This is a genomic window from Streptomyces sp. NPDC059994 (assembly GCF_042737755.1).
Taxonomy (GTDB): Bacteria; Actinomycetota; Actinomycetes; order Streptomycetales; family Streptomycetaceae; genus Streptomyces.
The window spans coordinates 1-55,654 of sequence record NZ_JBHWUR010000038.1 but is presented as its reverse complement, the minus strand read 5'-3'; the positions used below and the strand labels follow the sequence as shown (position 1 = coordinate 55,654).

At 71.0% G+C, this 55,654-nt stretch carries 55 protein-coding genes and 1 pseudogene; 32 read left to right on the top strand and 24 right to left on the bottom strand.

The window, feature by feature from the left end:
• Positions 1-12 precede the first annotated feature (12 nt).
• Entirely contained in the window at positions 13-405 is a 393-nt protein-coding gene (locus tag ACFWA7_RS20515) for a nuclear transport factor 2 family protein (protein ID WP_385539623.1), read from the bottom strand.
• A 99-nt stretch (positions 406-504) separates the two neighbouring features.
• Between ACFWA7_RS20515 and ACFWA7_RS20510 the strand changes: the two genes are divergently transcribed.
• Entirely contained in the window at positions 505-951 is a 447-nt protein-coding gene (locus tag ACFWA7_RS20510) for a MarR family winged helix-turn-helix transcriptional regulator (protein ID WP_385539625.1), read from the top strand.
• An 88-nt stretch (positions 952-1,039) separates the two neighbouring features.
• On the opposite strand, the gene ACFWA7_RS20505 is transcribed toward ACFWA7_RS20510, so the two are convergent.
• From ACFWA7_RS20505 to ACFWA7_RS20485, 5 genes are all read right to left on the bottom strand, one after another.
• Entirely contained in the window at positions 1,040-2,758 is a 1,719-nt protein-coding gene (locus ACFWA7_RS20505; RefSeq protein WP_385539627.1) for an acyl-CoA dehydrogenase family protein, read from the bottom strand.
• Between the two features lie 37 nt (positions 2,759-2,795).
• Entirely contained in the window at positions 2,796-3,371 is a 576-nt protein-coding gene (locus tag ACFWA7_RS20500) for a PadR family transcriptional regulator (RefSeq protein ID WP_385824423.1), read from the bottom strand.
• Positions 3,372-3,500: 129 nt separating this feature from the next.
• Entirely contained in the window at positions 3,501-3,779 is a 279-nt protein-coding gene (locus ACFWA7_RS20495; RefSeq protein ID WP_385824421.1) for an alpha/beta fold hydrolase, read from the bottom strand.
• A gap of 39 nt (positions 3,780-3,818) precedes the next feature.
• Positions 3,819-4,220 (bottom strand): hypothetical protein, encoded by a 402-nt coding sequence (locus tag ACFWA7_RS20490; RefSeq protein WP_385824419.1) that lies wholly within the window; start codon positions 4,218-4,220, stop codon positions 3,819-3,821.
• 347 nt (positions 4,221-4,567) lie between these two features.
• Complete coding sequence (locus ACFWA7_RS20485; RefSeq protein WP_385824417.1) at positions 4,568-4,747, bottom strand: hypothetical protein; 180 nt, start codon at positions 4,745-4,747, stop codon at positions 4,568-4,570.
• 633 nt (positions 4,748-5,380) lie between these two features.
• On the opposite strand from ACFWA7_RS20485, the gene ACFWA7_RS20480 reads away from it, so the two are divergent.
• Complete coding sequence (locus ACFWA7_RS20480; protein ID WP_385824415.1) at positions 5,381-5,572, top strand: hypothetical protein; 192 nt, start codon at positions 5,381-5,383, stop codon at positions 5,570-5,572.
• Between the two features lie 18 nt (positions 5,573-5,590).
• On the opposite strand, the gene ACFWA7_RS20475 is transcribed toward ACFWA7_RS20480, so the two are convergent.
• The 6 genes from ACFWA7_RS20475 to ACFWA7_RS20450 form a co-directional block, all read right to left on the bottom strand.
• Positions 5,591-8,578, bottom strand: coding sequence for a BTAD domain-containing putative transcriptional regulator (locus ACFWA7_RS20475; RefSeq protein ID WP_385824413.1), 2,988 nt, complete (start codon positions 8,576-8,578; stop codon positions 5,591-5,593).
• 87 nt (positions 8,579-8,665) lie between these two features.
• Positions 8,666-9,067 (bottom strand): NUDIX domain-containing protein, encoded by a 402-nt coding sequence (locus tag ACFWA7_RS20470; RefSeq protein WP_385539640.1) that lies wholly within the window; start codon positions 9,065-9,067, stop codon positions 8,666-8,668.
• Positions 9,064-10,287, bottom strand: coding sequence for a hypothetical protein (locus ACFWA7_RS20465; protein WP_385824411.1), 1,224 nt, complete (start codon positions 10,285-10,287; stop codon positions 9,064-9,066). The genes ACFWA7_RS20470 and ACFWA7_RS20465 overlap by 4 nt, the downstream gene beginning before the upstream one ends.
• Positions 10,284-11,048, bottom strand: a complete 765-nt coding sequence (locus ACFWA7_RS20460; RefSeq protein ID WP_385539644.1) for a dTMP kinase — start codon at positions 11,046-11,048, stop codon at positions 10,284-10,286. The genes ACFWA7_RS20465 and ACFWA7_RS20460 overlap by 4 nt, the downstream gene beginning before the upstream one ends.
• Before the next feature lie 40 nt (positions 11,049-11,088).
• Positions 11,089-13,005 carry a hypothetical protein gene (locus tag ACFWA7_RS20455; protein ID WP_385539646.1) on the bottom strand — a complete coding sequence of 639 codons (1,917 nt, stop codon included), beginning with the start codon at positions 13,003-13,005 and terminating at the stop codon, positions 11,089-11,091.
• Positions 13,002-13,811 carry a glucose 1-dehydrogenase gene (locus ACFWA7_RS20450; protein WP_385824409.1) on the bottom strand — a complete coding sequence of 270 codons (810 nt, stop codon included), beginning with the start codon at positions 13,809-13,811 and terminating at the stop codon, positions 13,002-13,004. Before ACFWA7_RS20450 ends, ACFWA7_RS20455 begins: the two co-directional genes overlap by 4 nt.
• Positions 13,812-14,190: 379 nt before the next feature.
• Here ACFWA7_RS20450 and ACFWA7_RS20445 point away from each other — a divergent pair, with 379 nt between their 5' ends.
• Genes ACFWA7_RS20445 through ACFWA7_RS20415 form a run of 7 tightly spaced genes read left to right on the top strand, consistent with a single transcriptional unit; the run spans position 14,191 to position 20,495 of the window.
• A complete protein-coding gene (locus ACFWA7_RS20445; RefSeq protein WP_385824407.1) occupies positions 14,191-15,402 on the top strand; it encodes a M16 family metallopeptidase in 1,212 nt (403 codons plus the stop codon).
• A complete protein-coding gene (locus ACFWA7_RS20440) occupies positions 15,399-16,226 on the top strand; it encodes a hypothetical protein (protein WP_385824405.1) in 828 nt (275 codons plus the stop codon). Before ACFWA7_RS20445 ends, ACFWA7_RS20440 begins: the two co-directional genes overlap by 4 nt.
• On the top strand, positions 16,223-17,284 hold the full coding sequence (locus tag ACFWA7_RS20435; protein WP_385824403.1) for a hypothetical protein: 1,062 nt from the start codon (positions 16,223-16,225) through the stop codon (positions 17,282-17,284). Before ACFWA7_RS20440 ends, ACFWA7_RS20435 begins: the two co-directional genes overlap by 4 nt.
• A complete protein-coding gene (locus ACFWA7_RS20430) occupies positions 17,281-18,234 on the top strand; it encodes an ABC transporter ATP-binding protein (protein WP_385824401.1) in 954 nt (317 codons plus the stop codon). The genes ACFWA7_RS20435 and ACFWA7_RS20430 overlap by 4 nt, the downstream gene beginning before the upstream one ends.
• Positions 18,234-19,001: an ABC transporter permease gene (locus ACFWA7_RS20425; RefSeq protein WP_385539657.1), complete on the top strand. Its 768-nt coding sequence runs from the start codon at positions 18,234-18,236 to the stop codon at positions 18,999-19,001. Before ACFWA7_RS20430 ends, ACFWA7_RS20425 begins: the two co-directional genes overlap by 1 nt.
• On the top strand, positions 18,998-19,804 hold the full coding sequence (locus ACFWA7_RS20420; protein ID WP_385824399.1) for an ABC transporter permease: 807 nt from the start codon (positions 18,998-19,000) through the stop codon (positions 19,802-19,804). The genes ACFWA7_RS20425 and ACFWA7_RS20420 overlap by 4 nt, the downstream gene beginning before the upstream one ends.
• 1 nt (position 19,805) lies before the next feature.
• A complete protein-coding gene (locus tag ACFWA7_RS20415) occupies positions 19,806-20,495 on the top strand; it encodes an HAD family hydrolase (protein WP_385539660.1) in 690 nt (229 codons plus the stop codon).
• Here the strand turns inward: ACFWA7_RS20415 and ACFWA7_RS20410 are convergent.
• The gene (locus tag ACFWA7_RS20410; RefSeq protein ID WP_385539662.1) at positions 20,488-20,973 is read right to left on the bottom strand and encodes a carboxymuconolactone decarboxylase family protein; all 486 of its coding nucleotides are present in this window, start codon (positions 20,971-20,973) and stop codon (positions 20,488-20,490) included. The genes ACFWA7_RS20415 and ACFWA7_RS20410 overlap by 8 nt on opposite strands.
• A 173-nt stretch (positions 20,974-21,146) precedes the next feature.
• Between ACFWA7_RS20410 and ACFWA7_RS20405 the strand changes: the two genes are divergently transcribed.
• Positions 21,147-22,085 (top strand): RNA polymerase sigma-70 factor, encoded by a 939-nt coding sequence (locus ACFWA7_RS20405; protein WP_385824397.1) that lies wholly within the window; start codon positions 21,147-21,149, stop codon positions 22,083-22,085.
• Between the two features lie 235 nt (positions 22,086-22,320).
• The gene (gltX, locus tag ACFWA7_RS20400) at positions 22,321-23,685 is read left to right on the top strand and encodes a glutamate--tRNA ligase (protein ID WP_385824435.1); all 1,365 of its coding nucleotides are present in this window, start codon (positions 22,321-22,323) and stop codon (positions 23,683-23,685) included.
• Between the two features lie 42 nt (positions 23,686-23,727).
• On the opposite strand, the gene ACFWA7_RS20395 is transcribed toward gltX, so the two are convergent.
• The gene (locus ACFWA7_RS20395; RefSeq protein ID WP_385824395.1) at positions 23,728-26,052 is read right to left on the bottom strand and encodes a beta-galactosidase; all 2,325 of its coding nucleotides are present in this window, start codon (positions 26,050-26,052) and stop codon (positions 23,728-23,730) included.
• 314 nt (positions 26,053-26,366) lie between these two features.
• Between ACFWA7_RS20395 and ACFWA7_RS20390 the strand changes: the two genes are divergently transcribed.
• The 5 genes from ACFWA7_RS20390 (at position 26,367) to ACFWA7_RS20370 (ending at position 32,088) form a co-directional block, all read left to right on the top strand.
• Entirely contained in the window at positions 26,367-28,094 is a 1,728-nt protein-coding gene (locus ACFWA7_RS20390; RefSeq protein WP_385824393.1) for a ricin-type beta-trefoil lectin domain protein, read from the top strand.
• Positions 28,095-28,555: 461 nt separating this feature from the next.
• On the top strand, positions 28,556-29,545 hold the full coding sequence (locus tag ACFWA7_RS20385) for an aldo/keto reductase (protein ID WP_385539669.1): 990 nt from the start codon (positions 28,556-28,558) through the stop codon (positions 29,543-29,545).
• Positions 29,546-29,648: 103 nt separating this feature from the next.
• Positions 29,649-30,458 carry an alpha/beta fold hydrolase gene (locus tag ACFWA7_RS20380; protein ID WP_385539671.1) on the top strand — a complete coding sequence of 270 codons (810 nt, stop codon included), beginning with the start codon at positions 29,649-29,651 and terminating at the stop codon, positions 30,456-30,458.
• A complete protein-coding gene (locus tag ACFWA7_RS20375) occupies positions 30,458-31,729 on the top strand; it encodes a SpoIIE family protein phosphatase (protein ID WP_385824390.1) in 1,272 nt (423 codons plus the stop codon). Before ACFWA7_RS20380 ends, ACFWA7_RS20375 begins: the two co-directional genes overlap by 1 nt.
• Positions 31,726-32,088, top strand: coding sequence for an STAS domain-containing protein (locus tag ACFWA7_RS20370; RefSeq protein ID WP_385824387.1), 363 nt, complete (start codon positions 31,726-31,728; stop codon positions 32,086-32,088). Before ACFWA7_RS20375 ends, ACFWA7_RS20370 begins: the two co-directional genes overlap by 4 nt.
• Before the next feature lie 73 nt (positions 32,089-32,161).
• Here the strand turns inward: ACFWA7_RS20370 and ACFWA7_RS20365 are convergent, their stop codons facing one another.
• Positions 32,162-32,776, bottom strand: a complete 615-nt coding sequence (locus tag ACFWA7_RS20365) for a dihydrofolate reductase family protein (protein WP_385824385.1) — start codon at positions 32,774-32,776, stop codon at positions 32,162-32,164.
• Between the two features lie 162 nt (positions 32,777-32,938).
• On the opposite strand from ACFWA7_RS20365, the gene ACFWA7_RS20360 reads away from it, so the two are divergent.
• Entirely contained in the window at positions 32,939-33,121 is a 183-nt protein-coding gene (locus ACFWA7_RS20360) for a hypothetical protein (RefSeq protein ID WP_385824437.1), read from the top strand.
• Positions 33,096-33,836 carry an SAM-dependent methyltransferase gene (locus tag ACFWA7_RS20355; protein ID WP_385824433.1) on the top strand — a complete coding sequence of 247 codons (741 nt, stop codon included), beginning with the start codon at positions 33,096-33,098 and terminating at the stop codon, positions 33,834-33,836. The genes ACFWA7_RS20360 and ACFWA7_RS20355 overlap by 26 nt, the downstream gene beginning before the upstream one ends.
• 111 nt (positions 33,837-33,947) lie before the next feature.
• Here ACFWA7_RS20355 and ACFWA7_RS20350 read toward each other — a convergent pair whose 3' ends face one another.
• Genes ACFWA7_RS20350 through ACFWA7_RS20335 form a run of 4 tightly spaced genes read right to left on the bottom strand, consistent with a single transcriptional unit; the run spans position 33,948 to position 37,565 of the window.
• A complete protein-coding gene (locus ACFWA7_RS20350) occupies positions 33,948-35,141 on the bottom strand; it encodes an ABC transporter permease (RefSeq protein ID WP_385539679.1) in 1,194 nt (397 codons plus the stop codon).
• Positions 35,141-35,845: an ABC transporter ATP-binding protein gene (locus tag ACFWA7_RS20345; RefSeq protein WP_385539681.1), complete on the bottom strand. Its 705-nt coding sequence runs from the start codon at positions 35,843-35,845 to the stop codon at positions 35,141-35,143. Before ACFWA7_RS20345 ends, ACFWA7_RS20350 begins: the two co-directional genes overlap by 1 nt.
• On the bottom strand, positions 35,842-36,921 hold the full coding sequence (locus ACFWA7_RS20340) for a peptidoglycan-binding protein (protein WP_385824383.1): 1,080 nt from the start codon (positions 36,919-36,921) through the stop codon (positions 35,842-35,844). Before ACFWA7_RS20340 ends, ACFWA7_RS20345 begins: the two co-directional genes overlap by 4 nt.
• Positions 36,918-37,565, bottom strand: a complete 648-nt coding sequence (locus ACFWA7_RS20335; RefSeq protein WP_385824381.1) for a hypothetical protein — start codon at positions 37,563-37,565, stop codon at positions 36,918-36,920. The genes ACFWA7_RS20340 and ACFWA7_RS20335 overlap by 4 nt, the downstream gene beginning before the upstream one ends.
• A gap of 159 nt (positions 37,566-37,724) precedes the next feature.
• Between ACFWA7_RS20335 and ACFWA7_RS20330 the strand changes: the two genes are divergently transcribed.
• The 6 genes from ACFWA7_RS20330 (at position 37,725) to ACFWA7_RS20305 (ending at position 43,029) form a co-directional block, all read left to right on the top strand.
• Positions 37,725-38,420 (top strand): response regulator transcription factor, encoded by a 696-nt coding sequence (locus ACFWA7_RS20330; protein ID WP_385539687.1) that lies wholly within the window; start codon positions 37,725-37,727, stop codon positions 38,418-38,420.
• A 26-nt stretch (positions 38,421-38,446) separates the two neighbouring features.
• Positions 38,447-39,955: an ATP-binding protein gene (locus ACFWA7_RS20325; RefSeq protein ID WP_385539716.1), complete on the top strand. Its 1,509-nt coding sequence runs from the start codon at positions 38,447-38,449 to the stop codon at positions 39,953-39,955.
• 17 nt (positions 39,956-39,972) lie between these two features.
• On the top strand, positions 39,973-40,455 hold the full coding sequence (locus ACFWA7_RS20320) for a hypothetical protein (protein ID WP_385539689.1): 483 nt from the start codon (positions 39,973-39,975) through the stop codon (positions 40,453-40,455).
• A gap of 153 nt (positions 40,456-40,608) precedes the next feature.
• Complete coding sequence (locus ACFWA7_RS20315; RefSeq protein ID WP_385539691.1) at positions 40,609-41,856, top strand: serine hydrolase domain-containing protein; 1,248 nt, start codon at positions 40,609-40,611, stop codon at positions 41,854-41,856.
• Positions 41,857-41,963: 107 nt separating this feature from the next.
• Positions 41,964-42,434, top strand: coding sequence for a DUF3592 domain-containing protein (locus tag ACFWA7_RS20310; RefSeq protein ID WP_385824379.1), 471 nt, complete (start codon positions 41,964-41,966; stop codon positions 42,432-42,434).
• A gap of 82 nt (positions 42,435-42,516) precedes the next feature.
• Entirely contained in the window at positions 42,517-43,029 is a 513-nt protein-coding gene (locus tag ACFWA7_RS20305; protein ID WP_385824431.1) for an MOSC N-terminal beta barrel domain-containing protein, read from the top strand.
• Positions 43,030-43,276: 247 nt separating this feature from the next.
• On the opposite strand, the gene ACFWA7_RS20300 is transcribed toward ACFWA7_RS20305, so the two are convergent.
• Positions 43,277-43,663, bottom strand: coding sequence for a VOC family protein (locus tag ACFWA7_RS20300; RefSeq protein WP_385824377.1), 387 nt, complete (start codon positions 43,661-43,663; stop codon positions 43,277-43,279).
• Between the two features lie 153 nt (positions 43,664-43,816).
• A complete protein-coding gene (locus tag ACFWA7_RS20295; protein ID WP_385824375.1) occupies positions 43,817-44,056 on the bottom strand; it encodes a chaplin in 240 nt (79 codons plus the stop codon).
• Positions 44,057-44,304: 248 nt separating this feature from the next.
• Here ACFWA7_RS20295 and ACFWA7_RS20290 point away from each other — a divergent pair.
• Positions 44,305-44,904 (top strand): annotated as a pseudogene (locus ACFWA7_RS20290) (GNAT family N-acetyltransferase); the annotation flags it as partial.
• Between the two features lie 642 nt (positions 44,905-45,546).
• Here the strand turns inward: ACFWA7_RS20290 and ACFWA7_RS20285 are convergent.
• Entirely contained in the window at positions 45,547-46,164 is a 618-nt protein-coding gene (locus ACFWA7_RS20285) for a TetR/AcrR family transcriptional regulator (RefSeq protein WP_385824373.1), read from the bottom strand.
• Positions 46,165-46,212: 48 nt separating this feature from the next.
• Between ACFWA7_RS20285 and ACFWA7_RS20280 the strand changes: the two genes are divergently transcribed.
• Positions 46,213-46,764, top strand: a complete 552-nt coding sequence (locus tag ACFWA7_RS20280) for a GNAT family N-acetyltransferase (RefSeq protein ID WP_385824371.1) — start codon at positions 46,213-46,215, stop codon at positions 46,762-46,764.
• Between the two features lie 8 nt (positions 46,765-46,772).
• On the opposite strand, the gene ACFWA7_RS20275 is transcribed toward ACFWA7_RS20280, so the two are convergent.
• Positions 46,773-47,945, bottom strand: a complete 1,173-nt coding sequence (locus ACFWA7_RS20275; RefSeq protein WP_385824429.1) for a low temperature requirement protein A — start codon at positions 47,943-47,945, stop codon at positions 46,773-46,775.
• A 213-nt stretch (positions 47,946-48,158) separates the two neighbouring features.
• On the opposite strand from ACFWA7_RS20275, the gene ACFWA7_RS20270 reads away from it, so the two are divergent.
• The 5 genes from ACFWA7_RS20270 (at position 48,159) to ACFWA7_RS20250 (ending at position 53,455) form a co-directional block, all read left to right on the top strand.
• Complete coding sequence (locus tag ACFWA7_RS20270) at positions 48,159-48,704, top strand: hypothetical protein (RefSeq protein ID WP_385539702.1); 546 nt, start codon at positions 48,159-48,161, stop codon at positions 48,702-48,704.
• Positions 48,705-49,016: 312 nt separating this feature from the next.
• Positions 49,017-51,107, top strand: a complete 2,091-nt coding sequence (locus ACFWA7_RS20265) for a PEP/pyruvate-binding domain-containing protein (RefSeq protein WP_385824369.1) — start codon at positions 49,017-49,019, stop codon at positions 51,105-51,107.
• Positions 51,104-51,994 (top strand): hypothetical protein, encoded by an 891-nt coding sequence (locus ACFWA7_RS20260; RefSeq protein WP_385824367.1) that lies wholly within the window; start codon positions 51,104-51,106, stop codon positions 51,992-51,994. Before ACFWA7_RS20265 ends, ACFWA7_RS20260 begins: the two co-directional genes overlap by 4 nt.
• A gap of 118 nt (positions 51,995-52,112) precedes the next feature.
• The gene (locus ACFWA7_RS20255) at positions 52,113-52,634 is read left to right on the top strand and encodes a DUF2243 domain-containing protein (RefSeq protein ID WP_385824364.1); all 522 of its coding nucleotides are present in this window, start codon (positions 52,113-52,115) and stop codon (positions 52,632-52,634) included.
• Between the two features lie 8 nt (positions 52,635-52,642).
• On the top strand, positions 52,643-53,455 hold the full coding sequence (locus tag ACFWA7_RS20250) for a cytochrome c oxidase assembly protein (RefSeq protein ID WP_385824362.1): 813 nt from the start codon (positions 52,643-52,645) through the stop codon (positions 53,453-53,455).
• 22 nt (positions 53,456-53,477) lie between these two features.
• Here the strand turns inward: ACFWA7_RS20250 and ACFWA7_RS20245 are convergent, their stop codons facing one another.
• Positions 53,478-54,485 carry an ETX/MTX2 family pore-forming toxin gene (locus ACFWA7_RS20245; protein ID WP_385539710.1) on the bottom strand — a complete coding sequence of 336 codons (1,008 nt, stop codon included), beginning with the start codon at positions 54,483-54,485 and terminating at the stop codon, positions 53,478-53,480.
• Positions 54,486-54,866: 381 nt separating this feature from the next.
• On the opposite strand from ACFWA7_RS20245, the gene ACFWA7_RS20240 reads away from it, so the two are divergent.
• A complete protein-coding gene (locus tag ACFWA7_RS20240) occupies positions 54,867-55,631 on the top strand; it encodes an alpha/beta hydrolase family protein (RefSeq protein ID WP_385539712.1) in 765 nt (254 codons plus the stop codon).
• The last annotated feature ends 23 nt before the right edge of the window (positions 55,632-55,654 follow it).

Here is a 55,654-nt window from a genome sequence, read left to right as displayed (position 1 = left end):
GTCGACGGTGCCTCAGCGGGCGCTGCCCAGATTCCGGTCGGCATCGGAGCCCCGGAGCATCAAGGTGGTCTCCTCGATGCGGTGGAAGCGTCCGTCGGGCGCGAGGTCGGCGAACACGTACACCTCCATGCTCACCGTCGAGCCGTCCTTCTTCGTGACGTCGACGGTGTGCCGGTCGGCGTACTTGCCGCCGTCGTACAGCTCCTCGTGCACCGTGACACGGCCGTCGGCGACGACGGTCCGCAGATGGGAGATGTGCTCGATGAACTCGGCGCGGTCGGCCCACTCCCCGTCGGTGCGCTGGCGGTACTGCGCGGTGAAATGGCGCTCGGCCGCCGCCTCCACGGTGATGTCGCGGTTGAACAGCAGGTCGTTGAGGGCGGCGCTGATGCCGGTGCGGTTCATGACGGTTCCCTTCACACAAGCCCCGTAGTGCGTGCGTGGCGCACGCATCGATGACACCGTAACAGGAAACGCGTGCGCTGCGCACGTTATTCTTGGGAGGTGGACAACGAAGTAGGGCATGAGATCGCGGAGGCGCTGGGGATTCTGCTGCGCCGCACCACGCGCGCGCAGCTGCACCGACAGCTCACCACCGGCATCGGCGAGGGGGTGGACGAGGTGACGTACCCGGTGCTCAGCGCACTGGCACGGACGGGCCCGCGCAGCGCGGCCGATCTGGCCCCCGATGTCGGAATCGACCGCTCCGGTGTCACCCGCCGGGCCTCCCGGCTGGAGTCCGCCGGGCTCGTCCGCCGCGAGGCGGACCCCGACGACCGGCGGGCACAGCTGCTCGTCCTCACCGAGGAGGGCCGGCTCGCGGTGACAGAGCTGCGTACGCGGCTGGCCGCCCACATCACGGCCAGCCTGTCCTCCTGGCCGCCGGGTGAGGCCGAGGCCTTCGCCCACCAGCTGCGCCGCTTCACGGCCGAGGGCCCGTTCGCCCAGTGAGTGGCGCGGCGCCTGTCACCGTCGGGAAACACGAATGGCCCACCGGCGGCTGACGCGCCGGTGGGCCAAGGCAGGTGGGGTCAGCGCATCACGGCCGCATCTCGTACGCCCCGGACAGCGCCTCGACACGCTCCCAGACGCGCGCCGAGCGGGCCTCGTCCACGACGGGACGCCGGACCGCGCCGAGCGCCCAGGTCTGCTGCTGCCCGGTGGCGGAGTCCTTGCCGTACAACTCCACGGCGTGCGCGGAGAAGTCACGTACGAGAACGGCGAACAGCTCCTCCAGCACGTCTTCGTCCAGGCCCGTCAGACGGGCCTGCTCCAGGATCAGCTGGCCGTGGACGACGAGCGCGAACAGCTGGCCGACGGCGAGCAGGAGGTCGAGGTCGCGGCTCTGCTCCTCGTCGGGGGCCGCGGTGGTGACGAACTCGCACAGCGCGTCGGCCTGCTCGCGGAGGCGGGCGACGTTGGGGAGTGCGGCGTAGCCGTCGTAGGCCGCGCGCCAGTCGTGGAAGCGTACGGAGCCCAGGCCCCGGGCCGGACCCTGCTGGAAGAGGAACGCGTCGTCGGCTGCGTCGAGGCGGGTGGGGACGGGCGCGTACTCGGCGGGGGCCAGCAGATGGTTGCGCATGAACTTGAGGATCAGCGCGAGGTTGACGTGGACCGTGCCCTCCAGCTTGGGCAGTCCGCGGATCTCGATAGCCGCCTGGGCGAAGTAGTTGTCCTTCTCGAAGCCCTTGGCGGCGATGACGTCCCACATCAGGTCGATGACCTTCTCGCCCTCCGTGGTCACCTTCATCTTCGTCATCGGGTTGAAGAGGAGGTAGCGGCGGTCGTCGGGTCCGGCGGAGCGGAAGTAGTCGACGGCCCGGTCGCTGAACAGCTTCATCCCGACGAGACGGACGTACGCGTCGGTCAGCTCACGCCGTACGTGCGGGAAGGCGGTGACGGGACGGCCGTACAGGATGCGGTTGTGCGCGTGGGTGACGGCCTCGTACATCGCGTGCTCGCAGATGCCGATCGAGGCGGTGCACAGGTTGAACTTGCCGACGTTGACCGTGTTGAGGGCGGCGTCGAAGGCGGCGCGGCCGGTGTGCAGGACGTCGTCCGGGCCGACCGGGTAGTCCTCCAGGCGGAACTCGCTGACGTACTTGGAGGAGTCCACGACGTTCTTGACGAGGTGGTACGCCGGGTGGCGGCTGTCGGCGGCGAAGAAGACGTAGCCGTCCGGGCCCTCGACGTCGGTGCGGCGGCCGAAGACGGACACGAGCCCGGCGGCGTTGCCGTTGCCGATGTAGTACTTGGAGCCGGTGGCCCGGAAGCCGCCGTCGCCGTCGGGCTCAAGGAGCATGTCGGTGGAGTAGATGTCGGCGCCGTGCGTCTTCTCGGACAGGCCGAAGGCGAACACCTCGCCCTGGGAGAGGAGTTCGGCCGCGCGGGCACGGGCGGCGGCGTTGTCGCTCTGCCAGACGGGGCCGAGGCCGAGGATCGTGACCTGCCAGGCGTACCAGTAGTCGAGGCCGTAGAACCCGAAGATCTCGTTGAGGGCCGCGATCCGGGCCGTGTCCCAGCGCTGGTCCTCGTTCCCGGCGTCCGAGGCCGGGGTGAGGAAGGTGGCGAACAGGCCTTCCTTGGCGGAGAAGGCGAGGAAGTCCGCGAGCCAGGCGCGGGAGCGGTAGTCCTCGATCAGCTTGCGCTTGCCGCGCTCCTCGAACCAGTCGACGGTGGCGCGCAGCAGCCTGCGGGTCTCGGGGTCGAAGTGCGCCGGGTCGTAGGTACGCGGGTTGAACAGCAGGGCGTCGGCCATGGAGGTCCGCCTTTCGAAAGGGGTTCGGAGTCGAGGGTCAGTGGTCATCGGTGGTCGGTGCGCCGGTGGACAGCCGGTGGATGGTGGCGAGGACGTCGTCGAGCCAGGCGATCGTCATCCGCTCGTACGCGATGCCGCCCCGCAGCACGACGTGCTGCAGTTCCTGACCGGTGTCGAGCGGAGCGGGGGCGGCGGGGCCGGTGAAGTCGCGCAGTTCCCCGGCGAGGTAGTGGGCGAGCCGGTCGCTGTGCACCTGGCGGTGCCGCTCGACCTCGTGGATCACCGCGGCCGGGTCGTCGAAGGCCGCACCGCGGATCTTCACGGCGAGGTCGTGCCGCAGGCTCTCGGGTTCGATCGGCTCGTGCAGCCACTGGGAGAGGGCGCTGCGGCCGGGGCCGGCGACGGAGTACTCCTTCTTGTCCGGCCGGCCCTCCTGGGCCACCTCGCGGACGGCGAGCATGCCGTCGCTCTCCATGCGCTTGAGGACGCGGTAGATCTGCTGGTGCGTCGCTGTCCAGAAGTAGCCGATGGACCGCTCGAACCGCCGGGCCAGCTCATAGCCTGAGCCCGGCTTCTCCAGCAGGGAGACGAGGATCGCGTGTTCGAGCGCCATACCGCGATCCTTCTATGCAACTCGTTGCATAGCCAAGCCGTACCGCCCGAGTGAGACCCGGATCACCCGGGACCGCGGGGGCGGTGCGGCTCGTCGGGGTCGGGTCAGGCGTCGATCGGCAGCGTCACGTCAGAGCGTGGCGCCATCGGTGCCCGGGGCGGGGCGATGCGGCGCCGGGTCGGTGGGCAGGTGCCGGAACAGGAATGCGAGCTCGGTGTCGGCGGCGCGTTCGTGGCCGTCGAGGAAGGGTTCGTAGTGGCCGCCCGGCATACGGGCGAGTTCCCCGCGCGGTGCTTGCCGGGCGGCGTCGGCCGGAGGTCCGGGGAGTGCCGACTGGTCCTGGTCGCACACGAGGACCAGCAGGGGGCACGCGATACGGGAGGGCTGGCATCCGGGCCGGTAGAACATCAGGCGCAGAGCCGTGCGGGCGGCGACCGTCTGCTGCCACTACGGGTAGGCGTTGCCCGGGTTGAGCGCCCTGTCGCCGTCGACACCGTCGGGTGTGGTGAGGAGCGCGACGGTCCCGGGTTCGCCCGCGAGCGGCACCAACACGGGCCGCGGGCCGACCAGTTGTCCGAGGGAGTCGAGCAGGGCCCGGCCGGTCGTGCGCAGCGCCGCGAGCGGCTTCTGGTGGCCGGCCGCGCTGCGCGTGGCCGCCGGCCCGTCGGCGAACGGCGTCTGCGCGATCGCCGCCGCCAGCCGCGGGTTGCGCGCCGCGACGGGGAACACATGGCCGCCCGACAGGGAGAAACCCCAGATCGCGAGTCTGGCCGGGTCGACTCCCGGCAGCGTCGCGGCACAGGCGATCGCGGCCTGCCAGTCGGCCAGTTGCTCGCCGATGGGCACCACCTGGCGCGGATGGCCGCCGCTCTCCCCAAGTGCCGGTAGTCGAAGGCGAGGACCGAGAACCCGGCGTCGTGAAACCGCCTGGGGAACGGGTCGGTGCCGGGCTCCTTGGTCACCGCACCACCGGCGGCCATGATCACGCACGCCTGGTTGGTACCGGATAGTGCCAGGCGGCGCACTCGGCGCCACCACTGGCGAAACGGACCTTCTCGCGCTCTACGGACACGCTCATGTCGACCTCCGAGTGGTGGAGTCTCCACCCCACGGAGCATGTGAACCACGTGGTTCACATGCTGTCCATGCGGATCAACGGGCCGCACCCCAAGGCGAGTTGAGCGGGCAGGCAGGGGTCACGTGGCCTCCTCCCGCTCCAGTGCGCGGGCCAGCGCCTCGAAGCCGGCCGCGATCCCCGCCGTGCCGCCGCTGGTCCGCGCGTCCACCAGGAAGCCCCGCAACGTCGCGAGGACCATCTCGGCGACCTCGTGCTTGCGCTGTCCGGACCAGTGCTCCGGGCACACGGACAGCAGCACGGGGCAGATACTGCTCCGACGCCCCCCGGCCGAGTTCCGCATAGCGGTCCGGGTCGTACATCGCCAGGCCGATGGCCTGCTCCAGTACGCGCGCCTCCGCTCCGACGAGGTCGGGCCACACCGTGCGCACCCACTCAGCCGGCGTGCGACGCGCCGACCCTTCGTCGGTGGCGGCGGCCCACGCCTGTCCTGTGCGCTTCTCGCGCAGTTGGAAGAACGACTGCTTGAGCAGGTCGTCGGCCCCGTCGAAGTAGTACAGGAGCACCTTGTGCGTGGTGCCCGCCGCGCGCGCCGCACGCCGGAGCGAGAAGTCGACCAGGCCGTTGACGGCGAGGCCGTCGGTGACGCGGTCGAGCAGGTCACGGCGTCGGGCCTCGCCGCGCGGCGACCCCGCCGACCGGCGGTAGCCCGCTTGCTCTGGTGTGCCGTCGTCGGCGGGAGTGTCCATGCGGGCATGCTTCGACGGTCAACGCCCGCGCTCCGCGATGCCCGGGCATCGCTGGATGCGGCCGGCCGCGGCCACGTCCGCGATCGCCCGTATATGAAACATAGATGCCCCGCTGCGACACTCGGCGCAGAACAACCCGAAGGCCAGGTCGCAGCCGTAGGCCTCCTCGAAAGACAGGGAATCCCGTGCAGCACAACCTGAAGTCCGGCGCCCGCCGTATGACCGTTCTCGTCCCGGCGCTCGTCGCTGCCCTCCTCGCCGTCTCGGGACCGGTCCTGTCCGCGGTCCACTCCGGTGACGCGGCACGGACCTCCCTGGCCGACGGCCCCCTCCACCCCGGAAAGGGCGGCCCCGAGGAGTTCAACACCAAGGCGTGACGGAGGCTGTCACCGGGGTCATGCCGGTGTAGGGCGGACCCCCCTGCCCTGCACCGCCATGACCCCGGTGGCGTCCACGAGCAGCCGCGCCTGTGCGGCCTCGGGCAGACCGGCCCGGGTGAAGACCTCCAGCGCCTCCCGGGAGTGGGCCAGCGCCTGTTCGTCGTGACCGGCGCCGGCGGAGATACGGGCGTGGATCAGCAGCGCGTACCCACGGTCGCGGTCACGGTCGGGCACGGTCCGGAAGTAGGCCACCGCGCGGCCGGCCGCGTCCAGCGCCGGCTCGACGCGGCCCAGGACGCGCAGGGTCTCGGCGTAGCGGTACAGGGCCTGCGCCCGCCGGCCCGGAATCCTCTCGGCTTCGCAGACCTCCAGGCACTGCGCGTAGTCGGCCAGCGCCTCCGGCAAACGGTCCAGTTCGTGCAGCGCCTGGCCGCGTACGCACAGTGCGTGGGCGATGCCGTGGTGGTCCGCCATCTCGCGCAGTGCGCTCAGCGCCTCGTCGCAGGCGGGCAGCGCCTCGTCGGCCCTGCCCCCGCGGATCCTGGCCAGCGCGGCGTTGAGGGTGGTGGTCAGTCCGCCCGAGCGGTGCCCCAGCTCCCGGGCCAGGGCGAGCGCCTGGTCGAAGTGCTCGGCCGCGTCGTCGTAGCGCTGCTCGAACTGGGCGATGACGCCCAGGTCGTTGTACGCCTGTTGCAGGATGGCGCGGTCCCCGGCCCGGCGGCATGCCTCGGCGGCCAGTTGGGAGTCGGCCCGGGCCTGCGCCAGCTGGGTCGCCTGGAGCGCCGCGTTGCCGCAGATGAAGTGGGCGCGCCCGGCAGCGTGGTGGTTGCCGTGCTGTGCCGAGACCCGGGCCAGCGCCCTTGCCGTGAGGGCCATCCGCCCGTACGGGATGTCCTGGCCGAACGAGCTGAGGGCCACCAGCATGTCCGCCGCCACTGTCAGCAGGTCCGGTTCGGCGCTGTCCCCTCGCGCGACCAGGAGCTGCACGGCGTGGACGGCGCAGTCGAACTCCGCCACGACCCATGCGCGCGCCTGCGCCAAGGTCGCGAGCCGGTGCTCCCCCGGCTCCGCGGTCACGACGGAGATCGTGCTGTGCACCGAGTCCCCCGGCACCATCCGCTGGAACGCCTCGGCCGCCATCCGCAGCAGATGGTGGAGCAGTCGGCGCTCCACCGCGAAGTCCGCCTCGCCCGGCGCGTCGGTGTCCGGCCGCGGCAGATGCAGCGCGAAGTCCCGGCCGAGCTCGTGGTAGCGGTAGCGTCCCGCTTCCGGCGATTCGAGCAGCGCGGCATCCACCAGCGCTTCCAGCAGGGTCTCCGTCTCCGGCTCGCCAAGACCCAGCGCCGCGGCCGCGGCGGGCAGGCCGATGCTCGGCCAGGCCACCGGGGCCAGCGAGCGGAACACCATCGCCTGTCTCGCGGTCAACTGGCGGTAACCGAGCTCGAAGACGGCGGAGACGGCCAGGTCGTCGGCCCGCAGTTCGCTCAGCCGCCGTCGTTCGTCCGCCAGCCGGGCCAGCAGGTACGCCACCGTCCAGCCCGGCCGGGCCGCCAGCCGGGCGGCCACGATGCGCACCGCCAGGGGCAGATGGGCGCAGGCGCCGACCAGGGCGACCGCGGCGGCCTCCTCCCGGTCGACCCGGTGTGCGCCGACGATGTGCCGCAGCAGGGACAGGGCTTCGGCCGGACTGAACTCCGCGAGCTGGACATGCGTGCCGGACGGCACACCGGAGAGGTGGGCCCGGCTGGTCACCACGACCGCGCAGTGGACGGCGCCCGGCAGCAGCGGCTTGACCTGCGCGGTGTCGCGGGCGTCGTCGAGCAGCAGGAGGACCCTGCGGCCGTCGAGGACCGTACGGAACAGCCGGGCGCGGTCCTCCACGGAGCCGGGCACCTCCTGCCGCGGCACGCCCAGCGCGGACAGGAAACTGGCCAGGACCGCGCCGGGGTCGGCCGCGTCCGCGCCGGTGCCGCGCAGGTCCGCGTAGAGCTGGCCGTCGGGGAACTCCTCCTTGACGCGATGGGCCACCCGCAGGGCCAGCGCGCTCTTGCCGATGCCGCCCATTCCGCTCACGGTGGCCACGGCCAAAGCGGTGCGGCCCCGATCGGCGAGGGCCTCGCACAGCGCGGAGAGCGTTCCGGCCCGGCCGCTGAAGTCGGCGATGTCCGCGGGGAGTTGCGCCGGGCGCAGGGGGGAGGACGGGCCCGCGGCCCCGGCAGCCTCTTCCCGGATGGACGGCGACGTGGCGGGGGCCGGAGCGGGTGTGACCAGTTCGTCGTCCCCGGCCAGGATCCGCTGGTGCAGCGTGCGCAGCTCCGGCCCCGGATCCAGCCCCAGCTCCGCCGCGAGCACCTCGCGCGCCGTCCCGAACACGGCGAGCGCGTCGCCCTGGCGCCCGGCGGCGTACAGTGCGCGCATCAGGAATCCGTAGGGCCGCTCGCGCAGCGGCTGTTCGCCGATGAACGCGGTCAGTTCCGGGATGACCTGGGTGTGCCGCCCCAGCAGGAGGTCCAGGGCGAACCGTTCCTCCAGCAGTTGCACGCGCAGCTCGGACAGCCGGGAGCGCTGCTGCTCGGCGAACGGCCCCGGCACCCCCGCCAGCGGCTCGCCGCGCCACAGCGCCACGGCCTCGGCGAGCAGTGCGGCTCCCTCGTCGTGGCGTCCGGCCTCACGGGCACGTGCCGCGTCCGCGGCCAGTTGCTCGACGCGGAACGCGTCGACCGAAGCGGGCGGCACCGCGAGCCGGTAGCCGTCGTTGACGGAAGCCAGTACCTGCGGATCGCAGCCGCCGCTCTCCAGGATCTTGCGCAGCCGCCACACATAGGTCCGCAGGATCATCACCGCGGAGCCCGGTGCCGCCTCCCCCCATACGGCGCTCATCAGCTCGTGCAGGGGGACGACGTGGCCGGAGCGGAGTGCCAGCGCGGCCAGGGTCGCCTGCTGCTGGGGCGGGCCGCCGGGCACGACGGTCCCGCCGATCTGGATGCCCATGGATCCGAGCATGAAGAATTCCACAGTTCCCCCGGCGCGCGCACAACTCTCACCGGCTGCTGGTCTCCAGCGATCTGGCGCAAACCGGTAAACGGAGGATCATCTTACGGTGTTGGGGATTCCGACCAGGTGCGATGTGATGGCGTCCGGCTTCAGACCGATGGACGCCACGTCGGCCAGGGGCACCCATACGAGCCGGTACTGGTTGTCGCCGGAGTCGCGCTCGCTCTCCGGGCCGCCGAGGCGCGGCGTACCCGTGGCGGGGCCCATCACGAAGTAGTGCTCGGCGCGGCCCGCGTTGTCGAGGGTGTGCAGAGGTGACTCCACGGCGGCGCGCAGCCCCGTCTCCTCGGCCAGCTCGCGTACGCACGCCTGCTCGGGCGTCTCCCCCTCCTCGACGCCTCCGCCCGGCAGGGTGTAGTACTCCACGCCGCCTTTGCGGCGGTGGATCAGCAGCACGGCGTCGTCCTTCCGGACGATCGCCACGGCGCGGGCCTTCATCGGGTCCTCCCATGATCGACAAGTGTGCGCAGGACGTTACCGAGGTCGTCGCGCTCGTTCCAGAAGTGCAGCACCAGAGCGGTGCACACGGCCCGGTCCGCGGGGTCGAGCGTGTCGAGGTCGAGGACGCCGACCGCCCGCATGACCAGGTACGGTGCCAGCCTGCGGTCGAAGAGCCCGGGGCCGAAGGCGTCGGCGAAGACGTCCAGCAGGCGGCTGAGCAGGTCGGCCCGGGCGGGTGAGAGCCGGTGCGCGAGGTCGATGCGCAGCGTCGCGGTGCGGGACTCCAGGCGCGCCCGGCAGAGCGGGGCCGCGTCGGCGTAGGGGGCCTCCCGCCACCGGTAGGCGGCCGGGTGGTACTTGGGGAACAGGTATCCACCGCCGAGGAAGAGCGACCAGAAGGCGGTCGCCAACTCCCCGCGCACATCGTTGTGCCCGGCGTTGCTCAGGTCGACGAAGACCGCTCCCCTGCCCACGTTGGTCTCGCTGAAGTCGCCCTGGGACAGCATGCATTCGCGTGCGCCGAGGCCCTGGAAGAACGCCGCGGTGCCCTCCATGGCGTCCCGCATCGTCACGGGCTGCGTCACCGAGTTGACCACCACCTGCTGGTCCAGCCACGGCCGGTGGCGCTCGAAGTACCACGGGACGATCCGTTCGGTGACACGGCGGGCGAAGAAGGCGTCGATGGGCGAATCCGAACTCACCGTGCGCCGGGCACAGTTCGCGCGGATCCGGTCGAGCAGCGGCTCGACCTCCCGCTGCGGCAGCAGGGTGCCGGCCCGCTCGGCCCGGCACAGCAGGTCGAACAGGGTGCCCCGCCCCAGCCCCATCGACGGAAGGTACTCGTACACCATGACCGTCCCCGCGTCCGTGCGCAGCAGGGACAGCAGGGCCGGCACCCGGTTGCCCGCGGCGCCGAAGTCCAGATAGCCCGCGAGCTCGGCGACGGCGCTGCGGGCGCGTACGTATTTGAAGAAGTACGGCCGTCCGTCCCGCTGGGCGAAGCCGCAGGTCGAGTTCTTCAGCTCGCTCACGTCGGTGATCCGGTAGCCCCGGGACGCCAGCGCGTGCCGCCAGGCGGGGGCGCGGTCCCCGGCGGCGGGCGGCAGGGGGTCGAGGACCTCGACACCGCTGAGCGCCTCGACGCCGGCCCAGTCGTCCGCGCCGGCCCGGTCGGCCAGCAGCTGCCGCAGGGAGACCGCGGCCGCGGGCGCGGTCACGGGGACCCGGCCAGGCCGGCCCGCACCCACTGCGCCGCCCGAGCCGCCGTCGTCTCCCGCTCCGCTCCCGGCAGGCCGAGTGCGTCGGCGTCCTTCAGCAGGTCCTCGACGATGTCCTGGACACGCTGCTGGTAGGCGATGAAGCTGTCCCGGTAGGCCTCCTTGGGACCGGCGAACCGCAGCGCGTCGTCGCCGTGCACGTCCACCCCGCACTCCCAGTACGAGAACGTCGTCGACAGCGCGGCCTTGCGGTCGAAGCACTCCGCGACGGGAGTGCGCAGATGCAGGGTGCGGTGCGGCAGGGCGGCCGGGGCGAGCAGCGCGGTCAGCCACTGCCGGTCGCAGCCACGCGCCTCCGAACGGCCCATGACGGAGTAGAGGTAGCGGTCCATGATGACCACACCGCCCGAGGCGAGGTGCGGGAGCACCTCCCGGTTGACGAGGTCGACGAGCGAGGAGGCGTACATGAGCGCCATGGTGTACGGATCCCAGTTGTCGTACTTGCCGCGCGCCTTGGAGTGCCAGATGAGCGGGTTCCGGATGAACGCGCAGACCCGCACGTCCCAGCCGTCGGCGGTCAGCGCCGCCTTCAGCAGCTCGATCTGTGTGGTCTTGCCCGCGCCGTCGGACCCCTCCAGCGCGATGAGCCGGCCCGGCGGCACCGCCTCGGCGGCTGCGGGGCCGATGTTGCGTACCGGAGCCAGGTGGGGGTAGGGCCGGATCACCTCGCCCGGGTCGGGAACGTTGTCGTCGATCTTCACAGTGCGGTGCTCCTACGGATCATGCGGTACTCCTACGAATTCAGACTGCGGTCAGGGTTGCCAGGTCGGCGGCCGTCGACGTGGGGGCGGTGGCCAGGTACTCCTCGAACCAGTGCAGGACGGACGACGCGACCGCCGCGATCTCGTCCTGCCCCAACTCCCGGTACTCCGTCCGGTCCGGGATGCGGGCCCTGCCCCGAGCGGGGAACGTCCGCTCGAACTGGGAGGAAATGGCGGCCGGGTCGGTCTCGTCGACACCGGCGAGCCGCAGCAGCATCTTGGCGGCGTTCAGCACCGACTTGTACAGGCGGTAGCGGCTCGTCTCGACGCCGAGCAGGGGACGCCGGATCTCGTGCAGGGTCTGGGCCAGGTAGTGGATGGTGTGCTGATGGCGCTGCGATCCGGTGAAGTCCGGCAGTTCCAGGTCCGCGCTGACGTACTGGCAGCCGATCCGGCCCTGCCCGAGCGAGTACAGCGCACTGAACGTACGCGAGTCGCAGCGCTGCAGCAGCAGCTCGTGGCGGGTCAGCACGGTGACGCCGAGTTTGACGCCCAACTCGCGCCGCAGCCTGACCAGTTCGGCGGCGAGGTCGGTGGTGCACCCGGTCTCGACGACCAGCAGGACGTCGAGGTCGCTGAGTTCGGCGTCGGCGGTGCCGAACCCGACGCTGCCGGCCACGGCGAACAGCAGCAGCCGCTCACCCAGCGCGGTCCGGATCCCGTGCAGGGCGGTGGCGGCGGCGTGTCGCAGCGAGGTCGGCGCCGCCAGCTCCAGGGGATCGGTCACCCGCAGGGACGCGGCGGCCGGGCGTGCGGTGGCACCGGTCATCAGGCGGTCGAGCGCGCGCTCCAGATCCGGGCGGGGGCCGTTGTTGTCGATGAGCAGGTCGCAGGTCGCGGCGATCCGGTCGGCTCCCCGTGCCCGTTTCACCTCGTCGTTGTGGGCCAGGGCGGCCGGGTCGACGAGCGCGCGCCGGGCGCGCACCTGCGGGGCGGCGTCCAGATAGACGACGCTGAGACGCTCGCCAAGGAGGCGCTTCAGCTCCCTGGTGATATCGGGGCGGTGCAGACTCTCGATCGTGTAGTCGAGCAGGTAGTAGTGCGCGTGGGCGTAGCGGTCCAGTTCGTCGACGACCAGCTCGGCCAGCAGTCGGGGCTCCTCGCCGTAGGGATCCGCGAGGCCGTGCCGGGCCGCCGCCAGCTCGATCAGGTAACCCTGCTTCAGTCGGGTGGTGCCGAACCGGTGGCGCAGATACTCCCCGGCGCTGCTCTTGCCGCACTCCGACAGACCACCGAGGCCGATGACCCGCCGGACGTCGCCCAGCAACGGCCCTACGGGGAGGTCGACTTGGGACAGCCGGCACCGGAGTTGGTTCTGCACGGCGACGATGTCGGCCCGGTTCGCGTCGATGACCGCGGCGTGCCGGCTCCGCCGGGTTTCCAGGGCGGCGTGCAACAGGTGCTGGTACCGGGCGTACCGCTCGTCCGCGCCTCGCTCCCGTCCGATGCTGAGCGCGGCCCCTTCGGCCGCCGGGCCCAGGTTCAGCAGAACGCTGTACGGCTCGGGGGCAGGGTCGCCCAGGATCTCGGCGCGCAACCCGGCGACCATGGCCTCGGCGTCCCGCGCCGAGAGGTCGTCCTTGAGCATGACGGAGGCGACACAGCTCGCCTCGACGGTGGCCAGGCCGCGGTCCAGGATCACCCGGCCGGGGCCACCGGTGAGCGCGTCCAGGCGCCTGCGGTAGCCGTCGAGGAGCAGCGTGACGAGGTCCTCGCTGCGCGACTCGGTGAACCACCAGTGGGCCAGCTCGGCGCCGGAGAGCCGGGGCCACCGCGGCTGGTAGTGGTGGACGCTCTCGCCGATCCGTACCGCGTCCCCGGTCGCCCGCCGCAGCAGCCTCAGCTGGGTGGTCTTACCCGAGTTGTCGGCCCCGTCGAGGGCTATGACGTTGTTCACGAGGCCCACTCGTGCTGGAAGTCGGTGTGCAGGCTGAGGCCGCCGTCGATGAGCACCGACTGGCCGGTGATGTAGCGCGCGGCGTCGGAGAGCAGGAAGAGGGCGAGGCCGGCCACCTCATCGGGCTGTCCGATCCGGCCCAGCGGTATGCGCGCTTCGGCCCGGGCCTTCTTTGCCGGGTCGGACACCCAGTCCTGGTTCATCTCCGTGTCGATGGCGCCCGGGGCGATGGCGTTGACCCGGATCCCGTGCCCCGCGTACTCCAGGGCCAGGGTGGCGGTGAGCATCCGCAGCGCCGCCTTGCTCGCCGCGTAGCTGGCGAACCCGGGCTTGGGGACCGTCTCGTGGACGCTCGTGATGTTCAGGACCGCGCCACGGACGCCGGTGCGCACGAAGTGGTCGAGAGCCGTTCTGGCGCACAGGAACGCGCCGACCAGATTGGTGTCGAGAACACGGGAGAAATCCGCGAGGGAATGCAGATGAGTGGCGGCGGGGAGCTGCTCACCGGCATTGTTCACCAGAAAGTCGAGGGAGTTCGTCCCGCTCAGCGCGAGCTGGTACATGTCCTTCACCGCGCCTTCCGATGAGACATCCGCCTCGATGAGCTGGTAGTCGGCGCCGAGACCGTCCAGATATTCCCGGGCCTCCTTTTCCCGGCGACGGCCCTCCATACTGCTCCAGTCGCGGTCGTTGAGCACCACGCGGGCGCCGGACCGGGCCAGTCCCCAGGCTATCGATCGGCCGATTCCGGAACCCGCACCGGTTATCAGGGCGCTTTTTCCTGCCATCGGCAGCTGGTCGGTCATGGCTGGCCGGACCCCTCTCATCTGCTGGTGAGCCGCTCAGCCTGGCAAGCTCCCATATATCTCTGATCTACGTCGGAACGGTCACACATATACGGCTCATCAACGAATTATCTATACGCGAGAAAAACGAATGAGTCGTTCGATCCGGGCTTGACGTGGCGTTTCTGATGCTCATATGTTTCTGGGGCACCCCCGACGGATCGAGAGATGGAGGGAGGGAACCAAAATGCGAGCTCACAAGGTGTCGCTCCGTCCGCGTCTGGACAAGACGTCGACGAAGCAGCGGTAATTTCCGCTCATAAAAAGCAGGGCGGAGCACTTGCTCCGCCCTGCTTTGTCTCTCCGTACAAACCGTCCGAGAAACCCAGGAAAGGCCGAGATGCCGAGCTCGCCCACCGTCGTCGTACCTTCCGCACTGCCGACGATCGCGCTGCTGGACGAGCGGCTGCGCACGACCAGCATCTGCCTCGCCGCCCGCTACGGCTCCCGCGACGATCCGGCGGAGCACGGCGGCCTCGCCCATCTGCTGGAGCACACGCTGATGTCGGCCCCGCTGGACGGGCGTCCCTCCTTCTGCGAGCAGGTGGAACGGCTCGGCGGCCACGCCAACGCCGAGACCGGGCTCGACATCATGCTCTTCTACGCCCAGGTGCACGCCGACGACGCCGATACGGTGGCTCGGCTGCTGCACCAGGCCGTGCTCCGGCCCGAGTTGACCGAAGCGGTCCTCGACACCGAGCGCGACGCGGTCCTGCAGGAGCTCGCCGCGGCGCAGGCCGACCCGGGCGACGTCGTGCAGGACGCCTTCCTGGCCCGGCTGTTCCCCGGCCACCCGCTGGGACGGCCGGTCGGCGGCGACGTCGGACAGATCCTCCGGACCACCCTCCCCGACGTACTGGTCGGACACCGCACCAGGTTCCTCACCAGCGCCATGACGCTGGTCGTGACCGGGCCCCGGCTGCCACGTCTCGACGGCCTCGGGCGCACCGTGCCGGCCGCGGCCATCCCGCCGCCCGCCGAGTCCCTGCCCCCTCTCGCCGAGCCCGCGGACCCTGCCGTGACCTGGCCTGACGAGTACGGCTGGGTCTGCGTCGGAGCCCGCTCCACCGGGGCCGACGACCCGCGCCGCCGCCGCTTCGCGATCCTGGCCCAGTTGCTCGGCGACAGCCCCTCGTCCCCGCTCTACCGCAGACTGCGCAACGAGGCCGGACTGGCCTACACGTTCGCGTGCTGGGACCGCGGCTACCAGGAGGCGGGCGCATGGCGGGTCCTGGTCGGCATCGAACCGGGCAACGGTGAGACGGTCGTCGGCATCGTGCGCGAGATCCTGGCCGAACTGGCGTCCGCAGGACCCGACCCGGACGACCTGGCGGCCGCCCACCGACAGGCCAGGATGCGGCTGATCCTGGACAGCGAGTCGCCGCTGGACCATCTGCGCATGGTCGCCCAGCGCAGCCGCGCCGGCACCACCGCGTGGTCGTTGGCCACGGAGCTGGCGGCCCTGGACGCCGTCGACGCGGAGCAGGTCCGCGCGGCGGCGGCCGAGGTGCTGGGCGAACTGACCGTCGTCGTACGGCCGGAGGCGTCATGAGCACCCAGGCCACCGTCTCCCCCGCCTACCTCGCCTGGGCCCGAGAGCAGCGGATGCGGGCCGAGATCGACCACCACGTCTATGTGGCGGGAGCGCAGACCGACCCCGTCACCCGGGAACAAGGCTGTCTGGTGGAGTACGCCGCCCCTGAGCTGCTGGCCACTCCCGCCGCCCTGGCCGAGCTGGAACGGCAGCTCGCCGCCGCCCACCCCGAGGCCACGGCGTTGCTGCTGCGCGCGCCCGGCGACACCCGACTGCCCGCACCCTGGCGGCCGTCCCTCAGCTATGTGCGCCACACCGGCGCCGCCGCGCCGGCCCCCGGCCCGCCGGCCGGTCTCGGCATCATCCCGGCCGGACCGGAGCACGACGCGCTCATCGCGGGCTGGCTGGCCCGCGCGATCGCCGACGGCTACGGATACGGGCCCCAGGACGTGCGGACCGGAGAGCTCATCGACGCCGCGGCCACCGACGTACTCCACGCCCCCGGCCGGGTCTCCTTCCTGCTGACCCGTGACGGCCGCCCGGTCGGTCACGCCACCGTACTGACCGAGGCCCAGGACGAGGTCACCGGCACCGAGTTCGTCGACCTGTTCGACCTGCTGGTCGAGGAGAGCGACGTCGTACGCCCCGGCACCACGGCACTGGTCGCCGCGTGCGCCGCCCTCGCCGCCGAACGGGAACGGCCGCTGTTCGGCAACGTCGTGCACGACAGCGCCGGCCCCGACAGCGGCGCCCGGGTCGTGGCGTCCCTGCTGGAGCGCGGCTGGTGCCTCGACCACCGCTTCTGGCGCCGCCCCCGCCCCGACGAGGAGACCTCCGCATGAGTACCCGCGCCCGCGCCGACTCGGTCGATCTGCCGCTGCTGTACCGGCTGTTCGACCTCTCCCCCGACGACGACGTGCGCTTCCTGGTCCGCCGGGCCAGGGCCACCCGGGAGTCGCTCGTCCAACTGGTCCTCTCGGTCGCCGAGCGGGCCGGTCACCGGCTGGGCACCGGATCCACCGACGAACTGCGCCGCGCCCGGACCCGGGCCGACGGCTACCGCCGTCTGCACACCGCGGTCTCGGCCGTCCACCCCGTACGCGTGCTCAAGGGACCCGCGATCGCCCAGCACTACCCCGAAGGCGTCCTGCGGCCGACGGGCGACCTCGATCTGGTCGTCTCCGGCGAGAGGGAACTCTGGAACGTCGTCCGGGTGGTGCTCGACCACCAGACCGTCGACGCGATCGACTACTCCCTGGTCGACGGCGAGCACCGGCACATGATGGCCACCCTCTCCTGGGCGCCGCTGGACCCCCTGCTCGACCGCGATGCCAAGATCGAGGTGGGCACCGCCGCCTACTTCGGGGACGGCGCGATGCTGCCCGTACGCTCCCGGCCCCCGGCGGACGACGTGCTCACCAGCCTCCTCGCGATCGCGGAGGAACGCTTCCAGCGCGCTTTCCACGCCGTCGACGCGATCGACGCGATCGTCCTCTCCCAGGTCGGCCCGGACTCGGTCGTGGACGCCGAGGCGACGGTCCGCGAGTTCCGGCTGGCCCCGGAGGTCGCGGAGCTGCTCGCCCGCGCCGGACGGTGCGCGCCACTCGGCCCGTTCGACGAGCTCCGCCGACGCCTGGAGCCGGCCGCCGAACAGGAGCGGGAGCTGCGCGGCGCGGCCACCGCCCGGGGCGCCGCGGCCCAACGGATCCGCTACGGCATGGAGTTGCGCCGGGCCCACCGGTCCGACTGGCGGCGCGCGGTGGAGCACCACGCGGGCGGCGACACCCTGATGCTGACCCCGGTCGGCGACTACCTGCTGGTCGAGTCCGAACTGGTCGCGCCGGACCGCTATGAAGCGGCGCTCTCCGCCCTCCCCCACCTGCCCGAAGGACCACGATGAGTGCCATCGAGATACGTGCGCTGTGCCGCGACTACGGCGTGGGCCGGGCCAGCGACAGACGCACCCAGGCCCTCAGCGACGTGGACCTGACCGTCGAACTCGGCGAGGTGCACGGCCTGGTCGGCCCCAACGGCGCGGGCAAGACCACCCTGTGCAAGATCCTTTCGACCGTACTGGAGGCCACCTCCGGCAGCGCCAAGGTCCTGGGCCACGACGCCGCCACGGATGCGGCGGCCGTCCGCCGCCACATCGGGATCGTCTTCGGCGGCGACCGCGGTCTGTACGGACGGCTCAGCGCCCGGCAGAACCTGCGCTTCTGGGCCGCCATGTACGGACTGCACGGCGCCGCGCTGCGGCTGCGGGCCGACGAACTGCTGGAGCGCCTCGGCCTGGCCGACCGCGCGGGCGACCGCGTCGACACCTTCTCGCGCGGTATGAAACAGCGGCTTCACCTGGCCCGCGGGCTGGTCGGCGACCCGCGCGTGCTGCTCCTGGACGAGCCCACCGTGGGCATGGACCCGGTGGCCGCCCGCGACTTCCGCGGACTCGTCGGCGAAATGCGCGCGGAGCGCAGGACCGTGCTGATCACCACGCACGACATGGCCGAGGCCGAGGCGGTCTGCGATCTGGTGACCATGATCGACCGGGGGCGCGTGCTCCTCACCGACACACCCTCCGCCATCGGCGAGGTGGTGCCCCGTCACGAACGCGTGGTCGCGGGCGCGGTACCGGCCGAGACACGGCAGGCGCTCACCGAACTGCCGGGCGTCGTCTCCGTCGAGCGCGAGGCCTCCGGCCGGCTCCGGGTGGAGACCTCCAACGCCGCGGTGACCCGTACCGTACTGCGACTGCTGGTGGAGGCGGGCGTGTCCGAACTGTCCACCCAGCGGCCGAACCTGGAGGACGCCTACCTCCACCTCATCGGCGACCGCGGGATGGCGGTCGGCTGATGCGGATCTTCCTCACCGGCTTCCGGTTCCAGCTCAGGGTCGCCTGGGGCTCCCCGGACACCTTGCAGATCTGGGTCACCGCCCCGCTGTTCACACTGGTCTTCATGGCCATCGCGGAGCACGCGGAGCGGCCCGACCTCGCCCCGTTCGCCATCGTGTCCCCCACCCTCATGTCGCTGTGGACCCTGGCCCTGTTCATCGCCGGCGAGCTGATCGGCGACGAGCGCAGATCCGGCACCCTGGAAGCGCTGATCGCCGTACCGGCGCGGCTCTCCACCCTGGTGATCGGGCGGATCTGCGCGGTGACCACCCTCGGTCTGCTCTCCTTCGCGGAGGCGTGGCTGGTCGCCGGGCTCGTCTTCGACCGGTGGCTGGCGGTGCGCCACCCGCTCCCGTTCGTGCTGTGCCTGGTGGTGACCGCGCTGGCGATGGCCGCCACCGCGACCATCTTCTCCCCGCTGTTCATCCTGCTGCCCTCGGCCCGCACGGTTCAGAACACCCTCACCTACCCGTTCTACCTGCTCAGCGGTGTCCTCCTCCCCGTGGCGATGCTGCCCTTCTGGCTCCGTCCGGCGTCCCACCTGATCTTCCTCTCCTGGAGCGGCGACCTGCTGCGCGACAGCCTGGCCGCCCCGGCCCCGCACGACGTCGCCGCCCGCCTGGCCGCCGTCTTGGCACTGGGCGCCGCGAGCCATCTGATCGGAATGGCGCTGCTGCACCGCGTGCTGCGCCGAGTCCGCCGACTAGGAACGCTGTCCCACTCATGAGCCTCACGACATCGATCACCGCGCCCGCGCGCATCATCCGCTACAGCGCCGCCAACGCGCTGGCCGACATGCGCCACATGTACACCTGGAAGACCTGGACGTTCGGCTGGCTGGGCCGGATGCTGGCTCAGGTCACCTTCTTCGCCGTCTTCGGCCACGTCATCGGATCCGCCGACCAGACGCGCTATCTGCTCGTCGGCAACGCGGTCATGACCTGCGTCATCGAATCGATGATGGTCGTCGTCTCCACCACCTGGGAACGACGGGTCGGCACCCTCACCCTGCTGTCCGCGGCCCCGGCCCCGCTCTCGTGGGTGTTCATCGGCCGCAGCCTGCAGTGGCCGGTGAGCGGCACGGTCACCTCGCTGGTCGCGCTGTTCGGTCTCGGACCGGCGTTCGGGGTGAGCTGGCGGGCCGGGCAGATCCTGCCGGTGGTGGCACTGGTCGTCCTCACCGCGGCGAGCACCTACTGCTTCGGCCTGTTCGTCGCCGCGGTGGCCTTCAACGCCGACGGCGCCCGCAACATCATCTCCAACGCCACGTATCTGCTCATGATGGCGGTCTGCGGAGTCCAGGTGCCGACCTCGTACTGGCCCGACTGGGTACGGGCCGTGGCGCAGGCGATCCCCCTCACCCAGACCCTCAAGGCGATACGTTCCGTCAGCGGCGGCACCGGCCCCGCCCTGATCCCCGCCTGCTGGGCCGTGCTGCTCGGCATCGGCTGGCTCGTCGCGGCCTCCTGGATGTTCCGCCTGATGGCCCTCCGGGGCCGCCGCTCGGGCTCGATGGGAACGGGCGCCTGACGTGACCCGTACACACGCCACCCGCGTACCACCGACCGATGCCGTGGTCCTGGACTGCGACGGCACCCTCGTCGACACCCAGGCACACTGGGACCGGGCCTGCGCGGCCGTCTGCGCCCGGCACGGAGTGTCACTGGGCGACGCGGACCGACTGGCCCTGATCGGACTGCACCTCACGGAGCTGGGCCGGGCCCTGGGCCGACTGCTCGGCCGGCCGGCCGAGCACGAACCGCTCGCCGCACAGGTCCGCGCCTTCGTCGACGACAGCCTCGACGAAGGCGTCACCGCCATGCCGGGCGCGGCCGAGTTCGTCACCCGGCTGTCCACGAGCCGCCCGCTCGCGGTGGTCTCCAACTCGCCGCGCCACGCCGTCGTCCGCCACCTCGAACACGTCGGTCTCGCCGCCGCGTTCGAGCTGATCCTCGGCAGCGACGACGTCGACCGCCCCAAACCGGCCCCCGACCTCTACCGCACCGCCTGCGAACAGCTCCACGTCGCACCCGGCCGCGCGGTGGCGGTGGAGGACTCGGCGATCGGCATCCGCTCCGCCCGGGCCGCGGGCCTGTACGTGGTCGCCGTCCCCTCCTCCCCCGGCCCGGCCCTGACCGGCGACGCCGTCTATCCCACCCTGGCCGACCCGGGGCTGCTGCGGAGCCTGGCCCCGGGCCGGATACGGCTGCCGGTCAGCTGACCGCGGCCGCGAACATACCGACCTCGTAGGAACCACCCTTCTGGTGCACCATCACAGCGAGCCGGTTGGCCGCGTTGATCAGGGCGGTCAACGAGACCAGCGCGGCGATCTGGTCGTCGTCGTAGTGCTTGCGCACCTGGGCCCAGGTCTCGTCGGAGACACCCTGGTGGGCGTCGGCGAGCCGGGTGCCCTCTTCCGCGAACGCCAGCGCGGCCTGCTCGGCCTCGGTGAACACGGTGGACTCGCGCCAGGCAGCCACCAGGTTGAGCCGGACCGCGCTCTCACCGGCGGCCGCGGCCTCCTTGGTGTGCAGGTCGATGCACCAGCCGCAGCCGTTGATCTGGCTGGCGCGCAGCGACACCAGCTCCTGCGTCGACGCCGGCAGCGACGACTGGTGGATCACCAGGGCGGCGTTGGCGAACCGCTTGGCGAACTTGGAGCCGAGCTCGTTCTCGAACAGGTTGAACCGGGAGTCCATGACTTCGTCCTCACTCGTGGTGTTGCTCTGGACGACCAAGAGATGCCGGCGACGCGCTCCTTGTGACACGGCGGTCGTGTGACGAGCGCCACCGCTGATGGGTGTCACAAAACCGCGGGGTGCGGTGTCTTGTGCGCGTGACACCGTCAACAGCGGACAGGCAGGAGCAGCTGGTGAAGATCGAGCATGCCGAGCGGACCGAGGACACGGCCGGGGAGCTCACCGGCGGCGGACGCGCGGACGCCGCCACCGAGGCGTTCGTCAGCCATCGCAACCTGCTGTTCACCGTCGCCTACGAGATGCTCGGCTCGGCCGCCGACGCGGAGGACGTCCTGCAGGAGACCTGGCTGCGGTGGGCGGGCGTCGATCTCGCCGCGGTGCGGGACCGGCGTGCGTACCTGGTCCGGATCACCACGCGCCAGGCGCTGATCCGGCTGCGTACACTCGGCCGCCGCAAGGAGTCCTACGTCGGCACCTGGCTGCCCGAGCCACTGCTCACCACGCCCGACGTGGCCGAGGACGTCGAACTGGCCGACAGCGTCTCGATGGCGATGATGCTGGTCCTTGAGACGCTCACGCCGACCGAGCGGGCGGTGTTCGTGCTGCGCGAGGTGTTCGACATCGAGTACGACGAGATCGCCGAAGCCGTCGACAAGAGCCCCGCCGCGGTCCGCCAGATCGCCCACCGGGCACGGACACACGTCACGGCACGCCGCCCGCGCGGAACCGTCTCCCCGACCGAGACCCGGGACGCGCTGGACGCGTTCCAACGAGCGGCGGCAACAGGCGATCTGCAGAGCCTGCTCGACATCCTCGCGCCGGACGTCGTCTTCCTGGGTGACGGCGGCGGAGTCAAGCAAGCCGTCCTGCACCCCGTCATGGGGGCCGACAAGGTGGCCCGCCTGCTGGCCGCCGGGCTCGGCAGGATCAGCGCGTCGTCGCTGCGCCCGGCACAGGTCAACGCCTACCCTGCGCTGGTCCTCCGGCTCGACGGCGAGATCGACACCGTCGTGGCGGTGCGCATCGACGACGGCCTCATCACCGGCCTCTATGCCGTACGCAATCCCGCGAAACTCTCGCACATGCAGCAGGAGACCACCTTGCGCCGCTAGAACACGACGCGAGTCACCCCATACGACCGGTATCGGAGCGGTGCCGCCTCCGGTGTCGGCGCCGCCACTCATACGCTCTCCCGGTCCATCGCACCAGATCCCGGTGCAACGGGGCCTCGGCGGCCAACGCACGCGTCAAGCCGGTATCGGGGAGCAGCGCCACGCCGAAGATCTGTAATCTCCCCCCATGCCCACTACCCCGGTTCGTGTCCGCTTCGCTCCCTCCCCGACAGGAATGTTCCACGTCGGCGGGGCCCGGTCCGCTCTCTACAACTGGGCCGTCGCGCGGCAGTCCGGCGGCACGTTCGTCCTCCGTATCGAAGACACCGACGCTGCGCGCAACAAGCCCGAGTGGACGGACGGGATCATCGGCGCGCTCGCGTCGATCGGCATCTCCCAGGCCGACCCCGCCTTCGAAGGGCCGTACTTCCAGTCGCAGAACGCCGGCCGGCACCGCGAGGCCGCGCGGCAGTTGTACGCGTCCGGCCACGCGTACTACTGCGACTGCACCCGGGAACAGGTCCAGGAGCGGACCGGGTCGCAGCAGCTCGGGTACGACGGGTTCTGCCGGGAGCGCGCCCTGGAGTACGCGCAGGGGCGGGCGCTGCGGTTCCGTACGCCCGACGAGGGCGCGACCGTGGTCGTGGACCTGGTCCGGGGCGAGCCGGCGTTCCCGAACTCCGCCATCGAGGACTTCGTCATCGCTCGCGGCGACGGATCGCCGGTCTTCTTGCTCGCGAACGTGGTGGACGACCTGGCCGAAGGGATCACTCAGGTCATCCGGGGCGAGGAGCACCTGTCGAACACGCCGAAGCAGCAGCTGCTGTGGGAGGCGCTCGGTGCGACACCGCCGGTGTGGGCGCATCTGCCGGTGATCGTCAACGAGAAGCGCCAGAAGCTCTCCAAGCGGCGCGACAAGGTCGCGCTGGAGGACTACCTCGCCGAGGGCTATCTGCCGAAGGCCATGGTGAACTATCTGATGCTGCTGGGCTGGGGCCCCGGCGGCGACATGGAGATCCGGCCGCAGGAGGAGCTGGAGCGGCTGTTCCGGGTCAAGGACGTCAACGGCTCCTCGGCGTTCTTCGACGTGAAGAAGCTGTCCGCCTTCAACGGCGCGTACGTGCGCGATCTGTCGGCCGACGAGTTCATCGAGGCGTGCGGTCCGTGGCTGACCGAGCCGTACGCGACCTGGGCACCCGAGTCGTTCGACGCCGCCGCCTTCGCGACCGTGGCACCGCTGGCACAGACACGCATCACCGTGCTCGGCGAGATCACCAAGTACGTCGACTGGCTCTTCCTCGACGCGCCGGTGGACGACGAGGCGTCGTGGACGAAGGCGATGAAGCCGGGCGCCGCCGCGATCGTCAAGGACACCCGGGAGCGCTACGCCAAGACGTCGTGGGACACCGAGTCCCTCAAGTCGGCCCTGGAGGAGGTGGCCGAAGCCCACGACCTCAAACTGGGCAAGGCTCAGGCCCCCGTACGCGTCGCGGTCACCGGGCGGACCGTGGGCCTGCCGCTCTTCGAGTCCCTACAGGTCCTCGGCCGCGAGCGAACCCTCGCGCGACTGGACGCCGCGCTGACGAAGCTCACCGACTGACTTGGCCGAGGCCCGCCTCACCGGGCCCGGACTCGCTTACGGTCACAGTGACGCAATGAGCCACTGCTGGCTGAGATCCCCCGTGTCGGTCTGTTCGACGATCTTCGCACCGTCGCTGGTCGCGTTGCCGGCCACCCCGAGCACCTTCCCGGTGCTGACGCTGACGAGTTTCGCGTAACCGTCGCCGGTGGGCACCTGGCGCCACTGCTGGTTGGTGCCGCCGTTGGCAGGCCACTGGATGACCGGTGTGCCGTCGGTGGACGCGTTGCCCTGGATGTCGACGAGTTGGCCCGAGTGGACGTTGGTCAACGTGCAGATCCCGTCGGCGGCCGTGGTGCGGCGCCATCGCTGGTTGGCGCCGCCGTTGCCGCTCCACTGGTTCAGCTGCGCACCGGAAGCGGTTGACCAGTCCGGTACGTCGAGGAGTTTGCCGCTGCGCCGGTTGGTGAGAGTGCAGGGGGTTTCGACGAGGCTTGCCCGGAACGGGATGGGCTGCGGGCGCAGTTGGTGCAGGTCGAGGACGAGGATCTCGTTCTGTCCGGCGGTGAGCCACGGGGCGGGGCAGTACAGGCGCTGCTGGGGGCCGATCGACCAGTACCGGCCGAGGTTGTGGCCGTTGACCCAGACGGCACCCTTGGTCCAGCCGGACATGTCGAGGTAGGTGTCGCCGGTCTGGGCGAGAGTGACCGTTGCGCGGAAGAAGACGCCGGCGCGGCCGGGTTGGCTGATCTTCGGGCGCAGCGCCGCGACGAAGGCCTCGTCGACCGGCAGGGCGTATGTCTGCCAGTCGCTGAGCGTGCCGTTGAGCGGGCCCGCACCGGAGAGGGAGACCTGCTGGGTGATGCCCTTGCGGTCGACCAGGCCGTGGCCGAAATTCGTACGGCCCATGCCCTCGACGAGGATGTCCAGCGTGGGCCTCGGACCCGCCGATCCCAGCGCCAGACGCGAGCCCGTGGTCACCTTCAGCGGCGTCGCGTACGCCGAGGGGACCGCCGGACGGGAAATACCACCCTGGTAGACCCCGTCGAGGAAGACCGTGGCGTAGTCATGGACGGAGGTGACGTCGAGTGTGGCTCCCGCGTACCCGGAGAGGACCTTGCGGTAGAGCATGAACCCGGAGTTCTGCCCGTAGTTCTCCATGGGCTGCGGCGCCATGGTCTGCGCGGGTGGCAGCGCGGCGGGCAGGTTGTCCCACAGCGAGGCGTAGGCGCTCGGGATCGGGGCGTCGCTTCCGGTGCGTGTGATCGTGGGGACCGGTTCCGGCAACGGCGGCAGTGAGACGCCCGGGTAGCTTCCGATGAGTGAGCGGTACGCGGTGTACCGGGGCGCGGGCCGCCCCTGCTCGGTGATCGGCGCCCCGTAGTCGTAGCTGGTGATGTCGGCGGTGTAGCCGCTTCCGTCGTCGTTCGCGTTGGCACCGGCCCAGTAACCGAAGTTGGTGCCGCCGTGCACCACATAGAGGTTGAACGACTGCCGGGCGTTCATCAGGTCCCGCAGCGCCCCGGAGAGGTCGGTGTCCTGCCCGGCGAAAGCGCCCTCGCCCCAGTGGGTGAGCCACCCCGGGTAGAGCTCCCCCGACATCGCCGGGACCCGCGGGTACGCCGTGCGGCAGGCCCTGATGTCCGAGGAGGTCCCGCCGCTGAGACCGATCGCCCCGCCGGTGACGTTCGTGTGGTTCGCCACGACCTGGCCGAGCCCGTCCTGGGTGTAGAACGGCCCCTCCACACCTGCCCCGAGCCACAGTTGGCGCAGCTGCTCCAGGTATGTGCCGTCGCTGCCGTACGAGCCGTACTCGTTCTCGATCTGCACCATCAGGATGGGGCCACCGTTGGCGGCCATCAGCGGCCGGACGACCGGGGCGATCGCCTTCACGTACCGGACCACGGCCGCCATGTAGTCCGGGTCCTGGCGCGAGTTCACCCGCAGCCGGATCGACGGCTTCTTCAGGAGGTACGAGGGCAGTCCGCCCAGATCCCATTCGCCGCAGACGTACGGGCCAGGGCGCAGCAGCACGTACATGCCCTCCTGCGCGCAGAGCCGGATGAAGGCGGCGAAGTCGCGCCGGTCAGTGGTGAGGTCGAAGACGCCGGGCCGCTCTTCGAGGTAGTTCCACATGACGTAGAGCGCGATGGTGTTGAGGCCCATGGCTCTGGCCATTTGGATGCGGTGGCGCCAGTACGGTACGGGGATGCGAGCGGGGTGCATCTCACCGCTGCGGATCTGGAACACGGCGCCGTCGAGGACGAATTGGGACCCGTCGGGAGAGAAGCCGAAGGTGCGACCGGTGGCGAAGGCGCGGCTGCCGGAGACGGCCATCGCGGCCGCGGGGCTCAGGGCGGCGGCGAGCAGCAGGGTGCGTCGGTGCATACGTACTCCCCGGGAGCGGCAGACGGACTGCGGGCGGTCATGAGGCATTCGGCGGCACGTGAGGCGAGCGGAACGACACGCGTCTCCGTGTCGCGCTGCGCCGCAACGTATTTAATCGATCAAGAAGCGTCAAGAGCGCACGTAATCAAACATGCCGTCTAGGGAAGCCGCGCCTGCGAACCCCCGCGAACACCCGGCCGTGATCAACTCAAGCTGACTGCACGGTGATTGAAGATGCTTCAAACTCCGCGCTACGATGCACCATCAATCACGCCATGGCCGCACGTCCCCTTCTCACCACAGAGGAGCTCCCCGTGCCACGCCCCCCACGTTCACCACGCATACGCACCGCCCTGACCGCATTCGCCGCGGCCCTGCTGTGCGCGCCGCTCGCGACGGCGACCGGCGCGCACGCCTCCCCCGCGCCCCCCGCGTCACCCCGGCCCCCCGTCTCCGCAGCAGCCCAAGGGCCGGCCCCCACCCCGCCGATGGGCTGGAACGACTGGGCCCACTACCAGTGCGGCGTCACCGAGCAGACCGTCACCGCCAATGCCGACGCCCTCGTCTCCACCGGCCTGGCCGCCAAGGGATACACCACGGTGACCGTGGACGACTGCTGGACGACCCGGTCCCGGGACGCCGACGGGAACCTCGTCGCCGACCCCGTGAAGTTCCCGCACGGCATGGCCTGGCTCGGCTCGTACCTCCACGCCCGCGGGCTCCGGTTCGGCATCTACGAGGACGCGGGCTCGTCGACCTGCGGCGGCTATCCCGGCAGCGGCCGACCCCAGGGCGGCGGCGCGGACCACTTCGCCCAGGACGCCGCCGCGTTCGCCTCCTGGGGTGTGGACTACCTCAAACTCGACGGCTGCAATGTGTACGTGGCCCCGGGCCAGACGCAGGAGCAGGCGTACCGGCAGGCGTACGACGCCCAGGCGGCGGCGCTGCGCGGCTCGGGCCGCGACATCGTGTTCTCGGAGTCGGCGCCCGCCTACTTCCAGAACGGCGAATGGGGCGACTCCACCTGGTTCGACGTGCTGTCCTGGGTCGGCTCGGACGGCCAGCTCTGGCGCGAGGGCTGGGACATCGCCACCTACGATCCCGCGCGGCCGAACACGAGCCGCTGGTCCAGCGTGCTCGCCAACTACGGCTACAACCGCTGGATCGGCCGCTACGCCTCACCGGGCAACTGGAACGACCCGGACTTCCTGATCGCGGGCGCGGGCGGGCTCACCGACGACGAATCCCGCAGCCAGGTCGCCCTGTGGTCGATGATGGCCGCGCCGCTCATCCTCTCCTCGGACGTCGCCAAACTCACCCCCGCGGCCCGGTCCGCACTGGGCAACACCGAGCTGATCAAGGTGGACCAGGACAGCCTCGGCCGGCAGGCGGGCGTGGTGTCCACGGACGGCAGCACCGACGTGCTCGCCCGGCCACTCGCCAACGGGGACCGCGCGGTCGCCGTACTCAACCGGAGTGCGACCACCCGTACCCTCTCCACCGCGCTCGCCGACATCGGCCTGCCGGGCTGCACGGTGACCGCCAAGGATCTGTGGACCGGCGCCACCTCGACCGCCGGCGGCAGCCTGACCGCGACCGTCCCCGCCCACGGCACGGCGGTCTGGCGCCTCACCCCGCGCAGCGACTGCGGCGCTGCCGTCCCCACCGGCCAGCTCACCGGAAACGGCGCCAAGTGCGCGGACGTCACCCGCAGCGGCACCGCCGACGGCACCCAGGTGATCCTCTACACCTGCACCGGCAACCCCAACCAGCGCTGGACCACGGGCACCGACCGCGCCCTGCGCTCACTCGGCAAGTGCCTCACCGCGAGCAACACCACCGCCGGCAGCCCCGTCACCCTGTCCACCTGCACAGGCACCACCGCCCAGCAGTGGACCGCCGACCCCGGCGGCACACTCCGCAATGCCGCGAGCGCGCTGTGCCTGGACGTGTACGGCGGCGGCACGGCCGACGCGACCAAGCTCGACACATGGACATGCGGCCACCTCCAGGCCAACCAGGTCTGGTCACTGCCCAACTGACAAGCGGTCACGTCAACGGCACACCGCCGAGGCCGCGACCTCCCAGCCCGCCGGGCCGCGTACGGTCCGGCGGGCTGCGGCGCCGCTGCTACCGGCCGAACCGAACACTCAAGAAGCGCAGCCCCTTCGCAGCCGTCTGGCCGGGCTCCGCCGTCCCGGCGAGACGGTCAGGGCGACGCTCAGCCCGACGAGAGACGACGAACGGACGGATAAGAGGCATTATTGATCCCCTGTTGAACAACGAACGGCAAAGCGGAAGTGCTTCACCCACACAACGACACTCAGCCGTGGGCGACACGAGCGGCCCGCTTCATCTGATCGTCGGACGGCGGTCAGGGGCGGGGGCTGCGGAGCCGGCCCCCGGGTATACCGAGGTGCGGGAGCCGGAATTCGTTTGACTTGGAGTGCACTCCAGCACCTAGCGTCCTGAACAGATGGTTTCGAGTTCAGGAGGCAACAGTATGAGCACTGTCCCCACCCGCTACCTGGGCAGCCTGGCGGTCTCCGCGCAGGGCCTCGGCTGCATGGGCATGAGCCACGGCTACGGCGCCACGGACGACACGCAGTCGATAGCGACACTGCACCACGCCCTCGACCTCGGGGTGACCTTGCTGGACACCTCCGACTTCTACGGTTCCGGTCACAACGAGGAGTTGATCGGGCGGGCCATTGCCGGGCGGAGCCGTGACGAAGTAGTGGTGGCCACCAAGTTCGGCTTCGCCAACAGCCTGGGCGAGCCCACCCGCATCCGCGGGGACGCCGCCTACGTGCGGCAGGCGTGCGAGGCGTCGCTACGCCGGCTCGGGGTCGACCACATCGACCTCTACTACCAGCACCGGGTCGATCCGACGGTGCCGATCGAGGAGACCGTCGGCGCCATGGCCGAGCTGGTGCGCGAGGGGAAGGTACGCCACCTCGGGCTCTCCGAGGCCGGTGCCCGGACGATCCGGCGGGCGCACGCGGTGCACCCGATCGCGGCGCTGCAGAGCGAGTGGTCGCTGTGGACCCGCGATCTGGAGGCGGAGATCGCCCCGGTCTGCCGGGAACTCGGCATCGGCCTCGTCCCGTTCTCCCCGCTCGGCCGTGGCTTCCTGACCGGCCAGTACAGCTCGGTCGAAGGACTGGACGCCACCGACATCCGGCGCAGCCAGCCGCGCTTCGCCGACGGCAACCTCGACCGGAACCTGGCGATCGTGGCGAAGCTCAACGAGCTGGCCGCGGCAAAGGGCATCACCGCCGGGCAGCTCGCCCTGGCCTGGGTGCAGCACCGGGGCCAGGACGTGGTGCCGATCCCCGGCACCCGGCGTCAGCGTTACCTGGAGGAGAACCTCGCGGCCCTGACCGTCGAACTGTCCCCGGAGGACCTCGCCGCCATCGAGGCCGCCGCCCCGCGTGAGCAGATCGCCGGCACCCGCTACGACGCCACCAGCCTCACCTTCGTCGACAACTGAGCCGCTGCTGAACCCGTACGGCCGTGTCCCAGCCTCGGGGGAGCGCCCCGGCGACCGAAGTGGCTGCTCCGAGGCCGTGGGCCGGTCTGCGAGGATGTGCCGTATGACGGTGCGCGGCAGAAATCATGTGACGGTGACCGGTCGGCCGGGGGGGCCGGTGGTGATGCTGGCGCACGGGTTCGGGTGCGACCAGAACATGTGGCGGCTGGTGGTACCGCTTCTGGAGCCGCACTTCACCGTGGTGCTCTTCGACCATGTGGGAGCCGGGCGTTCTGATCTGTCGGCGTGGAGCCCGGAGCGCTATTCCTCACTGGAGGGGTATGCCGAGGACGTACTGGAGATCTGCCACGATCTGGCGCTCGGGCCGGTGACGTTCGTGGGGCACTCGGTGAGCGCGATGATGGGCGTACTGGCCGCGGCGCGGAAGCCGGAGGCGTTCGCCCGGCTGGTCCTGCTCGCCCCGTCTCCGTGCTTCATCGACCATCCGGATACGGGTTATCGGGGCGGCTTCAGCGCCGAGGACATCGATGAACTGCTGGAGTCGCTGGATGCGAACTATCTGGGCTGGTCGGGCGCCATGGCGCCGGTGATCATGGGGAATCCCGAGCGTCCGGAACTGAGCGAGGAGCTGACCAACAGCTTCTGCCGCGCCGATCCGGACATCGCCCGGGTCTTCGCCCGGGTGACGTTCCTGTCCGACAATCGCGAGGACCTCGCCAAGGTCACCGTGCCCACCCTGGTCGCGCAGTGTTCGAGTGACGCGATCGCGCCCCCGGAGGTCGGAGCCTTCGTCCAGGCTCAGGTTCCCGGCAGCCGACTGGTCACGCTCAACGCGACCGGGCACTGCCCCCAGCTCGCCGCACCCGAGGAAACGGCTGCCGCGATCACCGCCTTCGCGCGAGCGGGCCACTGATGTACCCGGCCAACGGCGGCGACAGTGGCGAGTACCGGACTCCCGGAAAGCAGCCGGGTGACGACGGCGCCGCGTTCTCCGCCTTGCTGGAAGACAGTGCCGAGGACCTGTACGAGCATGCGCCGTGCGGCTACCTCTCCACACTCCTGGACGGCACGATCGCGAAGATCAACACGACACTGCTGGACTGGCTGGGCCACGCACGGAACGACGTGGTGGGCCGCAGGACGTTCTCCGACCTGCTCACGGTGGGAGGCCGCCTCTATCACGAGACCCACTTCGCTCCCCTGCTGCGCATGCAGGGCGAGGTCAGCGGGATCGCCCTGGAGCTCAAGGCCGCCGACGGCAGCCGTCTGCCGGTGCTGGTGACGTCCACGGTCAAGACGGGCAGCGACGGGCAGCCGCTGCTCATCCGCACCACCGTCTTCGACGCCCGCGACCGCCGCGCGTACGAGACCGAACTGCTGCGCGCACGCCGGGAAGCGGAACGCGAACGCGAGGAACTCAAGCGCCTCAACGCCACCCTGCAGCAGACCTTGCTGCCCCCGGCCCTGGTGAGCGTGCCCGGCCTGGACGTGGCCGCGCACTACCACATCGCCTCCACGGACGAGGTCGGCGGCGACTTCTACGACCTGTTCCCCCTCGCCGGCGGAGCGTGGGGACTGTTCCTGGGCGATGTCTGCGGCAAGGGCACCGCCGCCGCGGCCCTCACCTCCCTCGCCCGTTACACCCTGCGCGCCGCCGCCGTCTACGACCCCGACCCGGCCGCCGTCCTCGCCAACCTCAACACCGTCCTCAACCACGAATACAACGGCACCGACCCACGGTTCTGCACCGTCATCTTCGGACTGCTCACCCCCGACGACGACCGGGACGGTTTCCGCATCACGCTGGCCAGCGGCGGTCACCCTCCGGCCCTGTTGATACGAGCCGACGGCAGCGCCGACTATCTGCCCACCCCCGGAGGGCAGCTCATCGGCGTCCTGCCCGACGTCGACATCGCCACCACGGCCGTCCGCCTGGACCCCGGCGACACCCTGCTGCTCCACACCGACGGCCTCACCGAAGCCCACACCGCGCAGATCGGTGGCGGCGACCGCTACGGGGACGAAGCCCTCCTCGACTTCGCCCGCGCCCTGGGACCGACGACCGCCGCCCACACCGTCACCGCGGTCCGCGCCCTGCTCGACACCCTCGGCACCGGAGTGGACGACGACACGGCCGTCCTCGCCATCAGCGTGCCCCGAGCCCCCAGCGGAGAGCAGCAGTGACCGAACTGACCGTCCGCACCCGCACCACCCCCGCCGGGCCCGTCATCGAACTGGCCGGAGAGCTCGACCACGACAGCGCCGCCGACGTACGCGCACTCCTGCGAGGCCTGGAACTCGGGGCAGGCCGGCAATTGGTCATCGACCTGAGCGGCATCACCGTCTGCGACTCCAGCGGTATCACCGTGCTGCTCGCCGCCCGCAACCACGCTCTCGATGCCCGGGCGGGCATCGCCCTGGCCACCGTCCCCGCTCGGGTCAGCCGCATCTTCCACATGGTCGGCCTCGACCAGGTGTTCCCCACCTACCCCACCGCACAAGCAGCCGAAGCCGCCTGGACGCCGCCCCCGACCCATCCGTGAACGGGGGCGCGATTGTCTCCGGCGTGTCCACGTGCCGGCCGCGTTGGACCAGCCACGCGGGCCTCGCGTGCCGCTACTCGTCGGTTTGGGGCAGATTCCCCTTGGCGTCGTCGTACGTGCCGTCGCCCTTCGGCTCCGCCGGGGCGTACACCAAGTGCAGTACCCCGGTCTGGAACGCCTCGGAAGAGATCAGCCTCAGCGGTACCGACGCCTCGCCCTCGTCGAACAGCCGCATGCCCTTGCGCACGGCGAGCGGGTGCACCAGCAGATGCAGCTCGTCCAGGAGGCCGGCCGCCAGAAGCTGGCGGACGACCGAGATCGAGCCGCTGAGGGCGATGTCCCCGCCGGGCTCGTTCTTCAAGGCGGTGACGGCGTCAACGAGGTCGCCCTCCAGCTGCTCGGAATTCCGCCAAGTGAACTCCAGTTTCCGGCTCGACGCCACGATCTTGCGTGCGTCACCGAGCGTCTTCGCGAAGCCCGCGTCCTCGCCGCCGGCCGCCTCGCGCTCCGGCCACGCCCCGGCGAAGCTGTCGTAGGTCCTGCGGCCGAACAGGACGGTGTCGGCCGTGCCGAGCATCGCGCCGACGGCCGCACCCATCTCGTCGTTGAAGTACGGGAAGTGCCACTGATCGGGCGCCTCCACGACCCCGTCGAGCGAGATGAAAAGGCCAGCCGTGATCTTCCTCATGATGTTCCTCCCAGAAGGTTCGCCGTTGCGGTCTGCTCCAGTAAGACGGCGCAGGGCACGGGAACTCATCGGTGGCGACAAGGTCGATTTCACGGCGGCACGACGACCTCGCCCGCTGGCTTGTTCGCGCTCTGTGACCGCGGCGGCGAATACGTTGAAGTGGTGTCCGAACAGCACCGGCAGAACAGCACCGGCACCATCGCGCAAGGAGCACCACTCATGCCGTACGACCGCGCATCGAGTTCCGAGCAGGCAACCCGCAGCTACTACGACACCGCCGACGTCGACGCCTTCTACGACGCCGTGTGCGGGCGAGGACATCCACACCGGGATCTACAGCCATGACGAGGAGTCGATCGCGACAGCCTCGCGCCGCACGGTCGAGCAGGCCGCGGACAAGGTGAGCGGTCTGCTCACCGCAGACAGCACAGTGCTGGACCTCGGGTCGGGCTACGGGGGCGCCACCCGCTATCTGGCCGACCGCTTCGGGTGCCACGTCGTCGCCCTCAACCTCAGCGAACCCCAGAACGAGCGCCACCGCGCCACGAACGCCGCGCGCGGCCTCGGCGCTCTGATCGAGGTCGTCACGGGATCCTTCCACGCCATCCCCTTCCCTGACCGCCGCTTCGACGTCGTCTGGTCCCAGGAAGCCTTCTGCCACAGCGGCGACCGCACCCAGCTGCTCAGCGAGGCCGTACGCGTCCTCAAGCCGGAAGGGGCTCTCGTCTTCACCGATCTGATGGCCGCCGAGGACGTCCCCGTCCGCACGCTGCGCCCCGCCGTGTCGCGGCTGGGCGTGGACGCCCTGGCCACCCCGGACCTCTACCGCCACACGCTCGCCGGACTCGGCCTGTCCCGCACCGACTTCGACGACCGCAGCGGCCAAGTCCTCACCCACTACGAACGCCTCACCGCGGAGACCCACCGACGAGAGCACGAGCTGCGTCAGATCATCAGCCCCGCGTACGTCGACGGTCTGCTCGCCAATCTGCCGCTGTGGGTGGACGCGGCCCACCGCGGGCATCTGCGCTGGGGCATCTTCCACTGCCGCCGCGCCTGAACCCCGGTTCCGCCCGCCCCGCGTGGGTGGTTCGGAGCAGCCAGTCATGCGCCGGGCGCCACAGCGGTGACCAAGCGCTGTTCCACTGAGCGGACCGGCACCCGTACGCGTTCACGCCGCATGCAAAGCCACCGTCGGATGCAGACGCGAGGCGCGGATCGCCGGGTAGAGGCCCGCGATCACGCCGATCAGGAGGGTGGCGGCCAGACCGCCCGCCAGGGACCAGGGTGGGACCACCGTCGTCCATCCCTGGGCCCGGGCGAAGCCGTACGTCGCCGCCGTGCCCAGCAGTGCGCCCGTCACCCCGCCCAGCACCGACAACAGCAGTGACTCGGTGAGGAACTGGAGGCGGATGGCGTTGCGGGTCGCGCCCAGGGAGCGGCGCAGGCCGATCTCCTGGCGGCGTTCCAGGACGGAGATGACCATGGTGTTGGCGACGCCCACCCCGCCGACCAGCAGGGCCACCGCGCCCAGGCCGAGCATCAGGGTCGTCAGGCCCTCGTCGGTGGCGGCCTTGGCGGCCAGCGCGTCAGAGGGGCGGGAGATCTTGATGCCTGCCTGGCTGCCGGGGTTGATACTGCGGGCGAGGACCGCCCGTACGTCCTCCACCGAGTCGTCCGTGGACCGCTCGAAGATGGTCGTGGGGTGGCCGTCGAAGCCGAAGTAGCGCTGGGCGGCGGGGAATCCGACCATGGCCACCCGGTCCAGGGTGGGGACCAGCTCGATCGGTTTGAGGATGCCGACGACGACCACACGTGTGTCGTTCATCATGATCGTCTCGCCGGTGCGGGTGATGCCGAGGCGCTCCGCCGCCACCGCGCCGAGGACCGTCGTCGGGAGGCGTTCGCCCGCCGCGGTCAGCCAGACGCCCCTGTGAACCTCGCCGCCGAGCGCGGACAGCAGGTCGAGGCGGGCCGCCTGGGTGGTGACGCCGGCGGTGCGCTCCTCGGGGACCACGTCGCTGCGGCGGATGCGCGCGTCGACGTTGGCGGTGGCCGTGGCGTGCCGTACCGGGCCGATGCGCTCGACCATCGCGACGGCGTTCTCGGGGAGCTTGACCGGCCGGCCCGTACCGTCGTCGTCCGCCTCGGCGGTGAGGAGGTTGGTGCCCAGGCGGTCGAGCCGGGCCATCAGGTCCGCGCGACTGGACTCGGACAGACCGACGACCGCGACCATGGTCGCGATGCCGATGGCGATGCCGAGCGCCGAGAGCACCACGCGCGCCCGCCGCGCGAGCAGACCGACCGCGCCGACGCGGAGGATGTCGCCGGGCGTGAGGCGGGAGGGCTTGAGGTCGTTCTTCATCAGCGGACTTCCCCCGTAAGGAGCGTGGATCGGGAGTCCGAGACGATCTCGCCGTCCTTGAAGCGGACCCGGCGCGGCAGCGAGTCCGCGATCGTGTGGTCGTGGGTGATCACGCAGATGGTGGTGCCGGACGCGTTCAGCTCGTGCAGCAGCTCCATGACGATCTCGCCGGACGCGGTGTCCAACGCGCCGGTGGGTTCGTCCGCCAGCAGCAGCCGGGGCTCGCCCACCAGGGCGCGGGCGATGGCGACGCGCTGCTTCTCGCCGCCGGACAGCTCGTTCGGCGTGTGCGAGAAACGGTGGTCCAGGCGCACCTTGGCGAGCGCATCCCGTGCCCGCTGACGCCGCTCCTTCAGCGGTACGCCCGCGTACAGCAGTCCGTCAGCGACGTTGTCCACCGCGTCGCGCCCCGCTGCCAGATGGAAGTGCTGGAAGACGAAGCCGATATGGCGGGCGCGCAGTGCGGAGAGCCGGGAGTCGGAGAGCTCGGACACGTCGTACCCGGCGACCCTGACGGTTCCCGTGGTGGGCCGGTCGAGGGTGCCGATGACGTTCAGCATCGTGGACTTTCCGGAGCCGGACGGGCCCACGACGGCCACCAGTTCGCCCTCTTCGACGGTGAGGTTCACTGCGCGCAGTGCGTGGACGCCGCCCGGGTACGACTTGGTGGCGTCCCGCAGTTCGATCACGGGGGACGGCGTCATGACGTCGCCACTGCGACCTGGACGCCCTCGCGCACGGCCGGGCCCGAGACCTCGATCCGCCCGTCGGCGGTCATGCCCGTCTCCACCCGCACCATCTTCGAGGTGACACCCTGGACGATCTGGAGGCCGTAACCGCCGTTCTCGCCGCGCAGCGCGACGACCGCCTCGACGGGGACCGCGAGGACTCCCTTGTGTGCCTCGCTGACGAACTTCACGCTCGCCGACGCCTTGGCATCCTCGCCGGAGACGGCGCTCGCACCGCCGTCCAGGACGATCTCGACGGTGATGCCCTTTGGAGCGCTTGCACCGGCCCCGGAGCCGGGCTCCTCGGAGCGCACCGTCCCGGTGACCCGTCCGGCCACGGTTCTTCCGCTCGGCAGGGTGACCTCGACCCTGGTGTTCTTGGAGGTGAGCGCGCCGTCGGTCTGCTCCAGTTGGGCCCGTACGACGGGCTGGGTGGCGGCGATCGTCACCACCGTTCCACCCGGCGCGATCTGGTCGGCGAGCGCCGCGTCGGCGGAGACCACCTTGACCTGGCCGGGCTGGAAGACGACATCGCCCTTGCCCACCCTGCCGGTGCTCTCCCGGTTCAGGGACTTCTGCCACCGCTTGACGGCGGCCTCGGTGTACTTGTCGTACTCGGTGTCGACGTAGAGCCCGGCCCCATACCCCAAGTCCCGCAGATTGTGCTCCAGTTGGAGGACGTCGCTGCCCCGGTCGCCCGCTTTCATCTCGCGGAACATCGGGACGGGGCCGTAGAGGAGGGTGACGGGCTTGTCGTTCAGCTCGTAGAGCGCCTGCCCCGTCTTCACCGTCCTGCCCTCGGAGGCGGCCACCGTGACCGTCCCCTCGACGGCGGATTTGACGGCGCGGCGCTGCGCGAAGTCGAGCTTGCCGTCGACCGTCTTGGACAGGACGAGGTCGGTGCGTACGACCTTCGCCGTGGCGGGCGGCAGGTCGCCACCCCTGGCGGAGGCGCCCCCGTCGCCGTCGCCGCCGAAGAGCAGGGCTCCCCCGGTGACCGACGCGGCGACGGCCGCCGCGCCGAGCGCGAGGAAGGCGGTGCGGCGCGTCACTGCATGCCGTCCAGACCGTCGAGCAGCTTCGGCTCGCACGCCTTGCGGGCCTGCTTGTACGAGGGCGACTCGGTGTCGATGGAGCGGGACACCGGGTCCGGGTCGCCGCCCGGCTGGGCGTTGCCGCCGCTCATGGTGGGGTTGGCGAACTTGGAGACGCCGTGGTCCCGCATGCACTGGGCGTGCGCGAGCATCGACTCGTACGCCTTCTGCTGGTCGCGCTTGGGCTCGGCGTTCATGGCGTCCCGGAGCTCGGCGACGCACGTGCCGTTCTTGCCGCCCTTGATGCCTTCGTTGCGGCCGGGCCGGGAGCCGATCTCGTTGACCTTCGCCCAGTCCAGATAGCCGCTGAGCTTGGGGTCGGGGAAGTCCTGGTGGCCGCCCTTGACGCGCATGCACTGGACGTACTTCATCTGGGCGTCGTAGAAGGCGCTCCTGCCCGCGGGCCGGGTGCTCGGCCCGCTCTCCCCCTTGGCGGCGCTCGCGGCGGGCGCCTCGGGCACATCGGCGATCGCGTCGTCCTTCTTCCCTGAGCCGGCGCTGTCGTCACCGCTGCCGCAGGCGCCGCAGAGGGCGAGGACGGGCACGGCCACGAGGACGGTCATGCGCGATGCGGCGGAGACGCGAGCGTGGGGGCGGTTCATCCTGTTCGTCCTGAGAAAGCTCATGCGCTTCACGTTCGCCCTCGCGGATGATGACCTGTCCATGGCCATGTGATGGGAACGTAACAATGCCTCCGACCTGCACCTCCGCCCTCGTACGGAGTAGGCGGAAGCGGGCCCGGCGTGGTCATAATCGGCCCCATGCCGCATGTGCTGCTCATCGAGGACGACGCGTCCGTACGGGACGGAATGGAGCTCGTGCTGCGCCGGCACGGGTACGGCGTGGCCACCGCCGCCACCGGCGAGCAGGCCCTCGCCCTGCTCGCCGAGGAGCGCGGCGCCCGGATCGAGCTGGCCGTACTGGACTTGATGCTGCCCGGCATGGACGGCTTCGAGGTGTGCCGCCGCATCCGTGCCCGCTCGGCGACCCTGCCGGTCATCATGCTGACCGCGCGCGGCGACGACTCGGACATCGTCACGGGCCTGGAGGCGGGCGCCGACGACTATGTGGTCAAGCCGGTCACCGCACCCGTCCTGGAGGCCCGCATCCGGGCCGCGCTGCGGCGCGCGGAACCGTCCGGGCAGAGACGGGAGGGGGACTCCGGCCTCGCCGGGCTGGTGATCGACCGCGCCGGACTGGCCGTCACCAAGCACGGCGTCGCGGTCGCGCTGCCGCCCACCGAGCTGCGGCTGCTGCTCGAACTGTCGGCCTCCCCCGGCCGGGTCTTCAGCCGCGAACAGCTCCTCGAATCCATCTGGGACCACACCTTCCTGGGCGACTCCCGGCTGGTGGACGCGGCGGTCGCACGGCTGCGGGCCAAGCTGGAGGACATACCGGCGAAGCCCCGGTACGTCCAGACCGTGCGGGGCTTCGGCTACCGCTTCGGGCCGCTGTGAACCGTACGGACACGGGCAAGCACACGGTGAACCGCTCGGAGGGGAGCGAGCGCACGACCGCCAAGTGGCGCTCCCGGCGGCTCATCGGCGGGCTGCGCACCCGGCTCGTCGTCACCTTCGTCGTGGTCGCCCTCATCAGCGCGGTGACCGCGACCGCCCTCGCCTACCGGGACGCCCGTACCGCCGTCCTCCAGCGCACCCAGAACACCGCCGTGAACGACCTCCGCAAGCGGGTCACCGCGGTCGCCGCCGACTTCGACCTGCCGCCCGACCAGCACTCGCTGTCCCGCTTCGCGGCGACGGTCTCGGACGGCATCGGCGCCCGCATCGTGGTGGTCCGCTACCAGGACCTCGTCGCCACCTCCGACTCGCTCGCCGACACCCGGGCCCGGATCAGCACCGAGCTGCGCGCCGCCGTGCACACCGGCAAGGCGACCCGGTTCCAGCGGGTGATGTGGCGGGGCGAGCCCTATCTGACCGTCGGCATGCCCGTGACGTACGCCGACGGGGACCACCGTGCCTCCGGTCTTGAGGTGTACGCGATCACCGATCTGCGGGCCGAGCGCGACGACACGGCAGCCCTGCTCGACTCCGTACGGGCGGGCACCGCACCGGTGGTGCTGCTGGCCGCCGTTCTCGCACTGCTGGCCGCGGGAACGGTCCTGCGTCCGGTACGCAAGCTGAGCCGGGCCACCCGTGAGCTCGCGACCGGAGACCTCGGCAGCCGGGTCGCCGTCACCGGGCACGACGAACTCGCCGACCTGGCCCGGACGTTCAACGAGACCGCCGACGCGCTCCAGGCCTCCGACGCGGAACTGCGCGAGCAGGAGGCGAAGGCACGCCGCTTCGTCGCGGACGTGTCGCACGAGCTGCGCACACCGCTCGCGGCGATGACGATGGTGGCGACCGTCCTGGAGGAGGACGCCGACCAGCTGCCGCCGGACGCGGCGCGGGCGGCCCGTACCGTCGGCGCGGAAACGGCACGGCTGTCCCGGCTGGTCGAGGATCTGATGGAGATCTCCCGCTTCGACGCCAAGGCGGCCCGGCTGAACGCCGCCGAGACCGACCTCGCCGACACCGTACGGGCGTCCCTGGCACTGCGCGGCTGGACGCACCGGGTGCACACGCGCCTGCCCGAGGGCGTACGGGCGGTCGTCGACCGGCGCCGCATCGACGTGATCGTCGCGAACCTGGTGGGCAACGCGCTGCGGCACGGGGCCCCGCCGGTCACCGTGACCCTGGCGACGGTGAGCGCCGCGGACGGGAAGTGGCTGACGCTGGAGGTCGCCGACCGTGGCCCCGGGCTTGCACCGGAGGCCCGGGAACGGGTCTTCGACCGGTTCTACAAGGCGGACGCGGCCCGCACGCGCGGCGCGGCCGACGACAGCGGACAGGGCAGCGGCCTCGGCACGGCGATCGCGCTGGAGAACGCACGTCTGCACGGCGGCACGATCGAGGTGGCCGACGGGCCGGGGGGCGGCGCGGTGTTCACCCTGCGGCTACCCGCACGACGCACCGAAGGGGACACCGGGTGAAGGGCCGCCGGGGAGCCGTGGCCGCGGCACTGGGGATCGCGGGGACCGTCCTCGTGGGCTGCGGTGTCCAGCCGAGCGGAGTGGTGGGCGCGGGCGAACCCGCGTCCGGGCTGACGCGCGGGATGCGGCTGTACTTCGCGTCCGACAGTGGACTGCGCGGGGTGCCGCTGCTGGACCGGGAGGTCAAGGACCTCAACACGGTGGTGAAACTGCTGGCCGTCGGGCCGCCGCCCGCCGAGCAGCGCGACGGGCTCACCTCGCTCGTCCAGCTCGGCGGCTACACGGTGACCGGAACGGGCACCCACGTCACGATGCACGTCGAAGGGCCCTATGCGATGTCGGGGCGCGACCAGGGCACGGGTCAGCTGGTGTGCACACTGGCGCGCGCCCAGTCCGTACTCGACCCGAAGACCAGGGCCGACGACGTCGTGGTGACCCTGCGACCGGAGCAGGGCGCCGCCCTGGGCCCCTACCGGTGCGCGGAGTTCCTCAACCGGTGAGACGGGTGGGCGCGGCCCGTACGTGGCGGGGCGATCTCAGGAATGTCTTCATCTGCGTGGGCGGCACCATCCGCCTGCACCACATGGGCATGTTTGTCATGATATGCGGAGTGTTCGACAGAACTTCCCCCATCTCCTCGCCATAGTGCGGGCATGACACGAACCCGCTTGTCTGCGCGTCTGCGCACCCGTGCCCGCGCCCGCACGGCCCTGCTGTGTGCCGCGCTCCTCGCCGCCACGGTCCAGACCACCGCCGTCTCCCCCGCGTTCGCGGGCGGCCCCGGCCACGACGACCGCGACTGCGTGAGGACCCGGGGGCCCCTCGACGACCAGGCCCGCGAGATCCTGGGCATCGCCCGCACGGCCAAGGACGAGCTCCACCTCAATGCCGTGCAGCTGCGGGTCACCGTCGACGGACGCGAAGTCCTCACGGACGCGCTCGGCAACTCCATGACCAACGTTCCCGCCGAGCCGGACATGCACTTCCGCGCCGGCTCCGTGGCCTTCGCCCACATCGGCACGGCTCTCCTTCAACTGGTCGAGGAGGGGCGGGTCCGCCTCGACGACACCGTGGAGCGCTGGCTGCCCCGGCTGCCCAACGCCCGCAAGATCACCCTGCGGATGCTGGCGACCAACACCACCGGCCTGCACGACTACGTCACCGACCCGGCCTTCCTCGCCGAGCTCGCAGCGCACCCCTTCCGCCAGTGGACCCCCAAGGAGCTGGTCGGATACCCGCTGCGCCACCCGTTCTGGTACGCGCCGGGCACCAGCTGGAGCTACTCCCACGCCAACTACGTGCTCCTGGTCGCCGCGCTGGAGAAGATCACCGGCATGCGGATCGACGAATTCGTGGAGCAGCGGATCACGGGCCCGCTGGGCCTGCGCGACACACAGAACAACTTCACCCCCGACATCCCGCGTCCTGTCCTGCACGCCTTCACCTCCGAGCGCGGCGTGTACGAGGAATCCACCTTCTGGAACCCCTCGTGGACCACCGCACCCGGCGCGGTCATCACCACCAACATCTGCGACCTGGCCCGGTCGGCGCAGGCCATCGGCAGCGGCGAACTCCTTTCGCACCCCGCCTACCGCACCCTCCTCAACCCCGGCACGGTCGGCCTCGGCGGCGCGACCGCGACGTGTCCCGCCACGGTGTGTCTGAAGCAGACACGGGCCAAGCACTTCGGTCTCGGTGTCATCGTCGTCAACGGGTGGGTGCTCCAGAACCCGTCGTTCTCGGGCTATGCGGCCATCCAGGCGTACCTCCCGTCCGACCGCCTCGCCATCGCGGTGTCCGCCACCAAGACCGCGACCACTCCCGACGGCAACATGGCCGAACAGGTCGCCGAGCGCATCGCGGCGGCGCTGGCCCCGGACACCCCCCTGGCGGTCAGCTGACCAGCACCGAACGGGAACCACCCGCCCCGGCGGCACATCTTCATGGGCATCGGCGCCCAGGTGTGCTGCCGGTTTCGGGTGGCGTCGGGTCAGCAAGGGGATGAGGCATGTTCGCTGTCGGCGGGGCGTTCGGGGTGGTGTTCGGCTCGATCGGACTCCTCTTCGCCGCCTTCGGGATCGGAATGCTCGTCGTGGGCGCCCGAAAGAGCTCCGAGTACAAGCGGGTCTTCCGCGAGGGGCACATGGCGGAGGCCCGCTGCCTGGAGACGTACGTGGTGCATCACCACTCCTCCAACGGGCCGAGCTCCAGTCAGCGGCGCCTGATCGTGGCGTTCCGGAGCGGCGACGGCCGGGACGTACGGGCCGAAGTCGTCGCTCGGCATCCGTATGTGGCGGGTGACGTCGTGCCGGTGCGGTACCTGCCGGAGCGTCCCGACCGGGCGGTGGCGGCGGAGGCCACGCCCGGCGTGGGAGTCGTCACCTGCCTCTTCAGTGGGGTGATGGTGATCCTGACCTGCATGGGGCTGTTCTTCGCCGCGATCGGCCTCGGTGTCGCCGCGTTCATGAGTACGAGCTGACGCGGCGGCTCCCGCACATCGGGAGGGGTGCGCCGGTCCGCGGAGGCGGATCACAGTCGTCGCGTGGGGACAGTGAACGGCTCTGCGCCGGTATCCGGTGAAGTCCATGCTCGGCGAGGAGGTGGCCTCCGCACGTATCACCGAGCGCGGGGTCGCCGGGGACCGGATGCTCGCGGTGGTGGGTGAGCAGGCCGCGGTCGGCAGCGCCAAGCACCCTCGTAAGTGGGGTGCTCTGCTGGGCTGTCGGAGCCGGCTGGACGACGGCGGCGCGGTGTGGGTGAGGCTCCCGGAGGGCACCGGTCCGCCCGCCGGGGATGCCGAGTTGGACAAACGGCTGTCCGGGCTGCTAGGCCGACGGGTGTCGGTGTCCGGCACACCCCCGGAGCGCGGCGTACTGGAGCGCATGGTGCCCGAGCACGAGGGCGGTGTGCCGCACATGCCGCCCAGCCCCCGCAGCCAACGCAGCCGCCGCGAACAACTGCTTCAGCGCCGCGAACGCCGCCTCGCGGTCCACCAGGCCGTCGAGGCTGTGCAGGGTGTGCAGGCCGATGCCGGTGCCGAAGACGATCGAGGCCACTGTCTTCGCGTCGGGTAGCCCGGTCAGTCATCGAGCTCGCCGCGAGCAAGAAGCTCGACCCGTATCTGTCCTGGACCGGTGACTTCGAGGAGACCGGCCTCGCGCACCAGCTGATGTACGAGAACAAGCACGAGTCGGGCAACATGACCGTCCGCGTGAACGCGGTGAGCGGCTGACCGTACGGCAGATGCGCCAACTGGGCCGACTGTGCGGCGGTGACGGCCGGAGAGACCATCGCCGCCGCACAGTGGTTCGCGGAATGTGTTCAGACCAGGGTGGTGATGCAGAACGGGTGGCCTGCGGGATCCAGCAGGACCCGCCAGCGGTCGGGGTCCGGCTGGAGGTCGGGCTTGACGGCACCGAGGGCGAGCAACTCGGCCTGGGCCGCGTCCAAGTCGTCGACGCCCACTTCTATGTGGGCCTGCTTTTCCTGGGAGGGGTCGGGCCAGGTGGGGCGGCGGTAGTCGGCCAGCCGGTTGAATCCCAGACCGGCGGCGCCGTCCTGGCCGAGCAGGACGAAGTCGTCGGTCGAGAAGACGACGGGCAGGCCGAGTGCCTCGCCGTAGAATCGGGCCAGCCCGGCGGGGTCGGGGCAGTCGAAGGTGACGGCCGCATAGCGGAACGGTCGCGCGGACGCGTGTGCAGAACTCATGGCCCGGACGATAGGCGGGAAGTGGGACAGATCCGGTCCTACTTCGGCAGCAGATGACCGGCGCATGCTCGCCCGACCACCACCCCCGGCACAGCGAAGGCCGTGGCGCACCTGACAGATTCAGATGCGGCACGGCCTCGTCGCAGCGGCGGGTCAGTGCTTGTTGACGCAGGTGGTGCCACCGGCCGGGTTGGCCAAACCGATGAGGTTCACGGAGTTGCCGCAGACGTTCACCGGAATGTGGATGGGCACCTGGATCAGGTTGCCCGAGAGGAAGCCGGGGGAATGGGCGGCAATCCCGTGGGCATCGGCGTCGGCCACGGCAACGCCCGTGCCGGCGAAGGCTCCCACCGTGGCCAGGGTGGTCGCGGCGAACTCTGTCCGGATACGCATACGCATGTCTCTCCCAGATCGACGGAGCGTCGTGATTCCCCACAGCGGCGAGCCGCAGCGGATCACACCGACCCTCAGATCTGGGCGGGATGATCGCCCCTTCGGATAAAACGCCGCCCGCATGGATCAGGGCATCGTCCAGTTGGGTGCCCGGATCCGACGGACCGGCTGCGCGGGTCCGCCTGAAAGGAGCCGTTCCGGGAGCCGCCCCGACCCCACCCGGCCAACCAAGATCCTCGGGGTGCAGAATGACCCGTATGTCGATGATGAACACGCCGAAGACAGCAACGATCGACGACGCTCCCGCAATCAGCCGCACTCTGGCCCGCGCCTTCGAGGACGACCCGGTGATGCGCTGGTTCTTCCCCGGCGACACCTCGCGCGAGGCAGGGCTGACCCGCTACTTCGCCACGCTCTTCACCCGGCAGTACGTCCACCACGGTGTGTGCGAGACCACCGGGGCGGCGGCCGCCTTCTGGGTGCCGCCGGAGGCGCGGGCCAAGGCGGTTCCCGACGCGGAGACCGTCGGCGAGCTGGAGGTTCTGCTCGGCGACCGGGCCGGGCTGTTCAGGGAGACCGTCGAGGCGGCCGCCGCGCACGGCCCCCAGGAGCCGCACTGGTATCTGGCGGTGATCGGCACCGACCCGGCCGGCCAGGGCCAGGGACACGGGTCCGCTCTGCTGCGCTCGGGCCTGGCCAAGGCCGACGCGGCGGGTCTGCCCGTCTACCTGGAGTCCTCCAAGCCGTCCAACCTGCCCGTCTACGAGCACTTCGGCTTCACCGCCCTTGAGGAGGTGCGAATGCCGGGGAACGGGCCGACGCGGTGGGCGATGCGGCGCGCACCGCGCACGAACACCTCTGCGGGTGACTTCGTCCCGCACGACTTCGTCGTCCCCCGGGGCCTGTCCGGTGACGGGTTCCGTCTGGAGCCTCTGGAGGGACGGCACAACGAGGCCGATCACGCGGCCTGGATGTCGAGCATCGAGCACATCCGGTCCACACCCGGGTTCCAGCGTTCTTGGCCTCCGGCATCGGGAATGAGCCTGGAGGAGAACCTCCGGGACCTGAACCGGCACGCGGACGACTTCGCCAAGCGGGTGGGCTTCACCTACTCCGTCCTCGACGGCGGTGACGAGGTGATCGGCTGTGTCTACATCTACCCGTCTCGTTCGGACGCCCAGGTCACGCAGGTGAGTTCGTGGGTGCGAGCCGACCGCGCGGAGCTGGACGGGCCGCTGCACGACGCGGTGGCGGCGTGGCTGTCCTCGGCGTGGCCGTTCCAGCAGGTCGACTACCGGTCGGGGACGTAACCCCAGGGCCGCCGAGTCCCGAAGGTCCCAACTCCGGTACGAGTCGGGCCCTTTGGTCAACGCTTACCGGTCACAGCCCTGATCGGAACAGAATGCGGTACGTGTTCCAGCCGCCGCCGACCGGGAAGCCGTCGACGTCGTCGCCTTGGTGGCGCGAACATGGCGCGGCCCGGCGCACACCTACTGCGGCGGCATACGGCGAGTCCCAAGCCCTGGGTGGGCCAGCGCCGCCAGGTAGTCGTCGAGGAGCTCGGTCTGGCGAGCGGGTGGGAACGCCTCGGGGGCGAAGAGGGTCTGGACCACCAGCCCGAGTACGAACGACTGGGCGCCGGCCGCGATGCGCGCCGGGTCTCCGGGCGGCAGTTCGCCGAGCTGTTGGGCCGCGGCGACCAGGGCGCACAGTTTTTCCCGGCTTCGCCCGTACTTGAGGGCGTACTCGTCGCTCAGAGCGGGGTCGGCGAGGGCCGCGTCCCACGAGGACACCCAGATCCGGTTGGTGGCGGTGGCCTCGGCGGTCAGCGGCAGGATGCCGAGCAGGGCGGCCCGCACGGCGGAAAGGCCAGTGCCTCCGGTGCGCCGGGGGCGGGAGGCGGTTCGCTGGTCGAGCAGTTCCAGGGCGTGTGCGACCAGGTCGCGCTTGGCGGGGAAGTAGTGGGTGAGCAGACCGGTGGTCGCGCCGAGCTCGGCGGCGACGGCGCGCAGGGTCAGCCCGCCGAAGCCCTGCGCGGCGAGCACCCGCCAGACCGCTTCGGAGACGTCTCGACGACGGGCTTCGTGATCCCCCTTGGTGCGTGGCATGCTGCTACCGTACATAACCGTAACGCTTGTTATGCGAACGGGGTCATCATGCTCTCCCTCCCACTGCGGGACAACGCCCACCTCCGCCCGCTGGAGATGTGGCACGCCGAGGAGTTCGCCGCCCATCTGGACCGGGCCCGCGAGCACATCCGCCCCTGGGTCGGGGCCGGGTTCGTCACCGACGACGTCGACGGAGCGCGCGCCACACTGCGCCGCTACGCCGAGCGCCAGGCCGCGGACGGCGCCCGCATCTACGGCATATGGCTCGACGGCACACTGGTCGGCGGCGTGATGTTCACCGACTTCAGCGCCGCCTCGGGCTCCTGCGAGGTCGGCTGCTGGCTGGAACCGGCCGCCGAGGGCCACGGCGTGGTCACCCAGGCCTGCGGCGCCTTGCTGGACTGGGCGTTCACCACGCGCGGGCTGCACCGCGCCGAGTGGCACTGCCGGTCCGACAACGAGCGGAGCGCCGCGGTGGCCAAGCGACTCGGTATGACCCTGGAGGGTGTGCGGCGCGAGTTCTGGCCGTACGCCGGCACCCGCTACGACAAGCAGATCTGGGGGGTCCTGGCTCCCGAATGGCGAGCCCGTCGCCAGTGACGGCCGCGTCACCCTGCCGCGGCGGCCCGGCTCCGGGTGTGCCATCTGGACAGTTTGGCCAGCAGGAAGACCAGGGCGGCCGCGCAGGCCACCGCGCCCCACGAGGGCAGCAGCAGGGCGGCGGGCAGGAGCATGCCCGGGGTGAGGACCAGACAGGGGACGTACCAGCGCAGTACGTTGCGCAGCCCGTCGCCGTAGCGCGTCGAGATGGCCGCGTTCGCGCTGTAGAAGGCGAGGACGCCGCCGCACAGCGCCCATCCTGCGCCTGCGGGCAGTACGTGGTGGGGTTCGGCGACCGCGGTGCCGAGCGCCGCCGCGATCACCGTGATACCGCAGACCAGCACGAACGGCAGATACATCACGGTGTCCCGCATGACCTGCGTCGCCCGGCCCGACTGGGCCCGGCTCAGGCCCCGCTCGGCGTTGCCCGTACCCCAGACGAAGAAGATCATGGCGAGTTCGGCGGCGACCACGAACGAGAACAGCGCGGTCACACCGGAGGCGGCGGTGAAGTGCTCCTCGAAGGTGGCGACCACCGTGAAGACGCTCTCACCGAGCACGATCACCACGAACAGGCCGATCCGCTCGACCAGATGCTCCACCGACATCCGCTCGTACGGCGCGGTGCCGAGCCCCGCCCGGATCGCGAGCAGTGCCATTTCCAGAGCGATCGCCACGCCCCACACCGCGAACCGCCAGGCCCCCGGCAGCGCGGCCGAGACAGCCCACAGCGCCGCGGGCACCAGGCAGTACAGCAGCGGCCGCCACAGCGGCAGCGGGCTGCCCGGGCGGCGGGCGTGGCGGAACCAGATCAGGAACAGCGCCAGCCGCACCCAGGCCGCCCCGAGGGCGTACGCCCAGGCGCGCTCTTCCAGGCCCGCCGGGGAGGCCGCGGCCATCAGCCCGAGCGCGGGCATCGCGGCGAGCAGCATCCCCTGGACACGGGGCGAGGCCGAGCCGAAGAGGTTGACCATGACCGTCAGGTTCACCCACGCCCACCAGGCCGGGAAGAACAGCACCAGGAACTTCCCGAACTCGGCCGGGCCCGGGTTCCCGTGCAACCCGTGCGCGAGCACACTGACCGTCACCACGAAGACCAGGTCGAAGAACAGCTCGAACCAGCCCGCGCGGTGTTCCTCGGACCCACCGCTCGTACCGTCGACCGCCCCGGGATCTGTCATGTCGCTCACCCGCCCACTGTGTGAGGCACACCCGGCGGCGGGAGCCGGACGCGCCGGGGAGGAGCGGGTGAGACGCCCGGGCGGGCCAGCGGTCGGCACCCGGCAGACCAATCCCCGAGGAGACGACTCCCGGACACGAGCGGGTACTCGCCGGCCGGGCAATTGACACCCCCTTATGGCTCTCACACAGCTCGGTTCGACATACTTCGCGCCGTGGACCAGCGAACAGATGACCAGCACCCCGCCCTCAACGCCGCCGCGCTGAACCCGGCGCACATCCCCGGGCTCATGCCCGCCCAGGCCGCCGCGCCCGAAGCATCGACGGAGGGACAGAGTGCGGCCGAGCCAGGGCCGGAGCCCGAGACCGAAGACGTGACGGCCGGTGAGCCCGAGCCCGCCGCCGCACCTGCGGCGGACGCCGAAGCCGAGCCCGAGGCCGACGATCCGGCCCCCGAACCCCCCGCGCCCGGCGCGGCCGAGGACGGCCCCGTTTTCCTCGTGTCCGACCGTCGGGGATCCATCACCGCCGACCACTCGGGAATCCGGCTGCGTCTCGACGACGAAGAGGCCGAGTTCGGGTGGGACGAGCTCAGCGCCGTCGAGTACGCGACCTCGCGCTGGACCCGGAGGTTCACCATCACGGTGCATCTGCCCCGGCCCCGCTGGTTCCGCATGGACGTCCAGGCCGAGGACCGGGCGAGCCTCGCCGGGTGGTCCGAGCAGCTCGAAGAAGTGCTGAACGCGTACTTCGAAGAGTAGAACCAACCGCCCAAAAGGCGAACGACGACGCCTGCACCGCGCCGAGTCGCACACCCCGCGACCTCGGCGCGGACGTCGTCGTACCCCATGGCTTGTTCCGCACTGCTCTGCCGCCATCTCCTCCACAAGGCAAGGCAAACTCAAGCGGAAACTGACATGAACAACACCGATGCGAAGGATCGGTCGAATCCCGGACCCGGGGCCGAGGGGGAGAAACATGCTCGCACTGCGGTGGATCAAACCGGCGTCCGCACCAGGCTCCCCAGCCGCCGCGCGGAAGTACCCGTCAGCAGTGGCCGCGGACGGTGCTCGATGACGAGCCTCGATGAACGCGGCCGGGAAGACGACGAGGGACCCGGCGAGGAACAACCCGGCGCCCACACCCATGAAACGGCCGTCTCGCTGGACCGACCCGCCGCTCAACTGCCGTTGTCCGCAGGTTCCAAAGCCGCCAACCTCGCTCGCGCGGCGGCCGCCGGACTGCCGGTCCTGCCCGGATTCGTCATCCCGCACGGCGCCGGTGACGACGCCCAGGCCCTGCGGCACGCCTGGCGAGAGCTCTCCCACGACGGCGCGGTCCCTCTGGTCGTACGCTCCTCGTCCCCGCAGGAGGACACCGAGGAGTCGTCCCTGGCGGGGCAGTTCGCCTCCGTGCTCGATGTCCGCGACTGGCCCGCCTTCCGTGCGGCGGTGCGCACGGTCCTCGACTCCGCGGACCGGCCCGACGGCACCCGGGCCCCCATGGCCGTCCTCGTCCAGCCCATGCTCAACGCGCGCGTGGGCGGTGTGCTCTTCGGCGCCGACCCCGTCGAAGGCCGTGTGGACCGGATGCTGGTCAGCGCCGTGCGCGGTGGGCCCGACACCCTGGTCAGCGGGGAACAGGACGGCACCAGCTACCACTTGGCACGCTCCGGTCGGCCGCTGCGCCCCACGCCGCCGCAGCCCAGCGGCGGGAAACTGCTTACCCGTACCGAGCTGTACCGCCTCGCTCGCCTGGCCCGGCGGGTGGAACGGATCTTCGGCGGACCGCAGGACATGGAGTTCGGGTTCGACGGTGCAGGCCGCCTATGGCTGTTCCAGGCCCGTCCCATCACGGCCATGACCGCGCGGCCCGCACGCGGCGCACGGCTGCTCGGCCCCGGTCCCGTCGCCGAAACCCTCCCCGGCACACTGCAACCGCTGGAGGAGGACTTGTGGGTGGCACCGATGGCCCGGGGGCTCTGCTCCGCGCTCGACATCGGCGGCAGCGCACCGCGCCGTCTGCTGCGCACCCACCCCGTGGTCACCACGGTCGCCGGACGTGCCGCGGCGGACCTGCGTCTGCTGGGCATCGCACCGCCCCGCCACCGTCTGCTCGCCAGGGTCAACCCGCTGCCGGGCGCCCGCCGTCTGGCGGCCGCGTGGCGCACCGGGCGGCTGACCCGCGCCCTGCCCGCCCTCGCCCTCGACCTCACGGCCGACATCGACCGCCGGTTGGCCGAAACACCGGCACCGGCCGAGCTCTCGCGCGCCGACCTGGCCGATCTGCTGCGCTGGACCCGCTCCGCCCTGGCGGCCCTGCACGCGCAGGAAGCGCTGGCGGGCGCGTTGCTGCGCGAGAGCAGCACCCGTACGGCCGCGAGCACGGCGCTCGCCGCACTGGCCGAATGCCGAGGCCAGGGGCTCACGGACGCCGAGATCGTGGCGGGCGCACCGGTGGTCCTGGCACTCACCCCGCCGAGCCTCACCGCTCCACTGCGGCTGCCGCCGACCGGAGAGAACGGTCTCGGGCGCGCGGGCACGGCGACGGATTCGAGTCACCTCGCCCTGCCGGCCCGCGAGTCACTGCGGCTGCGCATCCGCTGGATCCACCAACTGCAGCTCCACCTCGTCCAGGACGCCGCACGCCGTATCACCCTGTCGCACCGCGCCGTCGCGTTGCTGCGCTGGCACGAGTTGCTGAGCACCCTGGACGGCGATCCTCTGCCGGCCGACGTCGCACAGCGGCTCCCCCGCCCCGACAGCCCGCCGCTGCCCGACACCTTCCGCGTGGCGGACGACTCGGCGGTCGTCGCCGAACGCCCGCGCAAGGGCGCGTCCCCGGCCCAGGGCGTCTCCGGCGGCCGCGCCACCGGAACCGCCTGGGACGGCCGAGGCGAACGCCCCGAGGACGCCGTACTGGTCGTACGCACCCTCGACCCGGCACTCGCACCGCTACTGCCGCACGTGACCGCCCTGGTCGCCCAGACCGGCAGCCCGCTGTCCCATCTGGCCGTACTGGCCCGGGAGTTCAGGGTGCCGACGGTGGTCGGCGCCGCCGACGCCGTACGGCGCTTCACTCCGGGAACCCGCCTGGCCGTCGACGGCACGAGCGGCGACCTACGCCTGGAAGACACCCGTACGCGAGAGGCGGCCGACCGGTGAAACGACTGGCACACCTCTTCGCGGGCGCGGCCGGGCTCGGCGCGGGCACGTACGTCGTCATCTACCTCTACCGCTGGCAGTGGCAGCGCGCGATCATGTGCGGTGTCCTGCTGCTCGTCGCCGAAGTGCTGCTGCTCGGCCTGATCGTGCTGGGCCGCCTCAGCCGTATCGAGCAACGCGTCGACGAGGGCGACCGGCGCCACGCGGACGTCCTGGCCCGCCTGGAACAACCCCGCGCCGAGGATCCCGCCACGCGTTTCCGGTGGCTGGACGACATCCGCGTGGAGCGCACCCACGTATTCGTTCCCGTCCTGATGGCCGCGGGCGCCGTGCTCTCGGGGCTCGCGCGGATCGTTCAGAAGATCGCCCAGAGCACGGTCCGCCCCGCCGCCGACCGCCGGGTCGCGGGCCGTCTCGCGGTCCTCGCCGCGCCGCCCCTCGGCGCCGATCTCGACGCCCTGCCCACGACGGGCCCCGACCCGCGCCGCACCCGACACCGGATCACCAGTGTCGTCGCCGGAACCACCGCACTGGCAGCACTCGTTCTCGGCCTGGGCGAACTGACCGAAACCCGCCCCGAAGAGCGCGCCCCGGACACCATCGCGACCTCGGTGGTGGTTCGCCTCGCCACCCGAGGCGTTTCCGGCCAGGAGTACCAGGCCCTGCTGGCCCACGAGATCTGGAACCGCTGCCGTCACTCCACCGCCGTCCCGCTGTACGACGCCGCGCTCGGCAGCCTCGGCGACGGCCTCTACGCGGGCGTCGTCCACCCCGCCCTCGCCGACCACGACCGGATGCGGCTGCGCGGCTGTCTGGAGGACACGGCAACCGACCGCGCGTACTTCAAGGTCGTCGGCATGGACCAGACCCGGAGGGACAAGCACTGACGCAGGGGCGGCCACAGGGGCCAAAGTGCGCCGCAATGCGGCGGGAGGCGGTGGGCGCGGGCCGGGAGGGTATCCGTAGGGAAGGAAGTACGTTCCACTTCCCGTCAGGAGGTCGCCCGTGGCTACCACTTCGACACCTCGTCGTCGGCCGCCCCCGGATTACGGGACGGTCCGTCCCCGGCGCTCCGCGTGGTCGGGGGTGCTCATCGGGGTCGGGATCGCCGCGTTCGTCGACGAGACGGTGTTCCATCAGCTCCTGCACTGGCACCACTTCTACGACAAGTCCACCCCGGGCGTGGGCCTGGTCTCCGACGGCCTCTTCCACGCCTTCGGCTGGTTCGCCGTGGTCATCGGCCTGGTGCTGGTGGCGGACCTGCGCCGGCGCGGTGCGCTGACCGGTTGGGGTCTGACCGGCGGGATCCTGCTGGGCGCGGGGTTCTTCCAGCTCTACGACGGAACGATCCAGCACAAGCTCCTCAAGCTGCACCAGATCCGCTATCACGTCGACCTGGTCCCCTATGACTGGACGTGGAACGTGCTCGCGGTGATCTTCCTGGTCGTCGGCGCGGTGCTGGTGAGGCACTCCCGCACTCGCGAAACGCATGGGGCCGACGCGGCGGTGGGCCGCGAGCCGAGCTGATGGCGCCCATGACCAACCCCATGCCGATGCCCATGCCCTCAGGGCAGGGCATGGGCGCACCGGCGGGGCTGGCCGCGGTTCTCGCCCTGAGCGCGGGAGTGGGCTACCTCCTGGCGGCGCGGCGTCTGCGGCGCCGGGGGGACGCGTGGCCACGGTTACGGGACGCCTCCTTCACAGCCGGCCAGGCGGGCCTGGCCGCGGTGGCTCTGGCACCGACGCCGGGCGGGGAGTTCACGGCTCACATGGTCCAGCACCTGGTCATCGGCATGGCGGCCCCGCTGCTGCTGGTGCTGGGCCGCCCCGTAACCCTTGTCCTGCGCGCCCTTCCGGTGGGCCCTGCCCGGCGCGGCCTGCGGGCCGTGGTCCGCTCCCGGCCGGTCGGCCTGCTCGTCCTGCCACCGGTGGCCGCGGTGCTCGACGTGGGCGGTCTGTGGCTGCTGTATCGCACCCGGCTGTTCGCCCTCCTCCACGACCAGCCTTGGCTGCACGCCGCCGTCTACACCCACGTCCTGGCCGCCGGCCTGCTGTTCAGCTTCGCCATCTGCCAACTCGACCCCGTACGTCACCGCTACGGCCTGCCGCTGCGCGCCGCCACCCTGGTCGCCGCCGCCACCGCCCACTCGGTGCTGGCCAAGACCCTCTACAGCACCTCCCCGCCCGGCACGGCCTTCACCGGCCACGACCTGGCCCGCGCCGCGGAGGCGATGTACTACGGCGGCGACCTGGTGGAGCTCGCCCTGGCCGCCGCCCTGGCCCGGCAGTGGTACACCGTCACGGGCCGCCGCCTCTCCCCCGCCCGCCGTGGCCTCCGGGCGGGGTGACGGCACCCCTACGCGTGCGGGATCAGCGGCCCGCGACGACGGAACGCTTGCCGTCCGGCGTCAGCGGCACGGTGAGCGGCTGGGTGCCCGCGCCGCGTGCGGCGCGGCCGTCCAACGGCTTCTGCACCGTGTTGATGTTCAGCGAGACACCCTGGCCTCCGCTGAACGTGCCGGTCGCGAACGCGTTCACCGTCGCGTCCGCCGTGATCTCGTAACCGGTCGTATCCACGATGCCGTGGGTCCGGCAGTCGCGGAAGACGTCCTGGATCGGGACGAACCACAGCCAGTGCAGGTCCGAGCCACCGCTGAGGTCGACCTTCTCGTTGAACCACACGGCCACCATCCCGGACATCGACACCGTGGCCGCCCAGTCGATGTCGTACCGCTGCGTTCCCACCACCAACGACGCCTCGACGGCGGACTTCGGCGGGATCCGCAACGGCAGGTCGACGCTCCAGGTCTGCGTCTCCTTGTGCGCGAACTCCTGGGTCGAGGAAAGGCTCGCTTCGATGGAGGTGGTCTCGCTCACCTTCGCGACGGCCGGAATCTCCGCCGACACCTCCATCGTCACACCGATCTTCAGCGACTCGGTCACCGAGATCCGCAGATCCTGCTCCGTGGTCTTGCTCTGCCTGTACGTGACGGACTGCTCAACTGCCGTTCCATTGCGGTAGTTGGTGGTGATCGAACTGACCTGGCCGGGGACCGGCGAGGGCGCACTCGGGTCGTAGGTGATGCCGGAATACTTCGTCCGGACCTGATGGCGGTGGTAGTCGGCGAGGAAGCTCTGCTTCCCGTAGTCCGTGGAGGCGGTGAACCGGCAGCCCCGGGACGACGGATGGCGCTCACGGGCCATCCATCCGCCCCAGGCGTCGGTGATCTCCTGAAGCGAACGGCTGGCACCCTTCTTGGGCGGCGCGGCCTGTGCGGGAGTCGCGGCGGCGAGGGTGACCGGAATCGTGGCGGCGACTCCGGCGGCGGGCGCGAAAGCCAAGAGGCGCCGCCGGGACACACCGGGTATCTGGGACATGGGGATTCAAGACCTTTCTGCGGCACGGGCGTACGGGACGGAATTCCTGGGACGCCATGCAATCCCTGATCCCATCGGGGGCCTAGGGACTTAAGTCCCTGTCGGCACGCCCCGGCCAACCTTGGCCGAAAACCACCCAGACAACCCCGCGCCCGTGCCCCGGCGGCTTCCGCAGGAAAACAGGAAAAGGGGTGAGTGGGATGGCGCTCGGCCTGCTACCTTTGGCCGCGAAGCAGTCGGCCGTGACATCGCGCGAGGAGGTGAGACCCCATGAACGCTGTATCCATGTGGGTGCTCCCCCTCTCTTCACGGTCGGGGCCATTGACGTAGGTGTCATTGGGAGCGCCTCAACACCAAGGCACTCCCGAGAGGCAACCACCCATGTATTCTGCGCAGTTCACCGCGGAGACATCGTCGAATGGCGTCCTCGTACGCGACTTCACCGTCGGTGAGGTCACCGGCGCGCTCTGGTCCCCCGCATCGCCCACATCGGAATCCGGTCGCGCACCGCTGGTGCTCATGGGCCACGGCGGCGGCATGCACGCAAAGGCACCGGCGATGTCCGGCCGCGCACAGCGCCTCGTGGCCGACGGCGGTTTCCACGTAGCCACCATCGACGCCCCCGGCCACGGCGGCCGCCCGCGCACGGCGCACGACGAGCAGGAGATCGCCGTGATGCAGCAGGCGATGGCGGCAGGCGAGCCGGTCGGCCCGATCGTCGTTCGCTACAACGCCCACCTGGCGGAACGTGCCGTGCCGGAGTGGCGGGCGACCCTGGACGCCCTCCAGGAACTGCCGGAGATCGGCACCGAAGGGCCGGTCGGCTACTTCGGACTGAACATGGGCACCGCGATCGGCGTGCCGTTGACGGCGGTGGAACCCAGGATCACCGCCGCGGTGTTCGGCCTCTTCTGGCCAGATCCGCTGGCCGAGACGGCGAAGCGGATCACCATCCCGATCGAGTTCGCACTCCAGTGGGACGACGAGCACATCCCACGCGAAGACGGTCTCGCGCTCTTCGACGCCTTCGCCTCGAAGGAGAAGACGCTGCATGCCAACGCGGGCACGCACAAGGAGCTGCCCAGGTTCGAGGCGGACAGCGCGGTCCGGTTCTTCGCGAGGCACCTCGGCCGACCCGCCACCTGACCGGTCCGACCTGACCTGACGGG

What these genes read in the sequence shown, in the direction of transcription:
- ACFWA7_RS20515 (WP_385539623.1), bottom strand. Translation starts at nt 405, where the DNA reads ATGAACCGCACCGGCATCAGCGCCGCCCTCAACGACCTGCTGTTCAAC.
- ACFWA7_RS20505 (WP_385539627.1), bottom strand. Translation starts at nt 2,758, where the DNA reads ATGGCCGACGCCCTGCTGTTCAACCCGCGTACCTACGACCCGGCGCAC.
- ACFWA7_RS20500 (WP_385824423.1), bottom strand. Translation starts at nt 3,371, where the DNA reads ATGGCGCTCGAACACGCGATCCTCGTCTCCCTGCTGGAGAAGCCGGGC.
- ACFWA7_RS20495 (WP_385824421.1), bottom strand. Translation starts at nt 3,779, where the DNA reads ATGTTCTACCGGCCCGGATGCCAGCCCTCCCGTATCGCGTGCCCCCTG.
- ACFWA7_RS20475 (WP_385824413.1), bottom strand. Translation starts at nt 8,578, where the DNA reads ATGCTCGGATCCATGGGCATCCAGATCGGCGGGACCGTCGTGCCCGGC.
- ACFWA7_RS20470 (WP_385539640.1), bottom strand. Translation starts at nt 9,067, where the DNA reads ATGAAGGCCCGCGCCGTGGCGATCGTCCGGAAGGACGACGCCGTGCTG.
- ACFWA7_RS20450 (WP_385824409.1), bottom strand. Translation starts at nt 13,811, where the DNA reads ATGACCGACCAGCTGCCGATGGCAGGAAAAAGCGCCCTGATAACCGGT.
- ACFWA7_RS20445 (WP_385824407.1), top strand. Translation starts at nt 14,191, where the DNA reads ATGCCGAGCTCGCCCACCGTCGTCGTACCTTCCGCACTGCCGACGATC.
- ACFWA7_RS20440 (WP_385824405.1), top strand. Translation starts at nt 15,399, where the DNA reads ATGAGCACCCAGGCCACCGTCTCCCCCGCCTACCTCGCCTGGGCCCGA.
- ACFWA7_RS20435 (WP_385824403.1), top strand. Translation starts at nt 16,223, where the DNA reads ATGAGTACCCGCGCCCGCGCCGACTCGGTCGATCTGCCGCTGCTGTAC.
- ACFWA7_RS20430 (WP_385824401.1), top strand. Translation starts at nt 17,281, where the DNA reads ATGAGTGCCATCGAGATACGTGCGCTGTGCCGCGACTACGGCGTGGGC.
- ACFWA7_RS20425 (WP_385539657.1), top strand. Translation starts at nt 18,234, where the DNA reads ATGCGGATCTTCCTCACCGGCTTCCGGTTCCAGCTCAGGGTCGCCTGG.
- ACFWA7_RS20420 (WP_385824399.1), top strand. Translation starts at nt 18,998, where the DNA reads ATGAGCCTCACGACATCGATCACCGCGCCCGCGCGCATCATCCGCTAC.
- ACFWA7_RS20410 (WP_385539662.1), bottom strand. Translation starts at nt 20,973, where the DNA reads ATGGACTCCCGGTTCAACCTGTTCGAGAACGAGCTCGGCTCCAAGTTC.
- gltX (WP_385824435.1), top strand. Translation starts at nt 22,321, where the DNA reads ATGTTCCACGTCGGCGGGGCCCGGTCCGCTCTCTACAACTGGGCCGTC.
- ACFWA7_RS20395 (WP_385824395.1), bottom strand. Translation starts at nt 26,052, where the DNA reads ATGCACCGACGCACCCTGCTGCTCGCCGCCGCCCTGAGCCCCGCGGCC.
- ACFWA7_RS20385 (WP_385539669.1), top strand. Translation starts at nt 28,556, where the DNA reads ATGAGCACTGTCCCCACCCGCTACCTGGGCAGCCTGGCGGTCTCCGCG.
- ACFWA7_RS20380 (WP_385539671.1), top strand. Translation starts at nt 29,649, where the DNA reads ATGACGGTGCGCGGCAGAAATCATGTGACGGTGACCGGTCGGCCGGGG.
- ACFWA7_RS20375 (WP_385824390.1), top strand. Translation starts at nt 30,458, where the DNA reads ATGTACCCGGCCAACGGCGGCGACAGTGGCGAGTACCGGACTCCCGGA.
- ACFWA7_RS20365 (WP_385824385.1), bottom strand. Translation starts at nt 32,776, where the DNA reads ATGAGGAAGATCACGGCTGGCCTTTTCATCTCGCTCGACGGGGTCGTG.
- ACFWA7_RS20350 (WP_385539679.1), bottom strand. Translation starts at nt 35,141, where the DNA reads ATGAAGAACGACCTCAAGCCCTCCCGCCTCACGCCCGGCGACATCCTC.
- ACFWA7_RS20345 (WP_385539681.1), bottom strand. Translation starts at nt 35,845, where the DNA reads ATGACGCCGTCCCCCGTGATCGAACTGCGGGACGCCACCAAGTCGTAC.
- ACFWA7_RS20335 (WP_385824381.1), bottom strand. Translation starts at nt 37,565, where the DNA reads ATGAACCGCCCCCACGCTCGCGTCTCCGCCGCATCGCGCATGACCGTC.
- ACFWA7_RS20330 (WP_385539687.1), top strand. Translation starts at nt 37,725, where the DNA reads ATGCCGCATGTGCTGCTCATCGAGGACGACGCGTCCGTACGGGACGGA.
- ACFWA7_RS20315 (WP_385539691.1), top strand. Translation starts at nt 40,609, where the DNA reads ATGACACGAACCCGCTTGTCTGCGCGTCTGCGCACCCGTGCCCGCGCC.
- ACFWA7_RS20310 (WP_385824379.1), top strand. Translation starts at nt 41,964, where the DNA reads ATGTTCGCTGTCGGCGGGGCGTTCGGGGTGGTGTTCGGCTCGATCGGA.
- ACFWA7_RS20300 (WP_385824377.1), bottom strand. Translation starts at nt 43,663, where the DNA reads ATGAGTTCTGCACACGCGTCCGCGCGACCGTTCCGCTATGCGGCCGTC.
- ACFWA7_RS20295 (WP_385824375.1), bottom strand. Translation starts at nt 44,056, where the DNA reads ATGCGTATCCGGACAGAGTTCGCCGCGACCACCCTGGCCACGGTGGGA.
- ACFWA7_RS20285 (WP_385824373.1), bottom strand. Translation starts at nt 46,164, where the DNA reads ATGCCACGCACCAAGGGGGATCACGAAGCCCGTCGTCGAGACGTCTCC.
- ACFWA7_RS20280 (WP_385824371.1), top strand. Translation starts at nt 46,213, where the DNA reads ATGCTCTCCCTCCCACTGCGGGACAACGCCCACCTCCGCCCGCTGGAG.
- ACFWA7_RS20275 (WP_385824429.1), bottom strand. Translation starts at nt 47,945, where the DNA reads ATGACAGATCCCGGGGCGGTCGACGGTACGAGCGGTGGGTCCGAGGAA.
- ACFWA7_RS20265 (WP_385824369.1), top strand. Translation starts at nt 49,017, where the DNA reads ATGACGAGCCTCGATGAACGCGGCCGGGAAGACGACGAGGGACCCGGC.
- ACFWA7_RS20250 (WP_385824362.1), top strand. Translation starts at nt 52,643, where the DNA reads ATGACCAACCCCATGCCGATGCCCATGCCCTCAGGGCAGGGCATGGGC.
- ACFWA7_RS20245 (WP_385539710.1), bottom strand. Translation starts at nt 54,485, where the DNA reads ATGTCCCAGATACCCGGTGTGTCCCGGCGGCGCCTCTTGGCTTTCGCG.
- ACFWA7_RS20240 (WP_385539712.1), top strand. Translation starts at nt 54,867, where the DNA reads ATGTATTCTGCGCAGTTCACCGCGGAGACATCGTCGAATGGCGTCCTC.